Annotated in this window: 55 protein-coding genes, 1 other RNA gene, 1 pseudogene and 1 riboswitch (2 of these 58 only partly in view); of the genes and pseudogenes, 30 read left to right on the forward strand and 27 right to left on the reverse strand. The window is 36.2% G+C overall.

Features of this window, described 5'->3' with window-relative positions; translation table 11 throughout:
• Together galE and fumC are read left to right on the forward strand one after the other, a co-directional pair.
• Window positions 1–337, forward strand: the 3' end of a protein-coding gene (gene galE / locus F931_RS07120; protein WP_016140714.1) for an NAD-dependent epimerase/dehydratase family protein. It extends 671 nt beyond the left edge of the window; the window shows 337 of its 1,008 coding nt (coding positions 672–1,008); the start codon falls outside the window, past its left edge; its stop codon occupies window positions 335–337.
• 116 nt (window positions 338–453) lie between these two features.
• Window positions 454–1,848 (forward strand): class II fumarate hydratase, encoded by a 1,395-nt coding sequence (gene fumC / locus F931_RS07125; protein WP_016140715.1) that lies wholly within the window; start codon window positions 454–456, stop codon window positions 1,846–1,848.
• 97 nt (window positions 1,849–1,945) lie between these two features.
• On the opposite strand, the gene F931_RS07130 is transcribed toward fumC, so the two are convergent.
• Window positions 1,946–2,239, reverse strand: coding sequence for a hypothetical protein (locus F931_RS07130; protein ID WP_016140716.1), 294 nt, complete (start codon window positions 2,237–2,239; stop codon window positions 1,946–1,948).
• Window positions 2,240–2,412: 173 nt separating this feature from the next.
• Here F931_RS07130 and F931_RS07135 point away from each other — a divergent pair, with 173 nt between their 5' ends.
• Window positions 2,413–3,114: an alpha/beta fold hydrolase gene (locus tag F931_RS07135; RefSeq protein ID WP_016140717.1), complete on the forward strand. Its 702-nt coding sequence runs from the start codon at window positions 2,413–2,415 to the stop codon at window positions 3,112–3,114.
• Here the strand turns inward: F931_RS07135 and F931_RS07140 are convergent.
• Window positions 3,109–3,372: a hypothetical protein gene (locus F931_RS07140; RefSeq protein ID WP_016140718.1), complete on the reverse strand. Its 264-nt coding sequence runs from the start codon at window positions 3,370–3,372 to the stop codon at window positions 3,109–3,111. The two genes, F931_RS07135 and F931_RS07140, sit on opposite strands and share 6 nt — an antisense overlap.
• 228 nt (window positions 3,373–3,600) lie before the next feature.
• Here F931_RS07140 and F931_RS07145 point away from each other — a divergent pair, with 228 nt between their 5' ends.
• From F931_RS07145 to F931_RS07155, 3 genes are all read left to right on the forward strand, one after another.
• Window positions 3,601–4,044: a BLUF domain-containing protein gene (locus F931_RS07145; RefSeq protein WP_016140719.1), complete on the forward strand. Its 444-nt coding sequence runs from the start codon at window positions 3,601–3,603 to the stop codon at window positions 4,042–4,044.
• Between the two features lie 242 nt (window positions 4,045–4,286).
• Complete coding sequence (locus F931_RS07150) at window positions 4,287–4,778, forward strand: hypothetical protein (RefSeq protein ID WP_016140720.1); 492 nt, start codon at window positions 4,287–4,289, stop codon at window positions 4,776–4,778.
• Window positions 4,779–4,928: 150 nt separating this feature from the next.
• Window positions 4,929–5,017: riboswitch (glycine riboswitch) on the forward strand.
• A 175-nt stretch (window positions 5,018–5,192) separates the two neighbouring features.
• The gene (locus F931_RS07155) at window positions 5,193–6,437 is read left to right on the forward strand and encodes a D-amino acid dehydrogenase (protein ID WP_002115716.1); all 1,245 of its coding nucleotides are present in this window, start codon (window positions 5,193–5,195) and stop codon (window positions 6,435–6,437) included.
• 44 nt (window positions 6,438–6,481) lie between these two features.
• On the opposite strand, the gene F931_RS07160 is transcribed toward F931_RS07155, so the two are convergent.
• The gene (locus tag F931_RS07160; protein ID WP_016140721.1) at window positions 6,482–7,126 is read right to left on the reverse strand and encodes an A1S_1983 family putative colistin resistance protein; all 645 of its coding nucleotides are present in this window, start codon (window positions 7,124–7,126) and stop codon (window positions 6,482–6,484) included.
• A gap of 100 nt (window positions 7,127–7,226) precedes the next feature.
• Between F931_RS07160 and ispF the strand changes: the two genes are divergently transcribed.
• Window positions 7,227–7,718 (forward strand): 2-C-methyl-D-erythritol 2,4-cyclodiphosphate synthase, encoded by a 492-nt coding sequence (gene ispF / locus F931_RS07165; RefSeq protein ID WP_016140722.1) that lies wholly within the window; start codon window positions 7,227–7,229, stop codon window positions 7,716–7,718.
• Here the strand turns inward: ispF and F931_RS07170 are convergent.
• From F931_RS07170 to glnL, 5 genes are all read right to left on the reverse strand, one after another.
• A complete protein-coding gene (locus tag F931_RS07170; RefSeq protein WP_016140723.1) occupies window positions 7,706–8,230 on the reverse strand; it encodes a protein tyrosine phosphatase family protein in 525 nt (174 codons plus the stop codon). The genes ispF and F931_RS07170 overlap by 13 nt on opposite strands.
• A 193-nt stretch (window positions 8,231–8,423) precedes the next feature.
• Entirely contained in the window at window positions 8,424–9,341 is a 918-nt protein-coding gene (gene argF, locus F931_RS07175) for an ornithine carbamoyltransferase (protein ID WP_016140724.1), read from the reverse strand.
• A 112-nt stretch (window positions 9,342–9,453) separates the two neighbouring features.
• Window positions 9,454–10,107 (reverse strand): multidrug efflux transcriptional repressor AdeN, encoded by a 654-nt coding sequence (adeN, locus tag F931_RS07180; RefSeq protein ID WP_016140725.1) that lies wholly within the window; start codon window positions 10,105–10,107, stop codon window positions 9,454–9,456.
• Window positions 10,108–10,372: 265 nt separating this feature from the next.
• Window positions 10,373–11,866, reverse strand: coding sequence for a nitrogen regulation protein NR(I) (gene glnG / locus F931_RS07185; protein ID WP_016140726.1), 1,494 nt, complete (start codon window positions 11,864–11,866; stop codon window positions 10,373–10,375).
• A complete protein-coding gene (glnL, locus tag F931_RS07190) occupies window positions 11,853–12,962 on the reverse strand; it encodes a nitrogen regulation protein NR(II) (RefSeq protein ID WP_016140727.1) in 1,110 nt (369 codons plus the stop codon). Before glnL ends, glnG begins: the two co-directional genes overlap by 14 nt.
• Window positions 12,963–13,303: 341 nt before the next feature.
• Between glnL and rimO the strand changes: the two genes are divergently transcribed.
• The 12 genes from rimO to lpxA all read left to right on the forward strand — a co-directional run bounded on the left by rimO (window position 13,304) and on the right by lpxA (window position 25,707).
• Window positions 13,304–14,647: a 30S ribosomal protein S12 methylthiotransferase RimO gene (gene rimO / locus F931_RS07195; RefSeq protein WP_016140728.1), complete on the forward strand. Its 1,344-nt coding sequence runs from the start codon at window positions 13,304–13,306 to the stop codon at window positions 14,645–14,647.
• 50 nt (window positions 14,648–14,697) lie between these two features.
• Window positions 14,698–15,426, forward strand: coding sequence for a UMP kinase (gene pyrH / locus F931_RS07200; RefSeq protein ID WP_000852257.1), 729 nt, complete (start codon window positions 14,698–14,700; stop codon window positions 15,424–15,426).
• Window positions 15,427–15,511: 85 nt separating this feature from the next.
• The gene (frr, locus tag F931_RS07205; RefSeq protein WP_016140729.1) at window positions 15,512–16,066 is read left to right on the forward strand and encodes a ribosome recycling factor; all 555 of its coding nucleotides are present in this window, start codon (window positions 15,512–15,514) and stop codon (window positions 16,064–16,066) included.
• Between the two features lie 5 nt (window positions 16,067–16,071).
• Window positions 16,072–16,824 carry a polyprenyl diphosphate synthase gene (gene uppS / locus F931_RS07210; RefSeq protein WP_016140730.1) on the forward strand — a complete coding sequence of 251 codons (753 nt, stop codon included), beginning with the start codon at window positions 16,072–16,074 and terminating at the stop codon, window positions 16,822–16,824.
• Window positions 16,824–17,648: a phosphatidate cytidylyltransferase gene (gene cdsA, locus F931_RS07215; protein ID WP_016140731.1), complete on the forward strand. Its 825-nt coding sequence runs from the start codon at window positions 16,824–16,826 to the stop codon at window positions 17,646–17,648. The genes uppS and cdsA overlap by 1 nt, the downstream gene beginning before the upstream one ends.
• Complete coding sequence (gene ispC / locus F931_RS07220) at window positions 17,649–18,845, forward strand: 1-deoxy-D-xylulose-5-phosphate reductoisomerase (protein WP_016140732.1); 1,197 nt, start codon at window positions 17,649–17,651, stop codon at window positions 18,843–18,845. It begins immediately after the preceding gene.
• A 1-nt stretch (window position 18,846) separates the two neighbouring features.
• Window positions 18,847–20,202: an RIP metalloprotease RseP gene (gene rseP, locus F931_RS07225; RefSeq protein ID WP_016140733.1), complete on the forward strand. Its 1,356-nt coding sequence runs from the start codon at window positions 18,847–18,849 to the stop codon at window positions 20,200–20,202.
• Between the two features lie 37 nt (window positions 20,203–20,239).
• Window positions 20,240–22,813 carry an outer membrane protein assembly factor BamA gene (gene bamA / locus F931_RS07230; RefSeq protein WP_016140734.1) on the forward strand — a complete coding sequence of 858 codons (2,574 nt, stop codon included), beginning with the start codon at window positions 20,240–20,242 and terminating at the stop codon, window positions 22,811–22,813.
• A gap of 41 nt (window positions 22,814–22,854) precedes the next feature.
• Complete coding sequence (gene ompH, locus F931_RS07235; RefSeq protein WP_014206985.1) at window positions 22,855–23,355, forward strand: OmpH/Skp family outer membrane protein; 501 nt, start codon at window positions 22,855–22,857, stop codon at window positions 23,353–23,355.
• Between the two features lie 4 nt (window positions 23,356–23,359).
• Window positions 23,360–24,430 (forward strand): UDP-3-O-(3-hydroxymyristoyl)glucosamine N-acyltransferase, encoded by a 1,071-nt coding sequence (lpxD, locus tag F931_RS07240; RefSeq protein ID WP_016140735.1) that lies wholly within the window; start codon window positions 23,360–23,362, stop codon window positions 24,428–24,430.
• Window positions 24,431–24,436: 6 nt separating this feature from the next.
• Complete coding sequence (fabZ, locus tag F931_RS07245) at window positions 24,437–24,922, forward strand: 3-hydroxyacyl-ACP dehydratase FabZ (protein WP_002115603.1); 486 nt, start codon at window positions 24,437–24,439, stop codon at window positions 24,920–24,922.
• Complete coding sequence (gene lpxA, locus F931_RS07250) at window positions 24,919–25,707, forward strand: acyl-ACP--UDP-N-acetylglucosamine O-acyltransferase (RefSeq protein WP_016140736.1); 789 nt, start codon at window positions 24,919–24,921, stop codon at window positions 25,705–25,707. Before fabZ ends, lpxA begins: the two co-directional genes overlap by 4 nt.
• Before the next feature lie 58 nt (window positions 25,708–25,765).
• Here the strand turns inward: lpxA and F931_RS07255 are convergent, their stop codons facing one another.
• Window positions 25,766–26,635, reverse strand: a complete 870-nt coding sequence (locus F931_RS07255; RefSeq protein ID WP_016140737.1) for a YbgF trimerization domain-containing protein — start codon at window positions 26,633–26,635, stop codon at window positions 25,766–25,768.
• Window positions 26,636–26,949: 314 nt separating this feature from the next.
• Here F931_RS07255 and ffs point away from each other — a divergent pair.
• Window positions 26,950–27,046: signal recognition particle sRNA small type (gene ffs / locus F931_RS21915), an RNA gene on the forward strand.
• A 13-nt stretch (window positions 27,047–27,059) separates the two neighbouring features.
• Here ffs and recX read toward each other — a convergent pair.
• From recX to yrfG, 4 genes are all read right to left on the reverse strand, one after another.
• Window positions 27,060–27,542: a regulatory protein RecX gene (gene recX / locus F931_RS07260; protein WP_016140738.1), complete on the reverse strand. Its 483-nt coding sequence runs from the start codon at window positions 27,540–27,542 to the stop codon at window positions 27,060–27,062.
• Between the two features lie 62 nt (window positions 27,543–27,604).
• Window positions 27,605–28,651, reverse strand: coding sequence for a recombinase RecA (gene recA, locus F931_RS07265; RefSeq protein ID WP_016140739.1), 1,047 nt, complete (start codon window positions 28,649–28,651; stop codon window positions 27,605–27,607).
• A gap of 145 nt (window positions 28,652–28,796) precedes the next feature.
• Entirely contained in the window at window positions 28,797–29,225 is a 429-nt protein-coding gene (gene hslR, locus F931_RS07270) for an RNA-binding S4 domain-containing protein (protein ID WP_016140740.1), read from the reverse strand.
• Window positions 29,209–29,895 (reverse strand): HAD-IA family hydrolase, encoded by a 687-nt coding sequence (gene yrfG / locus F931_RS07275; RefSeq protein WP_016140741.1) that lies wholly within the window; start codon window positions 29,893–29,895, stop codon window positions 29,209–29,211. Before yrfG ends, hslR begins: the two co-directional genes overlap by 17 nt.
• Window positions 29,896–30,320: 425 nt before the next feature.
• Here yrfG and F931_RS07280 point away from each other — a divergent pair, with 425 nt between their 5' ends.
• Complete coding sequence (locus F931_RS07280) at window positions 30,321–30,614, forward strand: hypothetical protein (protein ID WP_016140742.1); 294 nt, start codon at window positions 30,321–30,323, stop codon at window positions 30,612–30,614.
• A gap of 312 nt (window positions 30,615–30,926) precedes the next feature.
• On the opposite strand, the gene gigD is transcribed toward F931_RS07280, so the two are convergent.
• Complete coding sequence (gene gigD, locus F931_RS07285; protein ID WP_004791887.1) at window positions 30,927–31,376, reverse strand: Lrp/AsnC family transcriptional regulator GigD; 450 nt, start codon at window positions 31,374–31,376, stop codon at window positions 30,927–30,929.
• Between the two features lie 147 nt (window positions 31,377–31,523).
• On the opposite strand from gigD, the gene kynU reads away from it, so the two are divergent.
• The 5 genes and pseudogenes from kynU (at window position 31,524) to aprA (ending at window position 37,568) form a co-directional block, all read left to right on the forward strand.
• A complete protein-coding gene (kynU, locus tag F931_RS07290) occupies window positions 31,524–32,774 on the forward strand; it encodes a kynureninase (protein ID WP_016140743.1) in 1,251 nt (416 codons plus the stop codon).
• A 40-nt stretch (window positions 32,775–32,814) separates the two neighbouring features.
• Window positions 32,815–34,221 (forward strand): amino acid permease, encoded by a 1,407-nt coding sequence (gene pheP, locus F931_RS07295; RefSeq protein ID WP_016140744.1) that lies wholly within the window; start codon window positions 32,815–32,817, stop codon window positions 34,219–34,221.
• A 7-nt stretch (window positions 34,222–34,228) separates the two neighbouring features.
• A pseudogene (locus tag F931_RS0103695) lies at window positions 34,229–34,975 on the forward strand (alpha/beta hydrolase).
• 573 nt (window positions 34,976–35,548) lie between these two features.
• A complete protein-coding gene (locus F931_RS07300) occupies window positions 35,549–35,830 on the forward strand; it encodes a ubiquitination-like system serine protease family protein (protein WP_016140747.1) in 282 nt (93 codons plus the stop codon).
• Between the two features lie 559 nt (window positions 35,831–36,389).
• Window positions 36,390–37,568, forward strand: coding sequence for a S8 family peptidase (aprA, locus tag F931_RS07305; RefSeq protein WP_016140749.1), 1,179 nt, complete (start codon window positions 36,390–36,392; stop codon window positions 37,566–37,568).
• Window positions 37,569–37,613: 45 nt separating this feature from the next.
• Here aprA and ybaR read toward each other — a convergent pair whose 3' ends face one another.
• On the reverse strand, window positions 37,614–39,068 hold the full coding sequence (ybaR, locus tag F931_RS07310) for a SulP family inorganic anion transporter (RefSeq protein WP_016140750.1): 1,455 nt from the start codon (window positions 39,066–39,068) through the stop codon (window positions 37,614–37,616).
• A 226-nt stretch (window positions 39,069–39,294) separates the two neighbouring features.
• Entirely contained in the window at window positions 39,295–39,927 is a 633-nt protein-coding gene (locus F931_RS07315) for an SOS response-associated peptidase family protein (protein WP_016140751.1), read from the reverse strand.
• A gap of 404 nt (window positions 39,928–40,331) precedes the next feature.
• On the opposite strand from F931_RS07315, the gene gdhB reads away from it, so the two are divergent.
• On the forward strand, window positions 40,332–41,771 hold the full coding sequence (gdhB, locus tag F931_RS07320) for a glucose/sorbosone family PQQ-dependent dehydrogenase (protein WP_016140752.1): 1,440 nt from the start codon (window positions 40,332–40,334) through the stop codon (window positions 41,769–41,771).
• Window positions 41,772–41,824: 53 nt separating this feature from the next.
• Here the strand turns inward: gdhB and uspA are convergent, their stop codons facing one another.
• The 4 genes from uspA to F931_RS07340 all read right to left on the reverse strand — a co-directional run bounded on the left by uspA (window position 41,825) and on the right by F931_RS07340 (window position 45,965).
• A complete protein-coding gene (uspA, locus tag F931_RS07325; protein ID WP_016140753.1) occupies window positions 41,825–42,268 on the reverse strand; it encodes a universal stress protein in 444 nt (147 codons plus the stop codon).
• Between the two features lie 146 nt (window positions 42,269–42,414).
• Complete coding sequence (ykoW, locus tag F931_RS07330; RefSeq protein WP_016140754.1) at window positions 42,415–44,505, reverse strand: sensor domain-containing protein; 2,091 nt, start codon at window positions 44,503–44,505, stop codon at window positions 42,415–42,417.
• Window positions 44,506–45,088: 583 nt separating this feature from the next.
• Window positions 45,089–45,304 carry a hypothetical protein gene (locus F931_RS07335; RefSeq protein WP_016140755.1) on the reverse strand — a complete coding sequence of 72 codons (216 nt, stop codon included), beginning with the start codon at window positions 45,302–45,304 and terminating at the stop codon, window positions 45,089–45,091.
• Between the two features lie 196 nt (window positions 45,305–45,500).
• Complete coding sequence (locus tag F931_RS07340; protein WP_016140756.1) at window positions 45,501–45,965, reverse strand: MarR family winged helix-turn-helix transcriptional regulator; 465 nt, start codon at window positions 45,963–45,965, stop codon at window positions 45,501–45,503.
• 748 nt (window positions 45,966–46,713) lie between these two features.
• Between F931_RS07340 and F931_RS07345 the strand changes: the two genes are divergently transcribed.
• Window positions 46,714–47,217, forward strand: a complete 504-nt coding sequence (locus tag F931_RS07345) for a peptidase associated/transthyretin-like domain-containing protein (protein WP_025470289.1) — start codon at window positions 46,714–46,716, stop codon at window positions 47,215–47,217.
• Window positions 47,218–47,324: 107 nt separating this feature from the next.
• Here the strand turns inward: F931_RS07345 and fruA are convergent, their stop codons facing one another.
• From fruA to F931_RS07365, 4 genes are all read right to left on the reverse strand, one after another.
• On the reverse strand, window positions 47,325–49,043 hold the full coding sequence (fruA, locus tag F931_RS07350; protein ID WP_016140758.1) for a fructose-specific PTS transporter subunit EIIC: 1,719 nt from the start codon (window positions 49,041–49,043) through the stop codon (window positions 47,325–47,327).
• The gene (gene pfkB / locus F931_RS07355; protein WP_016140759.1) at window positions 49,030–49,977 is read right to left on the reverse strand and encodes a 1-phosphofructokinase; all 948 of its coding nucleotides are present in this window, start codon (window positions 49,975–49,977) and stop codon (window positions 49,030–49,032) included. Before pfkB ends, fruA begins: the two co-directional genes overlap by 14 nt.
• Before the next feature lie 15 nt (window positions 49,978–49,992).
• Window positions 49,993–52,845, reverse strand: coding sequence for a phosphoenolpyruvate--protein phosphotransferase (gene ptsP, locus F931_RS07360; RefSeq protein WP_016140760.1), 2,853 nt, complete (start codon window positions 52,843–52,845; stop codon window positions 49,993–49,995).
• Between the two features lie 322 nt (window positions 52,846–53,167).
• The gene (locus F931_RS07365; protein ID WP_016140761.1) at window positions 53,168–54,028 is read right to left on the reverse strand and encodes an alpha/beta hydrolase family protein; all 861 of its coding nucleotides are present in this window, start codon (window positions 54,026–54,028) and stop codon (window positions 53,168–53,170) included.
• A 141-nt stretch (window positions 54,029–54,169) separates the two neighbouring features.
• Here F931_RS07365 and F931_RS07370 point away from each other — a divergent pair, with 141 nt between their 5' ends.
• Entirely contained in the window at window positions 54,170–54,625 is a 456-nt protein-coding gene (locus tag F931_RS07370; RefSeq protein WP_016140762.1) for a hypothetical protein, read from the forward strand.
• 25 nt (window positions 54,626–54,650) lie between these two features.
• Here the strand turns inward: F931_RS07370 and F931_RS07375 are convergent, their stop codons facing one another.
• From F931_RS07375 to brnQ, 3 genes are all read right to left on the reverse strand, one after another.
• Window positions 54,651–54,905 carry a hypothetical protein gene (locus F931_RS07375; RefSeq protein WP_005068965.1) on the reverse strand — a complete coding sequence of 85 codons (255 nt, stop codon included), beginning with the start codon at window positions 54,903–54,905 and terminating at the stop codon, window positions 54,651–54,653.
• A gap of 258 nt (window positions 54,906–55,163) precedes the next feature.
• Entirely contained in the window at window positions 55,164–55,583 is a 420-nt protein-coding gene (locus F931_RS07380) for a GlcG/HbpS family heme-binding protein (protein WP_016140763.1), read from the reverse strand.
• Between the two features lie 189 nt (window positions 55,584–55,772).
• Window positions 55,773–57,074, reverse strand: a complete 1,302-nt coding sequence (brnQ, locus tag F931_RS07385; protein ID WP_016140764.1) for a branched-chain amino acid transport system II carrier protein — start codon at window positions 57,072–57,074, stop codon at window positions 55,773–55,775.
• Window positions 57,075–57,426: 352 nt separating this feature from the next.
• On the opposite strand from brnQ, the gene map reads away from it, so the two are divergent.
• Window positions 57,427–57,671, forward strand: partial view of a type I methionyl aminopeptidase gene (gene map / locus F931_RS07390; RefSeq protein WP_016140765.1) — the 5' end (the start) only. 550 nt of this gene lie beyond the right edge of the window; the window shows 245 of its 795 coding nt (coding positions 1–245); the start codon lies at window positions 57,427–57,429; its stop codon lies beyond the right edge, outside the window.

Below are 57,671 nucleotides of genomic sequence, written 5' to 3' on the forward strand. Positions count from 1 at the left end.
TCATACGACTGAACGCAGTTTTTTACATGTTTTAGATTTGTGCGAGGCGGTGAGTGCGAGTTTACATTGGCTGCGTGATCAAACACATTGTTGTGAAGCATTTAATATTGCCCATGATCAAGTTCATTCAATTCGTCAATTACTCGATGAAATTTCACAAGTCACTCAAGCTGAGATTCCAACACAAACAGCAATTTATAAGCATGTTGAGTTGGATCAAGTTGGAGCTAATATTGACAAAGCCAAAACATTACTGCAATGGGCACCAAAACGTCCATTAAAACAAATGATTGAAGATGAATGGCGCTTTTATCAAAATACATTAAATGGAAGATAGGATAATGATTCTTATTTACAATAATGGAATGCTTGAGTACGATATTCAAAATTAACTAGCCAGAGCAAACACTTGCTTCAGCCCGTGAGTTCTTTATTGAGATAACCGAGGTTTCTATGCAAACACGAATTGAACATGACACGATGGGTGAGATTGAAGTTCCAAATGAAGCATTGTGGGGAGCACAGACTCAACGCAGCTTACAGAACTTTAAAATTGGGCAAGAACGATTACCTCGTGCCATGATTCGAGCAATGGGTTTGGTCAAAAAGGCTGCTGCAATAACCAATGCTGAACTTGAACAATTACCGCAAGACTTGAGCCAATATATTGTGGGTGCAGCTGAAGAAGTAATTGATGGCAAGTGGGATTCACAGTTTCCTTTAGTTGTCTGGCAAACGGGTTCTGGTACGCAAAGTAATATGAACTGTAATGAAGTGATTGCCAATATTGCGAACCAGAAATTAGGGCAAGCTTTAGGCGCACAAAAACCAGTACATCCAAATGATCATGTTAATCGTGCTCAATCAACAAACGACTCATTTCCAACGGCTATTCATGTAGCAGCAAGTTTGCAAATTAATGAATTACTCATCCCTGCGGTTGAGCAACTTAAAGCGACTTTGCAAAAAAAATCTGATGAGTTCCAAGATATTGTCAAAATTGGCCGTACTCATTTGCAAGATGCCACGCCATTAACTTTAGGCCAAGAGTTTAGTGGCTATGTTTCTCAGCTTGAGCATGGATTGGTTCGATTACAACAGGCTTTAACTGGTTTATATGAATTGCCATTGGGTGGAACTGCTGTAGGGACTGGGTTAAATGCACATCCTGACTATGCAGTAAAAGCAGCAGCACAGCTTGCTCTACTTACAGGTTTGCCATTTGTAACTGCACCTAATAAATTTGAAGCACTAGCAGGGCGTGATGCGGCTGTTTTTGCATCAGGTGCATTAAAAACGTTGGCTGTAAGCTTAAATAAAATTGCGAATGATATTCGATGGTTGGCAAGTGGTCCACGTTGTGGTTTCGGCGAAATCCGTATTCCAGAAAATGAACCTGGTTCAAGCATTATGCCGGGCAAAGTAAATCCGACCCAAAGTGAAGCAATGACCATGGTGGTTGCACAAGTGCTTGGCAATGACACAACCATTAATGTGGCTGGTGCTTCAGGTAACTTTGAGTTAAACGTATTTATGCCTGTAATTGCTTATAACTTATTGCAATCTATTCAATTGCTTGGAGACGCGTGCAATAGCTTTAACGACCACTGTGCAGTAGGAATTGAGCCTAATCGCGATAAGATTGACCACTTCTTACATAACTCTCTCATGTTGGTCACAGCGTTAAATCCAGTAATTGGCTATGAAAATTCTGCAAAAGTTGCAAAGACTGCTTATAAAGAAAATAAAACTTTGAAGCAGGTTGCTGTTGAGCTTGGCTTGGTCACAGCAGAGCAATTTGATGAAGTGGTAAAACCTGAAAAAATGGTTTCGCCAAATAGTAAGTAATCACTAAAAACAAAGTAAGCGTTAATGTTTATATAAAAGCCCTCATCTGAGGGCTTTTATATATAGAGACTAACTTATAGTTCAAGATAGGAAAATATCAAAGTAAGCCTTCTATATATTCCCAACCATGAGATTTCATAGCTTCAAACTTCTTTTTTAGCTCTTCTTTTTCGTAGTTATGAGGATCGCCTGCTAAAAGAACATGATACGAGTTAGTTTCTGGTTCTATAGTCACTTCAATAATTTCTACTGGTTGGATCACTCCACTCTCAGTTAGACCAGAGTCTATAAAACATATTCCTTTTACAGGAATAACAGTACAGTCATATTCTTTGGAAATAAAATAATTATTTGCTGAAGCGGAATACGTACGTGATGCTCTAACTTTCATGTGTACCTCCTTCAAGCATAGAAAGGGAATGTTTTAGTCTGGCGTGCTTGTAGAGTTAATACTGTTTAATTTATATAGTGATTTTATTTTTTACTTCAATATTCTAATTATAGATTTTTTATTAGCATAAAATGCTGTTAGCTATAATTTACAAGTAAGGTATTAAAAAACTTATGAATCAAAAGCCACTTTCAGTTGTTTTAATTCCGGGTTATATGCTTGACGAATTTCTCTGGAATGAAGTCATAAATGAGGTACCTAAAGAGTGGAATATATATCGAGCTACTTTAAAAGAAGGGCAAACAATAAAAGAGATTGCTCAGAATATTGCTAAAAATGCGCCTGAGAGCTTTGTACTAATGGGATTCTCACTTGGAGGATACATTGCGAGATCTATAGTGGAGCAATTTCCTGAAAAAGTTAAGGCGCTTGTTTTAATAGCGTCTTCACTACGCTCAGATACAGAAGAGCAGAAAAATCAAAAGTTAACAGCGATTAAGCTTAACTCTGGGAAAACTTTCAATGGGCTAAGTTCAATATCAATTGAAAAAACACTTCATCCATCGAATGTTCAGAATCGCGCTCTTGTAAAAAGAATCCAAGAGATGGGTAGGGCTTTAGGTTATGAAGAGTTCGTTAAACAATCTATGTTAGATAGAAGTTCTTATGATATGAGTAAGATCACATGCCCAACTTTAATTATTTCTGGTGCAGAGGACCAGCTGCGTTCTAAGGAAGAAGCGATAGAAATATTAGATCAGTTGCCACATGCAAAGCTTGAGATAATTAAAAATACGGGCCATATGATTCCGATCGAGCAGCCGAAAAAATTGATTTCAGTGATTTCAACTTGGTTAAGTACTTATCTTTTATGAAGGCCTAACTTTTGTTTTCTTCGTTAAGATCTTAATAATTTTGAAAACTTGATTACCGAGTTTAATTTTTTGATGAATGGTTGCATGATCAAGCTGATCCCATAATTCAAATGGGAAAAACTCTGAACTATGATCAAATATCCATAACCATTGGTAGCTATTATTAAGCGTACTTTTATCAAAACGAACATCTTGTACTTTAACAATCTTAAATTGTTTATGATGTTCGTCTTGAAGAATAATTTCATGGTTCTCCATTAGACATCCATCCATTAAATACAATTTTTAATTTTACTCAAATTAATCCTATTTGATTAACTTGTTAGGTTGGCATTCATTTACAAAAGATTTCGAGTTGTTAAAGTTTGTCATTTTCAAAATGAAAATAATCTTTACTTTTGAAATACAAGGTTTTAAATAGCTTACATTGTAAGAGGAGTAGGTAGATGTCAGAATGGACACTGAAATTTATCTTCGAGTATCGCTATGAGTTTAATAGGCTTTATGTATGCAAGTAAAACCAATAGTGAACATAGTCAAATAAAACAAGATTTAATTGATATTCTCACAGAAGCAGTCAAATTCAATTCTTATAATGATATTACAGGAGTACTTTACTATGGTAATGGATACTTCTTGCAGTATTTGGAAGGTGAGAAAGAACAGGTTGAATCACTTTTTTATAACTTAATTTTAAAAGATTCGAGACACCAAAACTGCGAAATCATCTTTTCTGAATCTTCCGAACAACGTTTATTTAAACATTGGAGCATGAAATTTGCTCCTATCAATACGAAAATAAAAGATTTCTTTCGTCATCATCATGTTGATGAGTTTAATCCATATTTGCTTAACACTACATCCATTCCAACTTTTATTGAATTGCTTGTAGATCAACCTAATCATAAAGTTGATCAATACCAAGTTTAATCAAAACTAGGAATGACATTGCGTTTTAAGTATTCTATTTAAATTTAAGCTCTCTTCGGAGGGCCTTTTATCACAAAGGTTTAAAGTTTCACTAATTAATGGTGAATTGGCGTTGAATAAGCCGTCATAATTGTTAAAATGCCCACCTTATCCTGTTTTTATATTGTTTTTTGTTTTGCATTTATTTTGCGAAGTTAGAGATAAAATTAATAAAAACAGTTGTTTAGCTAAGGATTTTTTGAATGCTCTCTATTTATTTGACAGATACTCAACAACACGTGCAATTTAATGATTACCCTAGTGATCAGCCGGTTAAGTTTCTGTTAAATCTTAAAAAGATTTTCCCAAGTACAGCGGACTTATTATTGCCAGTTTTACCTGAAGATAATGCCCTAGAAAATGTAACTTGGGAATCAACCTCAAAAGATTTTGAAATCTTTAAAAAGCTATTAGCGGGATGGGGAGTTATTGAGCTTCGTTTAAACGCAATTACTGCTTACAAAGATAAAAACTTTGCAAATGAGTTAGTGAAACAAGCACAGGTAAAACGTAAGAAAACAGCCCAAAAGAACCATCAGCTTTCTTTAGTTGCACTTGATTATATTTTTATGCACGAAGTTCACGCATTGATTGATGCTGAACTGGTCACTATTGGTGAAAAATTCTATTTACCTACTTTGCGTGACCAATGGAAGGGTACAGTTTCAGACCAAGTGCTCAACGGAAAACTCTAATTTAAATAAAAAAGGTGAATTTATATTAATTCACCTTTTTTATTTTGTATATAAATCAATTTTTTATAACTAAAAAAATGCTTATACAAAAGTTTACAAGAAAAGAATGCGTTTTTTTCAATGTGGCAGATACATTGCTTATATAAATACAAAATTATTGCGGGAGAGAGGTTCATTAAGAACCCGCCGAAGGAGCAACAAGCCCGGAAACTCTCAGGCAAAAGGACTGTAATAATTAAAAAATCTGGAGAGAAGCTTAGATTTATAAGAATGGAAAATAATAACTTATAAATTATAAACTCACCGAAGGGGAAGATCTAAACGTTAAAAGGTAACGTTGGGGTCGAAACTCTCAGGTACCAATGACAGATGGGCTGTACTGATGAAATGTTTTGCATTTCTGAGGAGTCTGTTATGCCACATGTTATTGTGATAGGTGCGGGAATCACAGGGGTTACCTCTGCTTATGAATTATCGCAACTGGGTTATCAAGTCACAGTGATCGATCGACATTTATATCCTGCAATGGAAACGTCATTTGCCAATGGAGGGCAACTATCGGCTTGTAATGCTGAAGTATGGAACCAAAAAGCCACCGTGATTAAAGGCTTTAAATGGATGAGACAAAAAGATGCACCTCTATTGCTGAATCCTTCATTTAGTTTGCATAAGTATAGTTGGCTAGTTGAGTTTCTATCACATATTAAAAACTATGAAGCGAATACGATTGAAACAGTTCGTTTGGCATTACTTGCTCGTAAGCGTTTGTTTGAAGTTGCTGAAAAAGAGCAACTTGAGTTTGATTTGGAGAAACGTGGAATTCTCCATATGTATCATAGTAAGGCTGACTACGAGATTGCTAAACAAGTGAATAATGTATTGAACAAAGGTACATTAGAGCGCTATTCGGTTTCACCTGATGAAATGAAAACAATAGAGCCATCGTTAACGGGAGATTACTTCGGAGGTTATTACACACCAAGTGATGCAACGGGCGATATTCATAAGTATTCGACCTCTTTGGCCGAGAAGACTAAGCAATATGGCGTTCAATATAAGTTCGGCCTAGAAGTTATGGATATTAAGTGCAGCGCAGATAAAGTAGTCGTGACTTGTCAGCCAAGTGCGGAGCATCCTTATCTGGTTGAATCTGATAACATCCAGCTTGAAGGCGATGTGCTTGTTGTTTGCGGGGGTGTAGGGAGTTATCAACTTGCCGATATGATTGGTGAGCGAGTAAATGTGTACCCAGTAAAAGGTTATTCAATTACTGTGCAATTAAAAGATGAGCACAGTGTAAAGAATGCTCCTTGGGTGAGCTTACTAGATGAAAGTGCAAAAATTGTGACCTCTCGTTTAGGTAAAGATCGATTGCGTGTAGCGGGGACCGCTGAGTTTAATGGCTATAACCGTGATATACGGGCTGATCGTATTCAACCATTAGTCAATTGGGTAAATCGTAATTTTGATATCTCAACTGAGCATGTGGTGCCTTGGGCAGGTTTAAGACCTATGATGCCGAATATGTTGCCAGTAGTGAAACAATCTAAACAACCTCGTGTTTTTTATAATACAGGGCATGGGCATTTAGGTTGGACTTTGTCTGCGGCAACCGCAGTTTTAGTCGGTCAAGATATTGCTCAAAAATATCCAGCGTAGAAAGTAAAAAGCCAGTGTTCAAACACTGGCTTTTATTTAAAGTGCTAGTCATATAGTCGATATATTCCGCTAAAACGTTCACAGCCTTTTTGTTGGGTTTTCACATTCAATAAAGCTTTTTGAAAATTAAACTGATATTTACAGTTGTGCTCATTGTCTAAAATTTCACTTTTTTGTTCAGGTGAACTATAGGCCATCAATGAAATCGTTTGAGTTTCCTTGCGGTTATTTGGATTGCGGTAGGCTATCCCTTCAATTTTGATTTTATCTTTCGCGAGTTGATGGACTTGAATGTGTACAGGTTGAGCTGCTATATGTCCATTTTCGAACTTAAGATAATGTTGGGTGAGGGTTTGCTTAAGCGACGCATAAAAATTTAGGTCATCGGTACGTAAATCAAACTGTTGTTGAATGCACGTATTACTCTTGCATTGCTGAGTATGCTTAGACCATAACTTTTGTGTATCCTGTAAAAGCTGTAAAGGGGCATCAGTAACTAAATATGCAGAAAGATATTTATTATTGAGTTGCTTTCTCGATTCACTAAATGTTTTTGAACAGATTTTAAGCTCAGCTCCAGTATTGGAACAGTCTATGGATTCTGCAAAGACAAGAGGTGAACATAAACAACTCAGTGTCACGACAAAACTTAATCTTTTCAATTGATTCATATCAGTATTAGACAGCATGATCGCTTATACTTTCAGTCTACTTTGCTAGGTGTACTATAGCGAAACAGAAAGGCTGAATACAAGATTTCTTAAGTTTTTATGGAAGGTAATAATTTATATGGTTGCTCAGATTCGTATTGGACAAGGAATAGACGTACATGCCTTTGAAGCGGGGGACTTTGTTACATTGGCTGGTATTCAAATTCCACACACACATGGTTTGAAAGCACATTCTGATGGTGATGTGGTGCTTCATGCATTATGTGATGCTTTATTAGGTGCTTTAGCGCTTGGAGATATTGGACAACATTTTCCTGATACTGATCCGGAATACAAGGGTGCAGATAGCCGCGTATTGTTAAAGCATGTCTACCAATTAATCTTAGACCGTGGTTATCAGTTAAATAATGCCGATATTACGGTGGCTTGTGAGCGTCCAAAATTAGCTAAGCATAATTTGGAAATGCGTCAAAGCATTGCTGATGTTTTAAATGTCGATATTAATCAAATTAGTATTAAAGCAACGACAACCGAAAAACTAGGGTTTACCGGTCGTCAAGAGGGTATTTTGGCTACGGCGACTGTTTTAGTCTCTCATCACACTAAGTGATCGGCCTGTTGCAAAGACTGTTGAAGTTCGAGAGTTGCCTTACGGCCTTGTAGCTGTAAGGTAATACTATGAATGAGACCAGTCCAAGTCTCATTAGGTTCCCAAATTTCGTGTAGTAAATCTTGTGAAGTCGGCATGTCCATATTCATATAAAACTGTCTATAGACATACATAAGACAACTTACGCGTTTATTTTTGGCACAATGTATCCAAACAATCTCATTTTGCACTAAATGATTAACCAAATCTAAAACTAATAAACACTGCTCAGCAGAAGGCATCTCCCAATCAATTGGAATATGAATATAATTTAAACCAAGGTCTAAACAAATACGATCTTCATTCTCAATGTGATTTGGGGCATTAGTTAAAGCAAGATTAATGACTGTGCTACAGCCATACTCTTTAATCAATTTTAGTTGTTCAATGGAAGGCTGCGCCGAACTAAATAAATGTTCATGAATAATCGAAAATGCGGGAATTTGAGATAATGATTGTTCAAGGGTTGTCATGATCGCACTCTACAAGAGTAGGCTTAGCTTATTGTATAGAATGTTATACACGATTCTAGAGAATAGTTGAAATACAGCCTGCTTATATATTCGACAACGTTATCAAAATTTTAAAAATAATTAACTGGAAAAGTACAAGCCTTATAAAATAAAAAAAACAGCATCATAAAGATGCTGTTTCCTGTCTAAATACTTAAGCTTTTAGATTTTCATTCAATAAAAATTCGACTAAAGCTTTTTGAGCATGAAGACGATTCTCTGCTTCATCCCATACTACTGCATTTTTATGATCGAGCATGGTTTCAGAAATTTCTTCACCACGATGAGCAGGTAAGCAATGCATGAATAAACAGTCAGGGTGAGCAAGACTCATTAATTTTTCGTTAACCTGAAAATCAGCAAAGGCTTTTTCACGAAGTTTTTGTTCTTCTTCTTGTCCCATGCTTGCCCATACATCTGTCACAATGAGATCAGCATTTACTGCTGCATCTTCTGCATTATCAAAAAGCTCAACACAATGACCAAACTCTGCTAAAAATTCAGGTTTAGGTTCATATCCTTTTGGTGATGCAATCTTAAGTTTGAAACCCATCATATGTGCAGCTTCAATATATGAGTTACACATATTATTGCCGTCACCGATCCACGCAACCGTTTTGCCTTCAATACTACCGCGATGTTCAATATACGTTTGTAAGTCAGCAAGTAACTGGCATGGATGATGGTCATCAGTTAAGCCGTTAATCACAGGAACTTTTGAATAAGATGCAAAACGTTCAACAATGTCATGACCAAAGGTACGAATCATCACAATATCAAGCATGCTTGAAATTACACGTGCTGAGTCCTCGATTGGTTCGCCACGTCCCAACTGTGTGTCACGAGGCGATAAGAAAATCGCGCTGCCGCCAAATTGGTTAATACCTGCTTCAAAAGAGATACGTGTACGCGTACTAGATTTCTCAAAAATCATTCCCAATACTTTACCGACAAAAGGCTGATAGACCTTATTGTCATGTTGCATTTTTTTTAGTTCGCTTGCGCGTTCTAAAATGCGATTAAGTTCTAGAGTGGATAGATCACGTAAAGTCAGGAAATGTCTTAGAGCCATGTAGCTACTCCATAATAATTGTTTTGAAATACAACAATTATCTGTTGTTGGCTGGGTGGATGTGGGAAAAAAGAAGTCTACTATACTATAAGCATTTTAAAATGCAAAAGAATTAGACTTTATGATGGCCCTTTAAGAAAATATCTACACAATAATTAATATAATCAATGACTTCTTTCTCATTGGGAGGGAGTGGCATTCCCATAATCATACGCCATTCAATATCGCGTAAAATTCCAAAATACATTAGTGAAGAATAATCTGGAGATGCACAAAAAATTTCTTCAGCTTGATGAGAAAGTAGAAGTGCCTGAGCAATTGTGTTTTGTACATCTTGAGCACACTTTTCATATAAGTATTGGCTCAAAGTTGCATTGCATTGGGTTTGCTCAATAACTAGACGCAAAAAAGCGATATGTTCAGGTTGAATAATATGAGTATAAAAACGAATAAGCGTTTGAACTAAATAATCGCGTAGAGAGGTTTGTGAGGGCTGAAAAGGGATGCAAATATCTTTAAAGAACATTTCACGGCGATAGTCGCAAATTGCTGTGAATAAACCATCTTTATTGCCAAAATACTTATATATTGAAGCTTTTGAACCACCCGCATGATTCACTATGTCATCGAGTGAAACAGCATCATATCCTTTATCCAAAAACAGCTCGGTTGCGCTTAACAATAGTGCTAAACGACGTTCAATACCGCGACGTGTTTGTGGTTTATCACATACTGAGTGATGTGACTCAAGGACTGGATCATGCATATAATTTCATAACAACGGTTAACTTTGCCTATCTAGTATAGCAAAACTATCTTTAAGGATGCTTGTTGCTATTTTTTTAGGTTAACTGCTGAACAATACATGGCTAATTCAAGAAATAAACTAATAGAAAATATAAGCTTAGAGTGGGTTGTGGGTGGGTAATATGATGTAACCTTATGTTTATTTAGAATTTAATGGAAAATTGCTAATAAAAACAAAGCGGCTAAGAATGACTTAACCGCTCTGAACCTAACTCATAAGCTTTCTAGGCTTCAGTTTGAGTAATTTTATGCTCATCTTCTTCATCATCATCTGCAGAGTCCATTCCGAGTTCTTTTAACTTGCGAGTTAAGGTATTACGACCCCAACCTAATAGTTCTGCTGCGTGACGTTTGCGTCCGCGTGTTTGTTGTAATGCCGCGTTAATCAACGTGCGTTCAAACATTGGCGTAGCAATATCCAAAATTTTCATTTCACCATTCTTAAGCTTTTGAATGGCCCATTGATTGAGTAGTTCATCCCAATGGTGTAGGGAGATACGTTCAAAGGAAGGTGCCGGTTGTCCAGAGTCACTATTCTTTTGTAAGGGAACCTGTTTGAGTTCTGATGGTAAATCTTCTGGATAAACTTCACGACCAGTGATCATTACAGTTAACCAACGGCACGTATTCTCAAGTTGTCGAACGTTGCCGGGCCATGGTAACTGTTGCATATAGTCTGTGGTCTCGGTACGTAAGATTTTTGGACTTACGCCAAGTTCTTTACCTGCACGCGCAAGGAAGTGCTGAGCAAGCATTGGGATATCTTCGCTACGGTGAGCAAGTTTAGGAATATGAATACGGATCACATTTAGGCGATGATATAAGTCTTCACGGAAGCGACCTTCATTTACCAGTTTTTCTAAATCCTGATGTGTTGCCGCTACGATTCGAACATCAACTTTAACTGGAATATGTCCACCTACACGATAAAACTCACCATCAGCGAGTACGCGCAGTAGTCGAGTTTGTGTTTCAAATGGCATGTCACCAATTTCATCAAGGAATAGTGTTCCACCATTTGCTTGTTCAAAGCGACCTTGATGTTGAGTGTTTGCACCTGTGAAAGCACCTTTTTCATGTCCAAATAACTCAGTTTCAATCAAGTCTTTTGGTATTGCTGCCATATTTAAAGCAATAAAAGGTTTGGCGCGGCGTGGCGAATGCTTGTGTAAAGCATGAGCAACTAACTCTTTACCTGTACCCGATTCACCATTAATTAAAACGGTAATATGGGATTGAGACAAACGACCGATAGCACGGAAAACTTCCTGCATTGCAGGAGATTCACCAATAATTTCTGTTGATTGAAGAGGTGAAGCTGTTTTTGTAGCTTCTTGTTGTTGTAGTTTGTTGATATGCAGAATTGCACGATTGACTAAAGCTAAAGCCTCATCAATATCAAAAGGTTTTGGTAAATACTCAAATGCACCTGTTTGATAGCTTGATACAGCTGATTCTAAGTCAGAATGTGCTGTCATAATAATGACAGGTAAATCTGGATGAGAATTTTTGACTTTAGATAAAAAAGTTAACCCATCAATTCCAGGCATTCGGATGTCAGTTAAAATGACATCGGGAGCATCATGATGCAAACGTTCCAGCGCAGTTTGAGCTTCTTCAAAATTGGTAACGTCAAATCCTTCTTCTTTAAAGGTCTTTTCCAATACCCATCGCATGGCGCGATCATCATCAATAACCCATATTTTATTTCGCGACACGGTCTGACTCCCAAGGTAAATATAAGCTAAAAATTGTTTTTCCAGGAACAGATTGGCATTCAATCATTCCGTTATGTTGATGCATAATATTCTGTGCAATACTCAGGCCAAGCCCAGTACCTTTTGCTCGTCCAGTAACCAAAGGATAAAACACAGACTCCAAAATGCTTTCTGGGATGCCTGGTCCATTGTCCTCTATATCGACTCTTACAGTAGAGCGATTGAGTACACCATTAATTGTGACAAGACGTTGTATGCGTGTGCGTAGAATTAGCTCCGGTTCATGATCTATAAAGAATGCTTTGTTTTCTGTTATAGCTTGAATTGCATTTACACTAATGTTGAGCATAACTTGAATTAATTGATCACGATCAGCATTAACATCGGGTAAAGACAAATCATAATCCCGTATGATTTTAATTTTCTTCTTTGTCTGATTAGCAATCAGTGAACGTACCCGCTCTAAAGGTTCATGTACATTAACATTTTCATAACTTGGAAGTTGTCTAGAACCCAACATAGTATCTGCCAAGTTTGTTAAGCGATCTACTTCATTAATAATGACATCTGTAAATTCCGAATAACTCTTATCGTTTAAACTGCGAGCCAGTAATTGAGTGGCACCACGAATACCTGCAAGTGGGTTTTTAATTTCATGGGCAACGCCACGTACAAGCTGCCTAGCCACTTGATGTTGTTGTACCAGATTTTCTTCTTTAGAAATCTTTAACATGCGATCAATCGGGTTGAGCTCAATCAAAAGTAATGGATGATAACTTTTACCGGTATTTAATTGAGATACTGTGTAATCAACATGAAGATCTTTAAAGTTGACATTAATAACAGCTTCTCGACGAGTATAGGGTTGACCGGTTTTTATGGTGTTTAATAACGCTTCATGTGTATTAAAAGTATCATCAGGTGCATGAAGTAGGTTTAGAACGGGCTGTCCTGAAGCTCGAAGCAAACTAATATCAAATAGTGCTTCGCAGGCAGAATTTAAATAAAAAATATTTAAGTTACTATCGATTAATAAAATCGCAGTAGTTAGGTTGTCTACCAATAGGCGATAGTCGATAGGGTTGTGTTGATCCATTAGCGAATCGTTCCTGTCTTAAAATAGCGCAATGGCATCTTCTTGGTTATCGGATTTTCACCGTTATAGAACATGAACGATGCAAAATATACGCCAACTTTGTTTATGGGTTATTTTAAAGTTTTAAGGTGTTTAAAAATGCGCTGAAATCGGTCTTTATATCTATTGATCAAAACTAACGGCTTAAAAATAGATAATAACATGAACCAACTTGGTGCAAAGGTGAGTTTTGGTGCAAATGTTGGTCGTATTTTGGTGCATTACACAAAGAGTAGGCTTTCCACCTATGCTTGAGGCAAGAAAAGACATACAATACGCGCATTCAAGTGGAGCGCAGATTCATGAAGACCCCCAAAGTCGGTTTTGTTTCTTTAGGTTGTCCTAAGGCATTGGTAGATTCTGAACGAATTTTAACTCAGTTAAAGACTGAAGGTTATCAAGTTGCATCAGATTATGATGGTGCTGATTTAGTAGTTGTTAATACCTGTGGTTTTATTGAATCTGCGGTACAAGAGTCGCTAGATGCAATTGGCGAGGCCATGAGTGAAAATGGTCGAGTAATCGTTACTGGATGCTTAGGTAAAGACGAAGATAAAATTCGTCAAATGCATCCAAATGTTTTAAAGGTTACTGGTGCAGCAGCTTATCAAGATGTAATGGAAGCTGTGCATGAATATGTGCCAGCACCGCCTAAACATAACCCGTTTGTTGATTTGGTTCCTGAACAGGGAATTCGTTTAACACCTAAACATTATGCTTACTTAAAAATATCTGAAGGCTGCAACCATCGTTGTACCTTCTGTATTATTCCAAGTATGCGTGGAGATCTTGTTTCTCGTCCAGTCGGAAGTGTACTGGAGGAAGCTGCTGCGCTTAAAAGAGCGGGTGTTAAAGAAATTTTAGTTATTTCTCAAGATACATCAGCTTATGGTGTAGATACCAAATATAAGCTTGATTTCTGGAATGGCCAACCTGTTAAAACAAAATTCTTTGATATGTGTGAAGCACTAGGCCAACTTGGCATCTGGGTGCGCTTACATTATGTTTATCCATATCCACATGTCGATGCAGTTATTGACTTAATGGCACAAGGTAAAATCCTACCTTATCTTGATATTCCATTCCAACATGCAAGCCCGCGTATTCTTAAATTAATGAAGCGTCCGGCACATAGTGAAAATACACTAGAAAAAATTAAATTGTGGCGTGAAAAATGCTCTGAGCTTGTGATTCGCTCTACATTTGTGGTGGGTTTCCCTGGCGAAACTGAAGAAGATTTTCAAATATTACTCGATTGGTTAGTTGAAGCTGAACTTGATCGTGTAGGCTGCTTTACCTACTCACCAGTAGAAGGCGCTACGGCAAATGATTTACCTGATCATGTGCCTGAAGAAATTAAGCAAGAGCGTTACGAGCGCTTTATGCAAGTGCAGCAACAAATTTCTGCTGCCAAGTTGCAAAAACGTATTGGTCAAACGATGACTGTATTAGTCGATAGTTTGGAAGATGAATATCCTGTTGCTGTTGCACGTTCTTATGCGGATGCTCCGGAAATTGACGGTAATGTCTTTGTAGAAGATATCGATAAGAGCACTATTCAACCAGGCGATATGTTGGAAGTCGAAATCACCGATGCGGATGAATACGATTTATTTGCAAAGTTAATTAAAATTAAGTCGGTCTAATCGATAACGATTCAAAAAGCATTCAGTTTAAGAGGTTTTGGAGCAAACTCATGGCGGAAACAATTAGCCCCCGTTATTCACGCATTTTATTAAAACTATCTGGTGAGGCATTGTCAGGTAATAAAGATATGGGTATTGATGCCCAAGTTCTTGATCAAATGTCCCTTTCAATTGCTCATTTAGTTGGTTTGGGCGTGCAAGTGGGTATCGTTGTTGGTGGCGGTAACTTGTATCGTGGCAGTCAGTTGCAAAAAGATGGCTTAGTTGGTCGTGTTACTGGCGATCAAATGGGGATGCTTGCAACTGTAATGAACGGTTTGGCTATGCGTGATGCATTGGTTCGCCGTAATATCAGAACTCGTCTTATGTCTGCATTACCAATTGGTACGGTTGTAGAATCTTATTCAAGTCGTGATGCGATCCGTCATTTGAGTCAGGGCGAAGTTTGTGTTTTTGTTGCTGGTACAGGAAATCCATTCTTTACAACTGATACAGCAGCATGCTTACGCGGAATTGAAATTGAGGCGAATTTAATTCTAAAAGCAACCAAAGTAGATGGCGTATATAATAAAGATCCAAGTAAATACGAAGACGCAGTTAAATACGATCATTTAACTTTTGATCAGGTATTAGATGAAAAGCTTGGTGTTATGGATTTGACAGCTATTTGTTTGTGTCGTGACCATAATGTGCCGTTACAAGTTTTTGATATGAATAAATCAGGTGCGCTATTGTCAGTAGTAATGGGTGAAAAAGAGGGTACACGCGTTACTAAATAATGTACGTGTTGTTGAAAGCTCTTTATACTAGCGCTAAATTAAATTTGTTAAATACATTCTTGAATAAATAAGTAAGGTAGATCATATGATTAACGATCTGAAAAAAGACAGCGAACAGCGTATGTTAAAAACTCTTGATTCTTTGGAACAAGGGTTTGCTAAAGTTCGTACCGGCCGTGCACACCCATCAATTTTAAATGGTGTGATGGTTCCTTACTACGGTTCTGATGTGCCATTAAATCAAGTAGCAAACGTAGGTATTGAAGATTCTCGTACACTTGTTGTTCAACCATTTGAACGTACTATGGTATCTGCTATTGATAAGGCAATCCGTGAAAGCGATCTTGGCTTAAACCCGATTACGGCAGATTCAATTCGTGTCCCTTTACCTGCATTAACTGAAGAAACACGTCGTGACATGCAAAAAGTTGCACGTAGTGAAGCTGAAAATGCAAAAGTTGCGATTCGTAATATTCGCCGTGATGTGTTAGGTGATATTAAAGCGCTATTGAAAGAAAAAGAAATTTCTGAAGATGATGAGCGCCGTGCAGGTGAGGATATTCAGAAAATTACAGATAAATATGTTGCAGAAGTAGACAAACGTCTTGCAGCGAAAGAAGCAGAATTGATGAAGGTCTAAATTTTATGACCGATTCAGAAGAGTATCATCTTCCTAAGCATGTTGCCATCATCATGGATGGCAACAACCGCTTTGCAAAAAAAAATCAAATGCAAAAAGGCGATGGACATCGAGAGGGTAAAAATGTTCTTGATCCTATCGTTGAACATTGTAAAAAAACGGGTATTCGTGCTTTAACGGTTTTTGCATTTTCAAGCGAAAATTGGAATCGACCACAATTTGAAGTCGATCTGCTTATGAAGCTTCTTGAAGAAACTATTCATGAGCAAATACCTCGCATGAAGAAATTCAATATTGCTTTGCGTTTTATCGGTGATCGTTCTCGATTACCTTCACACTTAGTTGCCTTAATGGAAGATGCAGAGCAACAAACAGCACATCATGACACTATGACCTTAACTATTGCCGTGAGCTATGGTGGGATGTGGGATATTGCAAATGCAGCAAAACAAGTTGCTGAAGCAGTTTCTCGTGGTGAATTTGGTGCTGATCAAATAAATGTTGATTTGTTCGAAAAATATGTCAGTCTAAATGATCTGCCAGCTGTGGACTTATTGATCCGTACAGGCGGAGATTATCGCATATCTAACTTTTTGTTATGGCAAGCAGCATATGCGGAGCTGTATTTTACTGATACTTTATGGCCAGAATTTACAGTACAAGAATTCGATCATGCATTGAATGTTTTTTCAGGGCGTGAGCGTCGTTTTGGCAAAACATCTGAACAAATTCAGCAAGAGAAAATAGAGAACTTATAATGTTAGAGCGGATTGTTACCGCATTGGTACTTGTCGCAGTTGTTTTAGGCTGTATGTTTGCTACGCAATCACATTATCCAATGTTGGTTCTCATGATTGTAGCAGCAGGGGTTGCGGGGTATGAATGGTATAAATTAATGCCTCGTGAAACTGTAAATGCTGTAAAGCCTAAAGCTTGGTGCTACGGTCTGCTTGTTGCATTCGTTTCAGGTGTTGCCTTATTTTTCCATGATATTGCCTTATTGTTGTGGTCTGCCTCAATTTTGACTTGGCTTGTAAGCGTTTATTGGGTTAAGTCTTTTCCTGAATTTGATGGTTGGTATAACGCGACTTTGTATGTAATTGGCATAATTTTAGTCTGTGCTGCAGTAACTTCAATTTTTGTCGTGTGGCAAAGTTCACCATGGTGGTTAATGTATCTGTTCTTGCTCGTGTGGGGTGCAGATAGTGGTGCTTATTTTGTTGGACGTAAATTTGGTAAAAGAAAGTTAGCTCCAACCGTAAGTCCTAACAAATCAGTAGAAGGGTTATATGGTGGTATTATCACCACTATATTGGTTATGTTGGTTGTGCAATATAATTATTTAAATTTAACTTTAATCCAGCAAATTCTATTTCTTATATTGTCACTCATTACAGTATTTGGTTCAGTTTTGGGTGATTTATTTGAGTCAATGATTAAACGACGTGCTGGTATTAAAGATTCTGGACGTGTGCTACCCGGTCATGGTGGTGTCTTAGATCGTATTGATTCTTTACTTGCTGCAGCCCCGATTTTTGCAACGGGAATGTATATATTAAAACTTATTGGTGTAGATTTATAAATGACACAATCTGTTTGCATATTGGGGGTAACCGGTTCCATTGGGCAAAGTACCTTAAAAATTTTAAATCAACATCCTGATAAGTATTCAGTATTTGCAGTTTCCGCTCATAGTCGAATTTCTGAATTGGTTGATATATGTAAACAATTCCAACCAAAAGTTGTAGTTGTTCCAAAGCAAAAAGTTGATGAATTAGCAGCTTTATTTGTAGAAAATGAATTACGAAATATTGAGATTTTGACTGATCAGGAAGGGTTGGTAAGTATCGCATCTCACCCTGATGTGGATGTGGTTATGGCTGCGATTGTTGGTGCAGCAGGTTTATTGCCAACATTAGCGGCTGTAAAAGCTGGTAAACGCGTTTTGCTAGCTAATAAAGAAGCTTTGGTCATGTCCGGTGAAATCATGATGCAAGCAGCACGTGATCATCAGGCATTATTATTACCTGTAGATTCAGAACATAACGCTATTTTCCAATCATTACCTCATAATTATTTAGAGGCTGAAAGAAATGGACAACCGCAACAGGGCGTATCAAGAATCTTATTGACCGCTTCAGGTGGTCCATTTCTAAATCATTCGTTAGAACAATTAGAAAAAGTTACCCCACAGCAAGCCTGTAAGCATCCGAACTGGTCTATGGGGCAGAAAATCTCAGTTGACTCAGCTACTCTTATGAATAAAGGGTTGGAGTTAATTGAGGCATGTCATTTGTTTTCAATATCTGAACATTTTGTTACAGTTGTTGTTCATCCACAAAGTATTATTCATTCTATGGTGCAATATGTTGATGGTTCAACATTAGCGCAAATGGGTAATCCAGATATGTGTACTCCGATTGCTCATGCATTAGCATGGCCAGAGCGTTTACAGACTAATGTTCCTGCTTTAGATTTATTTGAGTATTCTCAACTTAATTTTCAAGCACCGGATATCCAGAAATTTCCTGCGCTTGACTTGGCACGTCAGGCAATGCGTGCAGGAGGGTTGGCACCCACTATTTTAAATGCTGCTAATGAGATTGCTGTTGCTGCATTTTTAAAGGAACAGATTGGATTTACAAATATCCCACAAGTGGTAGAGCATACTTTGCAAAAATTGGAAAACTCAGTTGCTGATAATATCGAGTCTATTTTAAATAAAGATGAAGTAGCACGACATGTAGCACAGCAGTATATATCAAGTATAGGAGGCTGAAATGAGCGCATTATTTATGATTGCAGCAGCAGCTCTCTTGCTCGGTCCATTAATTGCAATTCATGAGTTCGGCCATTATTGGGTGGCGCGAAAACTTGGCGTTAAGGTTTTAGTATATTCGATTGGTTTTGGTCCAACATTACTCAAATGGACATCAAAAAAATCTGGAATTAAATATCAACTTTCAGCTTTACCTTTAGGCGGTTACGTAAAAATGCTCGATGAGCGAGAAGGTAATGTTGCAGAGCAAGATTTACCTTATGCTTTTAACTGTCAAAAACCATGGAAACGTATAGCAATTGTTGCGGCCGGACCTTTAATTAATTTGATTTTTGCTGTTTTACTTTTCTGGATTCTATTTTTACCAGCACAAGAACAACTAAATACAAGAGTAGGTAAAGTTATACCAAACTCGCCAGCAGCAACTGCCCAACTGCAAGTAGGTGACAAGATTATTGCTGTTGACGGAAAGGAAACGCAAACTTGGGAAAAACTTAACTTTGCTTTGATTGACCGTGTAGGTGAAACTGGTAGCCTAAATCTTGATGTAGATCGTGCAGGCACTGAAAAAAATATTGTTTTGCCGATTAAAGACTTTTTAAAAAATCAGAATGAATCAGCTTTAGATGTATTAGGCTTTTTACCATATCGTCCTGTTATTCCAGCTGTTGTAACTGAGTTGACTGCAGATGGAGCAGCAATTCGACAAGGAATGAAAGTCGGTGATCGTATTGTATCTATTAATGGTCAAGCGATGAAAGACTGGTTTGATGTGGTAGAAGTTGTACAACACTCACCAGAAAAATTGCTCAGTATTGATGTGTTGCGTAATGGTCAACTCGTTCATTTGCAAGTCATGCCTCAAGGAAAGCGTGACAACATGGGGCAAGTGAGCGGGGTTTTAGGCGTAAAAAGTGATGCAGGAAAAATTACAATTCCTGACGAATATAAGCAAACAATTCAATATACTCCAATACAAGCTTTCGAGATGTCGTTAGATAAGACTGGCCAAATCTCTAGCATGATATTGAGTTCGATAGTAAAAATGGTTAAGGGTTTAATTGGTTTAGAGAATCTTTCTGGACCAATTACAATCGCGAAAGTAGCGGGACAAAGTGCAGAAATGGGATGGCAGACTTTCATCTCATTTATGGCTTTAATGAGTGTAAGTCTTGGAATTTTAAATTTATTGCCAATTCCAATGCTAGATGGTGGTCATCTTGTTTATTACATTATTGAGGCTATTCGTGGTAAGCCTGTTTCTGAACAAATACAAATGTTTGGTCTAAAAATTGGTATGGTACTGCTCGGTAGTATGATGCTTTTAGCTTTATTTAACGATTTTATGCGTTTGTAAACGTATATGGATTTATAACTTACTGGAAAAAACTGGCATGCGGCACACACATTTTTTAATGCCTTTGGCACTTGTTAGCGCTATGGCAGCGGTACAACAAGCATATGCAGCTGATGATTTCGTTGTTCGAGATATTCGTATAGATGGATTGGTTCGTCTTACTCCTGCAAATGTTTCTACCATGTTGCCAATCAACAGTGGCGATCGCGTTAATGAACCGATGATCGCAGAAGCAATTCGAACATTGTATGCCACTGGACTTTTTGACGATATTAAAGCCTCAAGAGACAACGACACTTTAGTTTTTAATGTCGTAGAGCGCCCAATTATTTCAAAACTCGAATTTAAGGGTAACAAACTTATTCCTAAAGAGGCTTTAGAGCAAGGCCTCAAAAAAATGGGCATTGCTGAAGGCGAAGTTTTTAAGAAGTCAGCTTTACAAACAATTGAAACTGAATTAGAGCAACAATATACACAGCAAGGCCGTTATGATGCTGATGTAACTATTGATACTATTGCTCGTCCAAATAACCGTGTTGAACTTAAATTAAATTTTAATGAAGGTACGGCTGCTAAAGTTTTTAATATTAATATCATTGGTAATACTGTTTTTAAAGACAGCGAAATTAAACAAGCTTTCGCAGTTAAAGAAAGTGGTTGGGCTTCTGTTGTAACCCGTAATGACCGTTATGCTAGAGAGAAAATGGCAGCAAGCCTTGAAGCTTTGCGTGCGATGTATCTGAATAAAGGTTATATCAATTTTCATATCAATAACTCACAGCTTAATATTAGTGAAGATAAAAAGAATATCTTTATTGAAGTTGCTGTAGAGGAAGGTAGTCAGTTCAAATTTGGTCAAACCAAGTTTTTAGGTGACGCACTTTATAAACCTGAAGAACTGCAAGCTTTAAAAATTTATAAAGATGGCGATACTTATTCACAAGAAAAAGTAAATGCTGTTAAGCAATTGTTATTGCGTAAATATGGTAATGCTGGTTATTACTTTGCTGATGTGAACGTTGTTCCGCAAATTAATAATGAAACGGGTGTTGTTGACTTAAATTACTATGTAAACCCAGGTCAGCAAGTTACTGTACGTCGTATTAATTTTACAGGTAACAGTAAAACTGCCGATGAAGTATTGCGTCGTGAAATGCGTCAAATGGAAGGCGCTTTAGCGAGTAATGAAAAAATTGATTTATCTAAAGTACGTTTAGAGCGTACAGGATTCTTCAAAACAGTTGATATTAAACCAGCTCGTATCCCGAATTCACCGGATCAGGTGGACTTAAACGTAAATGTTGAAGAACAACACTCGGGAACTACAACCTTAGCTGTAGGTTACTCACAAAGTGGTGGTATCACGTTCCAAGCCGGTTTAAGTCAAACTAACTTTATGGGAACAGGTAACCGCGTTTCGATCGATTTATCTCGTTCTGAAACTCAAGATTACTATAACTTAAGTGTAACTGATCCTTACTTTACGATTGATGGGGTAAGCCGCGGCTATAATGTTTATTACCGTAAAACAAAGTTAAATGATGACTATAACGTTAATAACTATGTTACCGATAGTTTCGGTGGTAGTTTAAGTTTTGGTTATCCAATTGATGAAAATCAAAGTTTAAGTGCTTCGGTTGGTATTGATAACACCAAAGTAACTACGGGTGCGTTTGTATCAACTTATGTGCGTGATTACTTATTAAAAAATGGTGGAAAGTCAACTGGTAAGGGGGAGTTCTGTTCAGGAAATTATAAGTCTCAAGCTGATATTGATAAGGCAAATGGAGTCGCACCTCCAACTACTAAGCCAGAAGGTTATGATCTTGCTACTAAATGTGTAGATTCGAAGAATAATGAGTTAGGACTTACCAGTTATGACAATGCTTTTGAGGGTGAGTTCTTTACTTATAACTTGAATTTAGGTTGGTCATATAACACCTTAAATAGACCAATTTTCCCAACTTCTGGGATGTCACATCGAGTTGGCCTTGAAATTGGTTTGCCTGGTAGTGATGTTGAATACCAAAAAGTAACGTATGATGCTCAGGCATTCTGGCCAATTAGTAATTCAGGCTTTGTATTACGTGGTTATGGTAAGCTTGGCTATGGTAATGATTTGCCGTTCTATAAAAACTTCTATGCGGGTGGTTACGGTTCTGTTCGTGGTTATGATAACAGTACCTTGGGGCCTAAGTATGCCAGTGTAAATTTACAAGAAGAAGGTAAAAATGATTCTTCTCCAGAAGAAGTCGGTGGTAATGCTTTAGTTCAATTTGGTACAGAGCTTGCTTTACCGTTACCTTTCAAAGGAGATTGGACTCGTCAAGTGCGTCCAGTTCTTTTTGCTGAAGGTGGTCAGGTATTCGATACTAAGTGTGACGTTGGTTCCTATTCTATGCGTATGAATGGCCAAGAAATTCCGAATGCTAAAAAATACTGTGAAGATAATTACGGTTTTGATTTAGGCAATATGCGTTATAGCGTAGGTGTAGGCTTCACATGGATTACCATGATTGGGCCATTATCTCTTAGCTATGCATTCCCGTTAAATGATAAGCCTGGTGACGAAACTAAAGAGATTCAGTTTGAAATCGGTCGTACTTTCTAAGTACGACTTGACTAAACAATCAAATAAGGACACAAATTAAGATGAAAAAATTAAATATATTAATGTTAGGGTTAGGCCTTACTGTTTCTGCTATGACGAATGCTGCTGGTTATGGCGTGATTGATCTTGCTAAAGTTGTTGAAAGCAGTACTTATTTAAAACAACAAAATGCAAGTTTAAATCAATCTGTTAAACCAACGACTACTCGCCTTGAGCAGTTGGGTAAAGAGTTAGAAGGTCTTCAGCGTCAAGCCCAAACACAAGGCCAAAAAATGAAAGAAGATGATATTAAAAAGCTTCAAACTCAATATCAGTCAAAATTAAATGAATTTAATTCAACTCAACAAGGGTTGCAGTCTAAAGTTCAAACTAGTTTGCAAGGAATGAACTCAACTTTTGAGAGCCGTGTGAAGCAAGCTGCTGAACAATTACGAAAAGAAAATAATCTTGACTTCATTTTGAATAAAAATTCAACCGTTGCCTATGACGCTAAATATGATTTAACTGATAAAATGATACAAAAGGTTAATTCAATGAAATAAATTAATGAAAGTGCAACATTATCGTTTAGATGAACTAGCTCACCTAGTTAATGGTGAGTTAGTTGGTGCGGGTAGTCTTCAATTTATAAACTTAGCAAGTTTAGAGAATGCTGAACCTTCTCATATTACTTTCGTGAATGGCGAAAAGTATATCGATCAAGCAAAAGCTAGCCGTGCGGGTGCGTACATTGTTACAAACTCAATTAAAGAACAGCTTACTGATAAACAAAATTTTATTATTGTTGATAATCCTTATTTAGCTTTTGCCATCCTTACCCATGCTTTTGATAAAAAGATCACATCAGTAGGTATTGAAAGTACTGCTCAAATTCATCCTTCTGCAATTATTTCTGAAAATGCATATATTGGCCATTACGTTGTAATTGGTGAAAATTGTGTAGTAGGAGATAACACGATTATTCAGTCTCATACTCGTCTGGATGATAATGTTGAAATTGGAAAGGATTGTTTTATTGATTCTCATGTCACTATTACCGGTGGGGCTAAATTACTTGATCGTGTTCGAGTCCATGCAAGTACCGTAATTGGTAGTGAAGGATTTGGCTTTGCGCCATATCAAGGTAAATGGCATCGTATTGCACAATTAGGTTCAGTTATCATTGGTAATGATGTCCGCATTGGTTCAAATTGTAGTATTGATCGGGGTGCTTTAGATAATACAATTTTGGAAGATGGGGTAATTATTGATAACCTTGTGCAAATTGCACATAACGTTCATATTGGCTCAAATACTGCTATTGCTGCTAAATGCGGAATTGCAGGAAGTACTAAAATTGGCAAAAACTGTATTCTCGCAGGCGCCTGTGGTGTGTCTGGTCACCTTTCAATCACTGATAATGTGACTTTAACAGGAATGTCAATGGTCACAAAAAATATTTCTGAAGCTGGTACCTATTCTTCAGGAATTGGATTATTTGAAAATAGTCATTGGAAAAAGACGATTGTACGCTTGCGACAATTAGCAGATGTGCCATTGACCCAAATCACTAAACGACTTGATCATATACAAGCTCAAATAGAGTCTCTTGAATCAACTTTTAATTTGCGTAAATAGAATATTATGACCGAGTCAACTACACCTAAATTTGCCATCCCTGAATTACCAATGCAGATTCAAACGATTCGTCAATATTTGCCGCATCGTTACCCATTCTTATTGGTTGATCGTGTGACTGAAGTAACTGACAACAGTATTGTTGGTTATAAAAATGTTTCTATCAATGAAGAGTTCTTACAAGGACATTTCCCTGAATATCCAATTATGCCGGGTGTATTAATTGTAGAAGCATTAGCTCAAGTTTCAGGCGTTCTAGGTTTCATTATGAACAATGAGACGCCAAAACCAGGTTCTTTATTCCTCTTTGCTGGTGCAGAAAAGGTTAGATTTAAAAAACAAGTAGTTGCGGGCGACCAACTTGTATTAAAATCTGAATTAGTAATGCAAAAACGCGGTATCTACAAATATAACTGTACGGCTACCGTTGACGGTATTGTAGCAACAACCGCTGAAATTATGATTTCACACCAAAAAACAGAGCAGGCATGAGCAATCACGATTTAATTCATTCTACGGCCATTATTGATCCATCTGCAGTGATTGCCCCAGATGTCCAAATAGGACCTTATTGTATTATTGGTCCAAATGTGACAATTGGTGCTGGCACTAAATTACATTCACATGTTGTAGTGGGTGGTTTTACCAAAATTGGTCAAAATAATGAGATTTTTCAATTCGCAAGTGTTGGTGAAGTTTGCCAAGACTTGAAATACCAAGGGGAAGAAACTTGGTTGGAGATTGGAGATCATAATTTAATTCGTGAGCATTGCAGTTTACATAGAGGAACTGTACAAGATAATGCTTTAACTAAAATAGGTAGTCATAACTTATTGATGGTTAATACGCATATTGCACATGATTGTGTTGTTGGTGATCATAATATTTTCGCAAATAATGTCGGTGTTGCTGGACACGTACATATCGGTGATCATGTCATTATTGGTGGTAATTCTGGGATTCATCAATTCTGTAAAATTGATTCTTACAGTATGGTTGGTGGAGCATCTTTAATCTTAAAAGATGTGCCGGCTTATGTTATGGCGTCTGGTAATCCAGCACATGCATTTGGTATCAATATTGAGGGTATGCGCCGAAAGGGTTGGTCTAAAAATACAATTCAAGGTCTTAGAGAGGCTTATAAATTGATTTTTAAATCTGGCCTGACATCTGTTCAAGCGGTTGAGCAGATTAAAAATGATATCCTTCCGAATGTTCCAGAAGCTCAATTGTTAATTGACTCTGTTGAACAGTCAGAACGTGGTATTGTGCGTTAAGCAAAGATATTATAAAAAAGACACCGCAATAAGCGGTGTCTTTTTTTCTTAAAAACTTTTATTTATTAAAAAATTTGGCTTCTTCAGATTTTGGATACTGGCTTAAGATTTTAGCTTTATATTGATTTGCTGAAGCAGTGTTTTTATCGACATCTTTGGCAATACTGTAGAGTTGGTAAAGGGCACGAGGAGCTTTACTAGAATTTGGGTATTGCGTAGCGACTACATTATAGTTCTTTTTAGCTTCATTATAATTTACAGGATCAGTAGCTAAATTAAACTCGGCTAACCAAAAGTAGGCATTCCCTGTATAGACGCTATTAGGATGATTTTTGATAAAGTTTTGCATTGGAGCAATTGCTTTTTTTGCTCCACCTTGTTTATAGGCATCTAAAGCGACTGTATAAGCTGCTTTTTCAAGTTCTACAGGGTTTGATTGATTTTGTACAGGCGATGGAGCAGGTTGCGTTACTTGAGTTGGTGAGGAAGGGGTAACTTGATTTGTAGAAGCTGTACTATTTACTGCTTTATTGTCAGTAGGTGGGGTTTCTGTGTTTCCCGCAGTTGTAGCATCACTATTTGCGGTATTGTCTGGCGTTGCACTTTCCGGATCTACTTTTTGATTAAGTAACTCTAGACGTTGATCTAAATCAGTGTAGCGATTAGCTAAATCTTTTTTCAATTGTTCAATATCGTTGGATTGTTCTTCTAATTGTCCACGTAGAGTGCGTATATCACTTTCTAATTGTTGATTTTTTTGCATCAATTCCCAATTTAAATTACTAGGAGCTGAAGAATTACTAGATGCAGTAGTGGTTGAGCTGCCGCCACTTTGGCTTAAACCGCGCGATTCAATTGGAATATTGGCATAGAGAGAAGTAGTGCTCATTAAGGCAATAAATAATAAAGAATGCTTCATCAATCGCATGAGTATAGGTCCATAATTTTATGTAAAAGCCAACTTGAGAAGGGAATATATAAACTATTCACGCTAGCTATCTAAGGTTTTAATTGATCATTGCAATTAAAACAGCTAACGGTATAAATGCAAGAATAGTTTACAATCTTCAAGCATATTTTATTAAAAATAAGTATCAAGAAAGAATATAAGATTAGAAATTCTAGAAATTTATGTATTTTTGCTGATGAATTAATCAATTGAAACATAAACTTGCTTAAAAATGAGAAGAAGGCTTGCAACTCTTTTAAAAATCTCTATACTCTGTTTTGCAATGGTAGCCCCGCTGGTGGCTTCGCAATTGTACTCTGTGAACCCCGCCAGGACCGGAAGGTAGCAACGGTAGCAGATCTATGATGTGCCGAAGTTTTGCTAGTGGGGCTGCCACCATTTCCTAATCCACTTTCCGTTGGATTGCTTTAATAATTACATCTAAATCAAATCCTCTATATTGTAAAAATCTCATTTGTTTTGCTTTAAGTTTAGGATCTTTTTCTACTTCTACACCAAACTTCTTTACTTTAAGCTGATAAGCCTGTTCTACCCAATCAATGTTATGAATTTCATCTGCAATTAAATCATTTTCGATTTGTTTTGTTTTTAACGCTTGTTTAATACGTTTTGGGCCTTTACCTTTTCGAATTTGGCTAGCCAATGTCAGTTCTGCAACGCGTTGGTCACTTTGATAGTTTTGTTCAGATAACTCTTCAACAAGTTGCTTAACCTCTTCTGGGTTTTGTGCATAACGATTTAATTTTTCGGTAAGTTCTGCTTTTGAATAATCTCGACGAGTCAATAGCGCGAAAGCATAGGAGCGCAAACGCTGACCTGTAAGCAAAGCACGTTGTTGAGACTGTTCTTCTGATCTTTTGAACATATTAAGGTTTCCTTATAAAAAACGCCCCGAAGGGCGTTTTTAAGACTAATGAGCGATAATGATTAAGACTCTAATAGAAGATCTTCTTCTTCCTCTTCGACCTGTACAGCGCCATTAGTACCCGTAGTTAATAGTTGTTCACGGATAACTTTTTCAATCTCTCCGGCCATTTGAGGGTTTTCTTCAAAGTGGCGGATAACGTTGTTTTTACCTTGACCAATTTTGTTGCCTTGATACGAATACCAAGCACCTGCTTTTTGCACGATATCTTGTTGTACAGCTAAATCTACAAGTTCGCCAAGCTGGTTTGTACCTTTACCGTATAAGATTTGGAAAATAGCTTCTTTGAAAGGAGGAGCCATTTTGTTTTTAACAACTTTAACTCGAGTTTCAGAGCCGATGATTTCATCACCCTCTTTAACTTGACCAATACGGCGGATATCTAAACGTACAGAAGCATAGAACTTCAATGCGTTACCACCAGTCGTAGTCTCAGGGCTACCAAACATTACACCAATTTTCATACGGATCTGGTTAATGAAAATAACCATACAGTTTGAGCGTTTAGCATTACCCGTAATTTTACGTAGTGCCTGACTCATTAAACGAGCTTGTAAACCCATGTGAGAGTCACCCATTTCGCCTTCAATTTCTGCTTTAGGAGTAAGTGCAGCAACTGAGTCGACAACAATTAAATCAATTGCACCAGAGCGAACTAGCATATCTGCAATTTCAAGAGCTTGTTCACCGTTGTCAGGCTGTGATACAAGTAGATTATCAATGTCCACACCGAGTTTACGTGCATATTGTGGATCTAATGCGTGCTCTGCATCAATAAATGCACAAGTACCACCAGCTTTTTGACATTGCGCAATCGCTTGTAGAGTCATTGTGGTTTTACCAGAAGATTCTGGACCATAAATCTCAACGATACGACCTTTTGGTAAACCGCCAATCCCCAATGCAATATCTAAAGTCAAAGAACCTGTAGATACAGCTTCAACAGCTTGAACAGTGTTGTCACCGAGACGCATCACCGTATTTTTGCCAAATTGTTTTTCAATTTGACTTAGCGCGGCTTGTAATGCTTTGCTTTTATTCTCATCCATCTCAAAAACCTCAATACTCTAAGTTCATCACGTTTAACCCAAGTGGATGCATTGAATCTCAACTTGTTTCACAGGGCTAATAGTGACAGATTTTTTCTATAGCTTCTATGTGTTGTCTGTGTGTGTGCGACACAACTCGACGTTTTTATTCATCACTATATGACCAGTGTTGATCATTCTCCTGTTTAAAGCGATTAATCTGACGACGATCCTTTTTACTCGGTCTATTTTCAGGTCGAGCAAGATTATGCAATTTTCGTTGGGATGCAATCAACTCCCGTCTAGCAATACTTACTTCTGTTTCTTCATAAAGTTGCTGGGCAACTGGCGCTGGACCACGTGTATTCGAAAGCGCTTTTACGACAACGGTTTTTTTATCAAAACCTTGTTGAATAATAAGTTCCATTCCGACACGAATTTCTTTTGAAACTTTTACACGCTCATTATTGTGATGTACTTTACCTCCTTCGATCGCTGCTTTAGCAATTGAACGAGTTTTAAAAAAACGAGCAGCCCATAACCATTTGTCGACACGCATGGTCTCTACAGCATCGTTTTCAAGCAATTTTGACATCATTATCCTTTCTATCAATTTGATTCAATATAGACAGCAATTCTGTAAGTCGATCTAGCGCTTTATACTCTAAATCCTCATGCTTTCTTACATCCTTTAGACTTGAGGGCTGTAAGATAGTAAACAAGTGCTTGATACCAAATTTTTCAGCTGTTTTTAGTACAGGAGCTGTATCATCAATAAAAATTGTTGAATCTGGATCAAAAGAGTGCAATTTTTGGAGCTCTTGCCAAAAATAAATGTCTTCTTTTGCATAACCAATTTGTTCACTCGATACGATTACGTCAAAGAAGTGTTCAATTGCAATATTATCGAGCTTTAACCGTAAGCTTGCACGGTCAGCATTTGTAACTAACCAACAACTATATCCTTGAGCTTTCAGTTGCTGTAGAAGCTCCATACAACCAGAACGAGTTTGAATTTTGCTCTGAAACTCTTGCTGTAATTTGAGTACATCAACGCCTACGGTTTTAGTCCAATAAGCTGATGAATACCAAACAAGGGTATGTTTATGTGATTGATAGAACTGATAGAGTGTTTTTTGGCTCTCACCAAGTGAAAGTTGATGTATCTCTGCATGTCGCTTAGGAAGACATTCATTCCAAATGAAATCATCAAAAGCGAGATCTAATAAAGTTCCATCCATGTCAAACATTACGATTTTAGACATATTTTAAATATCTCCAAAACCATTCAAAGCAAAATTTTTAAGACACATCTACCATATATCCTTTTTAAAATCATAAATTAAAGAAGCTTGGGATATAAAAAATTAATTTAAAACTCCACTCATTAATTTTTTCAAAAGTTGTTTAGATTAAATTAATGTGATGGGTAGGGAGGATAAATGATTTGAAAATTATAGCCTGTAATTTTGCAAAACAAAAAAATAATAAATACTTTTAGTAGAAAATTTTCGTGTGTGGAATAAAACTAATTGTACAAAGTTTCAGAATTTAGAAGTTTTATGTGTCATTTATATTTATGGTTAATTTTACTTACATAGGATACGTATTGACATACATTTTATAAATTGAAGCATACTTGTTTAAAGTTATATTTAAAATTACCCCTAATAAGAATTTAGAGAAAGCAATGAAAATTGGATTTATTGGCGGAGCCAATGACGGTATTGTAATTAATGCCGCTGATGGCCTTGATACTTATAAGCTTGAATGGCACTACAAAGCAGAGAGACACTGTGAATCACAGCCAACATTAGGACTTAATGGTCCTGAGTATGATTATTACAACTTATTAATATTAAGAAAAAATAAAGAGGCTAAACTCTTTTATGTACTCACAACAATGGAGAAAGAAGATATCGCGACTAAAATCCATGAATATTGGGAATGCTCTACCTGTGTTGGCTATGATTTTGATGAGTAAGAAATATTTCTTAATAACTTAAAATTTTGAATTTAAAAATCAAAAATTAAATGAAGAGCTCGTAATTTCACATAAGACTTATACTTTTAATTAGTGATGGAGAGGAGCCTTGGAATGAGCAAAGTTTTTAATATTTGCCTTCCTCTCCGCTCCATTACAGCTTGAGAAGGGGCATTAAAAGATTGGGGAAAATTGCATAACAACTTTATCTAAGCCCATTTTATAAAAGGTTCAGAATCTCCTTTCACTATCTTAGAATTAAACGCTGATTTTCGATCATGAGAGGGTTTTTTAATAAAAAAATCAGGAAAATCAAAGTGGTTTTTGCACAATCTTCTGTAAAATTATCTTAGAATTGATACTGACTACACCTTTAATTTTATTTAAGGTGTTAATAACAAAATGAGAAAAAGAACTTAAATCTTTGGTCGCAACGTGTAAAACATAATTAGACTCACCCGTAATAATATATGCATTAATGACTTCATCAAAATTTTTGATCTGACTTAAAAAGAAGTTGTGATCATTTTCAGTTAGCTGTGCAAGTTTTATTTCGACAATTGCCTCAATTTTTATTCCTAATTTTTCATAGTTAACTTTGGCTTGATATTTTTCAATTACACCATTGCTTTCTAAAATTTTAACTCGTCGATGACATGCCGAAGCCGAAAGGTTAACCAGATCGGCCAGTTCTTGGTTACTTAACCGAGCGTTATCTTGCAAATATTTTAAAATTTTAAGATCAATCGCATCTACATTCATTTTCGAATTTCATCCATCATTTTTAATTTTAATTCGAATTTTATACGAAAATAGCAAATTTTAATCAAATATTATCGAATAAATCGTAAAAATTGGCGTGATAAAATTCAAAAACAAAGGAAATGTTGAAAATAGGTGAAATAACAAATGATTACTCACGAGCAATGCCTCTATTGGGATCAGGAAGATGAACTTAAAAAGTTTAAAGATGAATTTGCACTGCCAAAAAACGTCATTTATTTAGATGGGAATTCTTTGGGAGCAAGACCAAAGAAATCATTAGAGGTTGCTCAGCATATTATTGCCAAAGAGTGGGGCGAAGACCTCATTAATAGTTGGAATAAAGCAGATTGGTGGGGACTACCGACTAGACTCGGAGATAAAGTCGCGCAGCTTATCGGTGCCGAAAAAGGGGAAGTGGTTATTTCAGATTCAACGACCTTAAATTTATTTAAAGTTTTATCGGCAGCGGTAAAAATTCAAGCCGAAAAATTTCCAGAGCGTAAAATTATTGTTGCAGAAAAAGATGCCTTCCCAACCGATATTTATATTATTGAAGGCTTTATAGACTTGATTAATCAAGGTTATCAAGTTGAGTTGATTGATGGCGCAGATGATCTATCTCGTGTTTTGGCAAAAGATGTGGCTGTAGTTGTTCTTTCTCATGTGAATTATCGGACCGGATATTTCTATGATATGGAGTCTATTAATCAACAAATTCACGCTAAAGATGCTTTGATTATTTGGGATTTATGTCACTCCGTTGGTGCGGTGCCTATGGATCTTAATCAAAGCAACAGTGATTTTGCGATTGGTTGTACTTACAAATACTTAAACGGTGGTCCAGGTTCACCTGCGTTGTTATGGGTAAATCGAAAGCATCCTGATCAGTTCTGGCAACCTCTCTCAGGCTGGTGGGGGCACAAAAAACCATTTGATATGGCTCAGCACTATGAACCAGCCAATAGCATTCGTCGATATTTGTGTGGAACTCAACCCATCATTTCGATGAGTCTAATTGAATGTGGTATCGATATTTTCTTACAAGTTGATATGCAACAAATACGCGAGAAATCACTCAAATTAACTGATTTGTTTATTCAACTTGTTCAACAAGAATGTGCTCAGTTTGGCTTTGAACTCATTACTCCTTTAAACCATAAATATCGCGGCAGCCATGTCAGTTATAGACATGAGTTTGGTTATGAAATTATTCAGGCACTTATTGCTCGTGGTGTGATTGGGGATTACCGAGAGCCAGAAGTATTACGTTTCGGAATTACACCTTTATATTTGGGATTTGAAGATATCTGGAATGCTGTACAACAACTTAAGCAAATTATGCTGAATAGTGAATGGAAAAATGAGCGTTATCTAGTGCGCAGCGAAGTGACCTGATCATTAAAGGTTAATAGCAGAAGAATGGCTAGGAGGGCCTATGAGCAGTTTTGATGAGATACAAAATCGAGAAGCGGGTTTACATAAGAAATTATCTGCAAAACAGATGGGAATGATTGCAATTGGTGGAGCGATTGGTACAGGGCTGTTCATGGGAAGCAAGTTTGCAATCAGCTTTGCTGGTCCCGCTGTCATTGTGAGTTATGCCATTGGCGGCTTAATCGCATTTGCTATTATGGCTTGTTTGGCTGAGATGACGGTTCAGCACCCTACATCAGGCTCATTTGGAGCATATGCTGAGCATTATGTAAGTCCACTTGCGGGATTTTTAGTCCGTTATTGTTATTGGGCATGTATTGTCTTAGCGGTTGGTACAGAAATTACAGCAGTTGCTGACTATATGAAATTGTGGTTTCCAGAGGTAGGTTCTTGGGTCTGGATTGCGTTTTTTTCGCTGACGTTACTTGTGGTTAATGCATATAGCGTTAAAGCTTTTGGATTAGTTGAATATTGGTTTTCGACCATAAAAGTCTTTGCAATTATTGTATTTATTCTTTTAGCAATTGGTATTTTGACTCAAAGTCATGGAGGAGCAGTTCAGGTCGTTTCTAATTTAACCGAGCATGGGGGCTTTTTCCCTCATGGTTTGAGTGGAGTCTGGATTGGGGTAATCATTTCAATATTTAGCTATTTAAGTATTGAAATGATCGCTGTAGCAGCGGGTGAGGCTAAAGATCCGGAAAGAGCGGTTAAAAAAGCTTTTAAAAGTACTGCAATTCGCTTAATCCTATTTTATTTACTGTCTTTATTTCTCATAGTGGCACTTGTTCCTTGGACAACTTTAATTGGAGCAGACGCGACTAGTCCTTTTGTGATGGTGATGAAAATTGTAGGTATTCCATATGCAGATAGTATTTTAAACTTTATTGTAATTGTTGCGGCCTTATCAGCCATGAACAGTATGCTGTATATCTCGACACGTATGCTATTTAGCTTGTCACGAGCAGGTGATGCACCAAAACTATTCGGCCGTATTAGTCACAATGGCGTACCAATTAACGCATTGTTATTGTCAGCTGTTGGTATTGGTATCGCGAGTATTGTTTATACCATTAATCCGAGCTCTGCTTTCCCGATCATGATTGCTTTATCTATGTTTGGTGCGTTGTTCACTTGGGGCAGTATTTTTGTTACCCATATGTTTTTTAGAAGAAATATGGCGCGGAAAGGGCAGAAATTAAAATTTAAGGTTCCAGCGAGCCAGTTAATTTCACTGTTGGGATTAATTGCAATTTTAAGTATCACCGTCACGACATGGTTTACCAATGAGTTCAAGTCAACTTTACAATTTGGGATTCCATTAGTTGTTGTGCTTACGTTTTTCTATTATTTAAAACGATCATCAGCCAAGCTTGCTTTAAATGCTCATGAAGAATCATTAAAGTGAGACACCTATGAGACTATATGACAATGCTAGAACTGTAGTAAATGAACATGAAATATTGGCAGGATTTCAACAGACAAGTTTACTTAGCTATCAAAAGTTCACCCATATCTCAGATATTCAGTATGGTCCGAACCCAAGATCAACTTTAGATTTCTTTCCTTTAGAGCAAGCGAAAAAGACTGTTATTTTTATTCATGGGGGCTATTGGCAATGGTGTGATAAGTCAGATTTTGCATTTATCGTACCGTATGTTCTAGCCAAGGGCGTACAGTGTGTGCTTTTAGAATATGATCTGGCACCACAAAGTAAAATCTCAGATATTACTTCTCAAGTTAATCAAGCTCTCGATTTTATTCGAGAGTAAAACTGGCGAACCGACGAGGTGATTTTGGTTGGGCATTCGGCAGGGGCACATCTAGCTGCTTTGTCATTAGGCCATCCCATTATCTCTGAGATGGTGTTGTTAAGTGGAATTTATGATTTTGAACCTATTCAAAGCACCCATTTAAATCATGCTCTCAATCTTTCAAGTGAAGATATTTTAAAATATAGTCCTATTCATTACAGTGATCGAATTACTATTCCATGTTCAATTTTATGTGGTGAACTGGAACTTGTTGAGTTGAAATGGCAAAGCCAAAATTATTTTGAAATTAAAAAAGGAGGAGATCAGGAGCTAGTATCTTTTAAGCTTATACCTCATATCAATCATTATACGATTTTAGAGCATTATTTTAGATATATATTAAGCTAGGTATCGGAAAATAATATATAAGATATCATTTTATAAAATGATAAACTTAAGCGATCAGGATCTAAATGTGAGTTAGTTCACAACTTGCTGTATTTTTTATAGAAAGGGTGTGTTCTTATTGACCTGAATAAAGAATTTAATTAGATTAAAAAGATAGTGCTTTCTCACTAAGCGGCAAAATGTTTAGCTGTTGTTTAGTTGAGTTTCAAGTCCGTAGCTTCCCAAGATACGGACTTTTTTATTGATTTTTAAAAACAATAAGGTAGACAAAGTTTTGTACTTAGATATGAATTAATATCTATTTAATAATTAATATAAATTAATAAGATAAAACTGAATTAAATAATAGATAACTTTGTATTGGGTTTCTATTATTTAAATTGAATTGTCATTTAATAAGTTAAGTAAAATAAAAATATAATTTGTTAAATCTTCATGAATTTGTCATATAGTTTTGATAAATTAAATATAAAAAATAAGCTATAGTAGGTAATTAAATAATATATATAATTTTAAATTAAATGATTTGGTCGGCTTTTATGAGTTGGTTTTTCTATTTATAAAGGAGCCTTTATGAAAATACAATATTTTGAAGGAGGTATGTATAAACATATGTGTCCTGGTTGCGGATACCTTCATTATATTCCTGTACATTATCCTTTCTCCAATGGAAGCCAATGGGATTTTAATAATAACTTGGAAAAACCTACATTTGATTCAATCATAACTATAAATGACTGTTGTAATTACTTTATTAAAGATGGTTTTATTGAATATAGCCTTAATTGTAGACATCCTTTAGCTGGATGTAGGGTTGAGTTACCAGAACTAGAATTAAATAATTATAGATTATAATAATTTTTGTATTTATTTTAAATGCAATGTTTTAAAGACTGTATGCTACTTTAAGTAAGCATTATTTATGCAATATAACTTTACATTTTTGGCATTGAACATCTATAGTTTAAAAAAATGTAAATCTCTTTTAGTTGAAGGCTATATTGAAATTTGCAAGAATTTCTATAACTTACTGTTTTATATTTTATTTATGGATATCTGGAAATTTTTAAAGAGTTTTAATACGACTGGCACATATCTCATTATTTCTACATTTATATTATTTTTAATGATTATATATTTTTACATTATACATCCTACCTAATATAAATGATAAAAGAGTAAAATAACCAACTAATCTAAAATTTTTGCTTTATTAATTTATTTGAATTGGTTCTCACTTTTAATTGAAAAAAGATAAGAGCATTGCATGTACCTAAGTTTTATGAAAATATGACTTGGTCATAATACATGGAGAATATAATAAAAATTCCTTTCTAAAAAATTTACCCCCTCAATATAAAAACTGTACTGATCATAACAACGATATCTGAAGTAAAAGATATGGAGATTTTTTATGAAGTTTTGCCAAGTTTCGAGTTTTCTTTTAACAATAGCTGTGAGTCATTTAATTTATGCTGCACCAGCTACAACAAATTCTGTATTAAGTTCTTCTCAAGCAAAAGGAATCATTAAAAACCAATACATTGTTATTCTCAATAAAGATGCTGGTCCTTCTAACGATTTTGCACAAAATATTGCTAAACAACATGGTGGGAAAGTATTGCAGACTTATGACACTGTACTTAAGGGGTTTGCTGTTTACCTACCTGAGGCTGCTGGTACTGCTTTTGTTGAAGCCATGAAAAAAAATCCAAATGTCCTTTCAGTAGAAAATGACACAATCATGAAAATTGATGCGACTACCCAAAGCAATCCAGATTGGGGACTAGATCGTATTGATCAGAAAACCTTACCTTTAAATTCAGCCTATTCATACTTACAGACTGGTTCAGGTACAACAGCTTATATTGTTGACACAGGAATATTGTCTACACATCAACAGTTCTCTGGACGAGTATTAAGTGGTTATACCGCGATATCTGATGGAAATGGCACAACGGATTGTAATGGTCATGGTACTCATGTTGCAGGAACAGTGGGAGGCAGTACTTATGGTGTTGCTAAGAATGTAAGTTTGGTACCGATACGAATTTTAGGATGTGATGGATCTGGTGCTTCGAGTAACGTAATTGCGGGTTTAGATTGGATATTGAAAAATGGTAAAAAGCCTGCTGTCGTGAATATGTCTTTAGGTGGTGGAGCGAGTACATCTTTAGATAGTGCGGTAGAAAACTTATTTAATAATGGTTATGTAATGGTTGTGGCAGCAGGAAATTCTAATACAGATGCGTGTAGTTCTTCTCCTGCCAGAGTAAGTAAGGCGATAACTGTTGCTGCTACAGATAATACAGATACTCGAGCCAGTTATTCTAATTATGGAAGCTGTGTTGATATTTTCGCACCTGGAAGCCAGATTAACTCTTCTTGGATTGGGAGTAATACAGCAACTAAAGTTTTAAACGGAACCTCAATGGCTACGCCACATGTGGCTGGCGTAGTTGCTGAAATGTTGCAAAGTACACCTACCGCAACACCTCAGACCATTTCGACCAATCTTTTAAATCAAGCAAGTACTAATGTGGTAAAAAGTCCTTCAGGAAGTCCAAACCGGCTGCTATATAAATCTCCTTAATAAGAAGCATGGCGTAAAATTAGAAAAGGTCCCGAAGGACCTTTCTTAAATTTTTGCATGAGTACCATATTTATCAATCATGATTGAGCTGGCTTCATTTAAACCGCGAACTGTTACCCTAATACCATTCTTTTGAAATTTATTCACTACTGAATCTAGCATGGCAACTGAAGTCACATCCCAAATATGAGAATGCGTGAGATCAATAATGACTTCTTTAACTTCTTCTTTAAAGTTAAAACTTTGCATAAATCTTTCAGATGAGCTGAAAAATATTTGACCCCTTAATTCATATAGACGAGCTCGATCTTCGAATGAAGTTTCTATACGAATATCATTTTCAAGTTTATTTGCTAAGAAAAGAGCCGAAAGTAATACGCCAGTTAATACACCTAACGCTAAGTTATGGGTAGCAACTACCACAATAACTGTTGCGATCATAACGACATTACTACTTTTAGGATTATTCTTAAATTGAGTCAGTGAGCTCCACTCAAAAGTACTAATCGATACCATAATCATGACAGCAACCAGAGCGGCCATGGGAATAACCTTTAACCAATCACTTAAAAATACAACGAGAATAAGTAAGAATATACCTGCACAAAAAGTGGATAAACGTGTGCGGCCACCCGATTTTACATTAATCATTGATTGACCAATCATGGCACAACCCGCCATACCCCCCATAAAACCTGAGGCAATATTGGCAATGCCTTGACCTTTACACTCTTGAAACTTATCACTAGATGTATCTGTCATTTCATCAACAATTGTTGCCGTCATCATTGATTCAAGTAGACCAACGGCAGCAAGAGCTAAAGAATATGGAAGAATAATCAGAAGTGTTTCTAAATTAAAAGGAATATCGGGAATTAGAAATATCGGTAAAGTGTCGGGTAGTGAACCCATATCACCAACCGTTCGAACATCAAAGCCTAAGAAAATAGCGAGTAGTGTGACTGCCACAATACAGATAAGGGGAGATGGAAAGAATTTTCCAATTTTGGGAATATAGGGGAATAGATAAATAATTCCTAAACCAATAGCTACTAGTAAGTAGACATGCCATGTCACGCTTATTAATTCTGGTAATTGAGCCATAAAGATGAGTATGGCTAGGGCATTAACGAATCCAATAACAACTGACTTGGAAACAAAACGCATGAGTTTGGCAAGTTTAAAATATCCAGCCAAAATTTGTATGACACCGGTTAATACCGTTGCAGCAAATAAATATTGAAGTCCATGTTCCTTTACGAGCGTTGTCATAACTAAAGCCATGGCACCCGTAGCAGCCGAAATCATAGCCGGGCGACCGCCGACAAAAGAAATAATGACGGCAATACAAAAAGAGGCGTATAGGCCAACTTTTGGATCTACACCTGCAATAATTGAAAATGCAATTGCTTCTGGAATTAAAGCAAGACCCACAACAAGACCGGAAAGAATATCTGCGCGGACATTAGAGAACCATTGTTCTCGGACATTCGTTAACATGAGAAATAGCCTAAGTTCTAAATTTTGAAAAGGCTAGTGATGTGATATACCAACACAAGCGACTACACCACATCACTAAACAGTGATGAGTTATTTACAGGAGATAAGCGTAAATAAACTTAAGGTGGCGTAAGCGTCATAGGTATAGAAAATTTGAGGCATTTAAAAGTGCCCGAAGAATAACATAAGTTTTTAAGGTTGACTAACCTAAGCTTGCTAAACCGAGTTAATCATAATTTTTCATTTCGGCTTTTGGCATCGAAGTAAACTCATTCGAAGGCATATCTAGGAAAAAATCTTTTGCTTCAGTGTGAGAGCAATTAAGCCAATCATTCCTCAGATCATCAGGTATCACAATGATGGATCGTTTTTCATCATTAGGTTTATGAAATTGTTTCATAAAAGGGTGGTGATCAGCATTAATTGTTAATAGCGACATTGACCTAACTTTCTGTTCATCAATAAGTGTTTCCTCGTAGATCGCTGCAAGTGTAAAAGGTTGCCCATCTTGCCGGAAAATTCCATACCAATGAGCTTTTCCATTGATGTATTTAGGTTCATAGATGGCTTCAACAGGAATAAGTGCAAATTGGTTATTTAACCAAGCATGTTTAAAAGAGCGTTTCTGTTGTACTGTCTCTGTTCTGGCATTATAAGTTGCATATTTAAATGCGATTTCTTTGGCATAAGGAGGAAGCATTCCAAATTTAGCTTTTCGCCACTTAAGCTCATTTTGATTCAATAAAATGAGTGGGCAATCATCACTTGGGAAAATATCCATCTTATATTCAAAAGTTGGTTCAAATAAATTTAATTGATCGGCATGATTTTTCTTAATAGGTTTAAAATTTGCACACATAAGGCCGCCTTGCTTATAAAACTTTTCTTTAATTACAGCTTCTAACTTTTATCTTTTTATGATGTATATTTTTCTCATTAGAATTGTCTCTTTAAGTATTAATTTTTAACAATCAATTACTTCGTTAATAAGTGTTTATTTAAATTGCGCCGCTTTCAAGGCAATTTAGATATAAAAGGAGTAGCACGGTGAATAAATAGAAAAATCGTAAAGTTAAGGGGCTCATCTTAAAAAGAGTTTATTTATTTTTAATAACTACTTTTATGCAACAGAGCCTTTCAGGAAATTGGATTTTAATAAATTTGCTATTCATCATAATACGAAATATAGAGAGAAGACGTACAAAGCCTTTAATAAAGGTTTAAAAATTCTCGGAAAATTCTGACAATTTATAAGGTGGACACATGAATAAACATTTATTGGCTAAAATTGCCTTACTGGGCGCTGCTCAGTTAGTTACTCTCAATGCAGCATTAGCTGATGTTCCTCTTACTCCTTCTCAATTTGCTCAAGCTAAAACAGACAAGTTTGATAAGAAAGTTATTCTATCTAACTTAAATAAGCCACATGCTTTGTTATGGGGACCTGATAATCAAATTTGGTTAACTGAACGAGCAACAGGCAAGATTCTAAGAGTGAATCCTGAGTCGGGCAGTGTAAAAACAATTTTTCAGGTGCCTGAGATTGTAAGTGATGCCGATGGGCAAAATGGCTTGTTAGGCTTTGCTTTTCATCCTGACTTTAAAAATAATCCTTATATTTATATTTCAGGTACATTTAAAAATCCGAAATCTCTAGATAAAGAATTACCGAATCAAACGATTATTCGTCGCTATACTTATAACAAGTCAACAGATACGCTTGAGAAGCCAGTCGATTTGTTAGCAGGATTACCTTCATCGAAAGACCATCAGTCAGGTCGTCTTGTCATTGGTCCAGATCAAAAGATTTATTATACGATTGGTGACCAAGGGCGTAACCAACTTGCTTATTTGTTCTTGCCAAATCAAGCACAACACACGCCGACTCAACAAGAGCTGAATGGCAAAGACTATCACACCTACATGGGTAAAGTACTCCGCTTGAATCTTGATGGAAATATTCCAAAAGATAATCCAAGTTTTAACGGGGTGGTTAGCCATATTTATACACTCGGGCACCGTAACCCACAGGGCTTAGCATTCACTCCAAATGGTAAATTGTTGCAATCTGAACAAGGTCCAAACTCTGATGACGAAATTAACATCATAGTTAAAGGCGGAAACTATGGCTGGCCAAATGTAGCAGGTTATAAAGACGATAGTGGTTATGCTTATGCAAATTATTCGGCAGCCGCCAATAAATCAATTAAGGATTTGGCTCAGAACGGAGTAAAAGTAGCCGCAGGTGTACCAGTAACGAAAGAATCTGAATGGACTGGTAAAAACTTTGTACCGCCATTAAAAACTTTATATACCGTTCAAGATACCTATAACTATAATGACCCAACTTGTGGGGATATGGTCTATATTTGCTGGCCAACAGTTGCGCCGTCATCTGCTTACGTCTATAAGGGCGGTAAAAAAGCTATTTCTGGTTGGAAAAATACATTATTGGTTCCATCTTTAAAACGTGGCGTTATTTTCCGTATCAAGCTAGATCCAACCTACAGTACGACTTATGATGATGCTGTGCCAATGTTTAAAAGCAACAACCGTTATCGTGATGTAATTGCCAGCCCAGATGGGAATGTTTTATATGTATTAACTGACACTGCTGGGAATGTTCAAAAGGATGATGGCTCTGTAACCAACACATTAGAAAATCCAGGATCTCTCATTAAGTTTACATATAAGACTCAATAACACTACCCATTAAAAAACCGATCTTTATAGATCGGTTTTTTGCTTTAGAAAAACTATTCGGTTACGACGAGTACCGGTAAATGAATTTCTCCTAAAAGAGCTTGAGTCACGCTTCCTAAGAAGAATTTTTTAAACCCTTTTCGACCATGAGAACCAATCACTAATAAGTCTGCTTTTAGCTCGGTAGCAGCTTTAATAATTTCTGTGTGAATTGTGTGACCTTCAACAATTTTTGTTTCAACAGAAATTCCATGCTGGCTAAATTGTTCTTTAGCTTGATCTAAAATAGTCTGAATAGATGCTCTAGCTTTATTAAAGTAATCCTGTGCTAATTCTGTACTATCAATAAATTCTACAGAAATGAAAGGATCTATGGTCAGCGCATATACTAGAGTCACTTTACTACCAAAAGCCTTAGCAACTGCCGCTGCATGATTGACAGCAATAAGTGAAGTAGGAGAACCATCGACTGGAACCAAAATATGGTGATAACTCATATATTGCTCCTTATTGTCCTGTGACAATGTGGGGTGGCAAAACACCAAATTATTATCTTTATGCCTATATTATGAACAATTTTTTAAAAGTTATTGTTTATTTTTAGTATGAATAGATCCAAAAAGCTTATTAGCTATTTTTAGCTTTAAGCATTGTAATGACTTTCTAAGTAAGGTTGATTTTGTCTAAGTATTGAAATAACTTGATTGGCATCTATAGCAGATTCAAATAAGAATCCTTGACCTATACTATAACCAAACTGCCGAAGTAGCTCTTCTTGTTCAGGCGTCTCAATCCCCTCAGCGATAAGCCCAAGTGATAAATTTGGAGCGAGTAACCCAATTGCTTGCACAATTGCATAAATTGATGGGTCATGCTGCATCTTTTGTATAAAACTACAATCTACTTTTAAACTGTCAATCGGGTAATCTCGAATATGTGTGAGCGATGAAAAACCAGTACCAAAGTCGTCTAGTGCAATACGGACCCCATGCTGTTTTAATTTATTCAGTGCTCGGATTACATACTCTGAACCTCGATCACCCAACATGTGCTCAGTGACTTCAATTTCAATATAATGTGTCGGTATTTGAAATTGATTAATCTTTTTCAAAAGTCGCTCAGCGTAGTTATCTCTTAAGAACTCTACAGGTGCGGCATTTAAGGAAACAGGAAGGGGTGTAATACCAAGATTTATCCATTTTGCGATATCACGTAAAACTTGATGTTGCATTGTTTCACCGATTTTACTCGCTAAATTATAATCTTTAAAAGCTTCTGCAATTTGTGCAGGGTAGCCTCTTTGAGCTGATGTGGTATGCCATCTTAATAAAGCTTCAAAACCCACTACATGATGGGTTCTTAAATCTACTTTAGGTTGATAGTAGGGCTGAATTGTATGATGGCGAATTAACTGGCGTGCTAAATTAAGCTGAGAAGCGACTGTTTCAGTCATTTGCATCATGCATGGATCATACATGCGGATTCCGCCACGACCACGTGCTTTTAAGTCATGTAATGCCATATCAGCACAACTAAGTAAACCTGACTGATCTATGGCATCTTGTGGGTAAATTGCGCAACCAATACTCATGCCACCATTTAGAACATTACCTAAATAGGTGATAGGTTGATTTAGCTGTTGAAGTAAAATGGCTGCTAGGTCGCGCACATCATTTTCGGATTTGAGGTTATTAATAATAACCGCAAATTCATCTCCACCTAATCGCGCAACAAAACATCGTTCTTCATCGACACAATGGCTAAAGCGTTTGGATAAAACTTTTAAAAGATGATCGCCTGCGCTATGCCCTAAAGTGTCATTAATATGTTTAAAATGATCAAGGTCAATTAAAAGCAACCCCACACTTGTTTGGGTGTCTTTTGAGTAGGTGAGGGTACGTTTAAGTTGAAATTTAAATGAGCGCCGATTACATAAACCAGTCAGCTCATCTCTCTCACTCATATTCCTGAGCTGGTTTTCTGCCAAATGTTGTTGGGTAACATTACGTGAGACACAAAGTATTTGTCCAATTTCACCATTTTCCCGATGAATCGGGGTAAGCATATTATCCCAATACTCAGGGTTTTGATTGGGTAAACAGCTCATCCCTGCAAATCGGGCAACCTTTCCTTGAAGAGCCTTTTTTAAAGCAACACGTCCACGCTTACGGATATGAGGTGGTAATAACTCAAGCCATTTCATTCCAAATTCTGTTTCGTCAACAGGGATACCTAAAGCGAGGCATCCTGATTTATTCATATGAGAAACTGTGCCATCTACATTAAGTACTTTAATGCAATCCTCACTGATGTCTAACATTTGATTTTGTATTTCAATATTCTTCTGCAAGTTTTGTTGTTCTTGGATATCATGATCAATATCTAAAAAGCTTACATACCATTCGTTAACTTGAGATGGGCCGTGATACTTAGATGCTTGAATAGAGAGTTTGCACCATCTATATTGATTTCCAACTTGGAGAAGTCGACATTTTAATTCTATTCTTTTTTGAAGGCGAATTGCTTCGAGCCATCTATTTTTGACTTCATCTAAATCAGCAGGATATATAAAATCTAACCATTGCTCTGGCAATGGAGAAAAAGTATCCAACCAATATTCTGTACACTCTACATTGCAATATAATATCAAGCCATTTTCATCACTTACCCAAGTTGGTAGTGGAATTTGCTCAACAATAAAATGCTTTTGGGTAGTGTTCGACATTGAAGTCATAACATGCCTAGAAAGATTGAGAGTTGATTAATTTATTTATTAGTGGGTATTGTAATCTTTCTGTAGTATCCAAAATAGTATAAATAAATTTTATGTGTATTTTTTTTGAACTAAAACTGGGTTGTTAAAATTATTATATACTCAATATTTAATTTATGTTTTTGTTATTTATTGGTTTTTAGCATTCTTGACTTTAAAAAAATATTTATGATGATTTTTGTAAAAAACTTATTAAAACAGAAACTTATAACTAGCTTGATATAATTAGCTTAATACAAATAAACTTAATGATGAGAAGAAGAAAACGAGAAAAATAAAAAATCTAGTAAATCAAATTTCCTTTAGATTATATAAATAAAGAAATCCTAAAGACAGTTTAAATAAATACAATAATCACTATTAAGTTTACAAAAGTAACATAAAATAAAGGCTTCTATTATCGTAAAATTCTTTTTGTCAAAAAGGATATATATTTCCTTTTTGTGCATTTTATAGCCTACATTTTCCCCAAGATGTAGGTTTTTTTTATGAATAATTTTTAGAAATTCTAACTACTAAAAATAAAAAAAGCCAAAATGGCTTTTTACACAGTTTCTGGTTTTTTCAACTGTTCTTGAATGTACAGGTTCATATAGTATTGTTCGATATAATCATCAGCATAGTTGTTTGCTAATGTTTTTGTCGCCACTTGCTCATGTTTTAAATAGCAATTTGATTCAAGATCTTTTTCGAGTACCCACCATTCACGGTTAATACGACGTACTTGAAACTTATCACTTTTGTATTTTCTTTTAGCCATTTTTCCGGGGTTTGCTATTCAGTTATTGAAAGAGAATTTCTACTTGAGTTGCAAGCTCAAGTCAACAGATAGAAGGTTAATTGATTATTTTATGTAGGCTGCTATATCTCTCAATGGCTCAGACAAAATATTAAAATAATTAAGCTCTCGTAAGGAGAGCTTAAACTGTTATCTATAAGAGAGTTTTTATTTGGTTTTAACGAGAAAGGTTCTTTAAAAGTAATTTTAAACTTTCCATCATTTTTTCGAGTTGTAAAGGAGTAATACCTTCAAAAGACTGCTCAAGTACTACACTGGTTAGATCATTGATCTTGTTGATCATTTCAGTGCCTTTTTCTGTAAGTACTACGCGGGTAATTCGGCCGTCAGACTGGCAGGAATATGTTTCAACCAGTCCTTCATCTTTTAATCGATAAACGATTTTTGTAGTAGTCGACATTTTTGAAATAATCATATCTGAAAGTTCAGAAACACTCGCATGGGGCTTGCTGCTTAAAGCCAACATAATACGTCGACGTGAGTTATCTAAACCATATTTTTTTAAAGCATTATCAATGTTTTGTACATATTGAGCATGTACTTGAGTAATCCAATAATATGGAAAATCTTCAAGAGTAAAAGATTCTGTTGTAGGTAAAAAACGCGCATACTTCTTTGTCATTGACTTTTCCCCATACCTTGGTGGATCGCATTCCTGGTGAACTATCTTTAATAGTTGAAAAATATAGTTTCATCAAGCAAGTTATAGCAGGACTTTACTTGATGAGCAAAAGTTATATAGCTTTAGTTGATAATGGCCTTGAATAGTCCTTATCTTTATAGAGCATTACTATATCTTTGCACGAACTTAAAAATATTCTTCCTCTATAATCAAAGAGTATTGAAAATTAATACTGCTTAACAAAGCAGTCCCAAAAGCTCTTTGAATCGATATATAAGTTTGCATCTAAGCTTGCTTGATCGTTAAATGAACGATATTGCTTGCAACCGCATCGTAGAAAAAAAATTATGATTTGACCGTGGCATTGAACGAGAAAGTTTTTGTCTCTAAAGTCATAATTATGAAAAATCAATATATTTAAATAATAAATATTTTTATATATCAATGTCTTGCTTTATTTTTATATTGATAAAATTTACCATACATTTAACATGAAACATCTATTATTTAGTAAATTAAAATTATTTTTATTATAAGTTATTGATTTTTATTAGCAATTTATATATTAACTTTTAAATCATAAATTATGATAGAGAGTGGATTTTTTCTATAAATTATATTTTTTATAAATTTTATTGTACTAAATGTTTAATTGTTAATCTGATGAATTGTATTTTAATTGTTATTTTTTGTTTCGTTTATTATAGTGCGTATTCCAATAAATATTGATAAATCTTTTGGCTTAATGATGAAAAAAATCCTACTTACCTCGTTTATTGCTTTAACTTTGGGAATTAATGGTTGTGCAACTATTGTTTCTGGTTCTTCCCAAACACTTACTTTCACTAGTGTTCCAGAATCTGCAACAATTGAAATTAAAAATCGTAAAGGAATAAAAATCCATACAGGACAAACCCCAGCAACAGTAAGTTTGAAAAAAGGAGCAGGTTATTTCAAACCAGAAAGCTATCAGGTCACTTTTAGTAAAGCAGGTTATCAAAGCAAGACTGTAGAAGTTACTGGAACATTGAGTGGGTGGTATTTTGGTAATATTCTTTTTGGCGGGTTAATTGGTATTTTAATTGTAGATCCTGCGACAGGTGCAATGTTTAAATTAGCTCCTAAGGATGTGAATGCGGTTTTAGAATCTCAGAATTTATCTACTAAATCGCAAAACCAACCAACTTTAACTATAATGTTGGCAGAGGAAGTGCCAGCACAAATTATGGCAAGAGCTATTCAGATTAAATGAGTTAAGTCTTAGACAATTAACTATTAAGTAATTTTTAATTTAAATTTTTATGAGATCTGACATATATAATTTATAAAAAAGGGAGAATATAAATTCTCCCTTTTTTATTATGAAATAGCCACGGGCTTTTCTTCTAACTTTTTCTTAACAATGGCATAACTTATTCCTGTAACGATACTACCCGCAGCAATTGCAGCAAGATATAACCAAGCATGATTAATTGCATTCGGAATTAAAAGAACAAATACACCGCCGTGAGGAGTAACCAATTCGCAATGGAAAAGGGCAACAAGTGCTCCAGTTACTGCTCCACCTAAAATACACGTCGGGATTACACGCATTGGGTCTTTTGCTGCAAATGGAATAGCACCTTCAGAAATAAAACATAAACCTAATACGAAAGCGGCTTTTCCAGCATCTCGCTCTCCTGTACTAAATTTACTTTTAGCAATGAAAGTTGCAATTGCCATACCAATAGCAGGAACCATACCGCCAGCCATCGTAGCTGCCATGGGCATATACGTGTTTGTTGTCAGTAAGCCGACAGTAAAAGCGTAGGCTGCTTTATTGATTGGACCACCCAAATCAATACACATCATGCTTGCTAATATAATTCCCATTAACACGGCATTTGTTGTACCCATATTGTTTAGGAAGTCTTTCATTAGCTCAAAAATATGTGCTACTGGCTGACCCACCACGTAAAACATGATAAGGCCAACGAATAATGTACCTAATAGGGGAATAATTAAAATAGGTTTAAGTGCTTCTAAACTTGTAGGAAGTTTGAGTTTTTTTGCAATAAAAAGCGCGATATAGCCAGCAAGAAAACCTGAGACAATGCCACCTAAAAAGCCTGCTTGCAGCTGAGAAGCGAGTAAGCCCCCAATTAAACCAGGTGCAAGACCAGGACGATCAGCAATCGAGTAAGCGATATAACCAGATAGCATTGGAACCATAAGCATAAATGCAGCGGCCCCAATTTGTTTTAATATAGCTGGTAAGCTGCCTGCTTGTTCAGCTGCATTAAGGCCAAAGCATAAAGAGAGAGCAATTAAAAGGCCTCCAGCTACCACCATAGGTAACATATAAGAAACACCTGTTAAGAGATGTTTATATACGCCAACTTTTTCGGTTTTATCTTTGGTTTCTGCAGATGTTTGTTGCTTACCTTGTTCTAAAACTTGTGCATTGCTAATAGCTTCAGCAAAGGCTTTATCTGTTTGCTTTAGAGCAAAGCCTGTTCCGCATCGATAAACGCGCTTACCTACAAAACGATCTGTATTAACTTCAATGTCAGTTGCAAGAATGACAATGTCTGCTTCAGCAATAGCTTGAGGTGACAAGATATTTTTTGCACCGACAGAACCTTGAGTTTCTACTTCAATGTCATAACCCAGTTTTTCTGCACCTTGTTGTAAAGCTTCAGCAGCCATAAAAGTGTGTGCAACCCCCGTAGGGCAGGCAGTGATTGCAACAAATTTTTTAGCGGTAGTTAACGCTAGGCTATTATCATTTTGCCAGTCTTGGGCAAATTTAAAATTGTCTAATGCTGTTTGCAACGCTGTGTGAGCATCATTTTTGATCTCTTCAATGCTAATGAAAGATAGAGAATGAGTGCCAAAAATATGAAGATCTTTTGGCCGTTGACCAATCACGATGACTTGGTCAAAGCTTTCATTCGGATCGAATTCGTTGATCGTAGTAATGCTATTCTCATAACCTTGTTGGGATGCAACTTGTGCAAGTTTACGAGCTAAAATCAAAGCATTGACTTGCTGTTGCGGACTATTAATGACAAATAATAAATGTTTAGCAGTTGGCATCAGATTCACTCAATGAATTGATTGTAGTTTGGGCTTTTAATTGGTTTAGCTTTTCAGTATTGGGAATGCGAAAGCCTATTTGTGTTACAGCATGGCTCGCAATTGCTGTGGCTGTTTTTAATGTTTCTTCGGCAGAGAAACCATTGATTAAACCATGGATCATTCCTGCTAAAAGAGAGTCACCTGCACCAACGGTACTTTTAACGATCACTTTAGGGGCTGTAGCATGAAGTGGGTGACTGTCATGTAACCAGTTTACACCGTCTTCACCCATCGAAATGACGACATGCTCAATTTTAGCTAAGTTTTCAAAAAGCTTTTTTTGTTCAGAATACGTCGCGGCAGGAAGCAGATAACTTTCAACTAACTCATCTGTATTTGGTTTAATCATCCATGGTTGGCATTCGATTGCAGCGACCAATGCTTTACCGCTTGTATCAAGCGCAACTTTTTTGCCTTGCCCTTGAATGAATTTAATAAGTTGTTGTAGCTCATCAACATTAAAGCCTTGCGGAAGACTCCCTGCAATAGCAACCACATCGATCTGGGGTAAAATCATTTCGATTTTTTGAAAGAGATTCTTTTTATCTAGTTCGGATACTAAGAAACCTTTTCCATTTAAATCAGTCATCCTTCCGGAATGTTCAGCAATTTTTATATTTTGGCGAGTTTCACCTTCAATATAAATAAACTCTGGTTGGAATTGAGCTTTTTTAAAATGCTCATCGAAAATCTGTTTGTTCATTGTCCCTAAAAAACCAGAAACAACAACCTCATGCCCCAAATCTTTTAAAACTTGTGCAATATTTAACCCTTTGCCTGCTGCATGTATTTCTACAGATTCTTGACGATTCACTTGACCTATCTGTAACTCATTGAGTTGTATAGTCACATCAATTGCAGGATTTAAAGTAATTGTTAAAACTTTAGCCATTACCATTCCTAATCTTTACATTTCTTGTTCGGATAACTGACGTACAGCAGGGGCGCTATCACATTCTAGTGCACGCTTTGCAAGCAACTGAGCTTTGCTGTAGTTGAGTGTACGAATTTGAGCTTTAACCAAAGGAATACTATTCGGTGACATACTAAGCTCATCTACACCTAAACCCATAAGGATCGGTACAGCTTTTGGATCAGCAGCGAGTTCACCGCATATGCCCACCCATTTGCCATGTTTGTGGGCAGCTTTTACAGTTTGATCAATCAATTGCAAAATACTTGGGTGTAGGCCATCTGCTTCAGCCGAGAGGATAGGGTGTCCACGGTCAATGGCTAAAGTATATTGAGTTAAGTCATTTGTTCCTATGCTAAAGAAGTCCACTTCTTTAGCAAGGATAGGTGCAAGTAAAGCAGCTGAAGGAACTTCTATCATGATACCAACTTGTAAGTCGGTACACGGATATATTGCTTTTACTTCGTCAAGAATGGCTTTCGCTGCACGCCATTCTTCTACACGGCCAATCATTGGAAACATGATTCTTAAAGGGCGATCATCGGCAGCCTTAAGCAAAGCAATAAGTTGTTGACGCAACAGTTCTGGCTGTCTCAGAGTTAAACGGATGCCTCTTAATCCTAAAAATGGATTTTCTTCTTCAGCAATTGGAAGGTAAGGGAGTGGTTTGTCACCACCTACATCTAGAGTACGTACTACGAGTGGTCGGCCTGCAAGAGCATCTAAAACAATACGATAATCTGCTTCTTGGGTAGCTTCACTAGGGGCGCTACTATGCGCCATAAAAACAAGCTCTGTTCTCAGTAGGCCAATTGCTTCAGCACCACACTCGACTGCATGGGCTGTCGCTTGAACTTTTCCTAAATTGGCAGCAATCTCGATTTGATGCTGATCTAGAGTAATTGCAGGTTCTTGACTGTGACGTTCAGCTTCTTCACGAATTTTTTTCTGATGCTCGCGTTCTTGTTTTGCTTGTTCGATTTGCTGAGTATTAGGATTTAAAATAAAGGTTCCTGTATCTCCATTAATTAAAAGAGAACTTTTTTGCTCAATATCTAGTACTTGCTCACCAGCACCGACAATGGCAGGAATACCTAAAGCACGAGCAACAATAGCACTATGTGCACTTGCACCACCTACGGCTGTCAAAATACCTGCAACTCGATCTTTATTAAGGCGGGCCACATCACTTGGTCCCACATCATACATAATTAAAATATAAGGCTCTTTAGGCTCTTCAATGATAACTTCACCACAAAGTTGAGCCAAAACCCGATCGCCAATATCTCGTAAGTCTGCAGCCCGCTCAGCCAATAAACGATCTGGTAAAGCTGCTTGCTCTTTGGCTGCTGCTTCAATATGTTCATGCCAAGCAGCAGGAGCAGAAAGGTTTAAGTTAATTTTTTGATAAACACCATTAATAAGATCTGGATCGTCAAGCATTTCTAAATGTGCTTGGAAGATCTGCTTAATTTCAGCCACTTCAGATTTTGCAATAACCTGATGAATGTTGTTTTTAACTGCATGAAGGGCAATATCAAGATTTTCTTTTTCTACTTTGACGCTCAAACCCATACGTTCATATTGATAAACCTTAGGTTTAATGACATGAACAGGACCAAAAGCTAAACCACTTGAAGCAGCAATGCCCGTATTTGAACTAAGTAGTTTTGATGGAGCTTTAATTTTATTTGATGGCTCTATTTTTATATCGGAAGATTGTATAGGTTCGACTTCTTCACCTAAACCTTGTTGCACTGCTTGAATAACTTTATCTAAACCTTCGACTGCATCTGTTTCTGGTTCGGCAATGAAACGTAGAGTTTGTCCACGTTTACATCCTAAAGCCAAGAGGCGCGTCAAACTTTTAGCAGAAACAAAATTTCCTTCATCTACTGCGACCTGAATATCACCTTGAAAACTTTTTGTTAAGTTCACCAAATGAGTTGCTGGTCGAGCATGTAATCCATGTGCATTAGCGAGTACAACAGAACGATGAGGCCAATCTGGAATAACATCTGCCCCAATGATTTTGGCAATTTCATTTGGCGTTTGTGTTTGATCTAATTGTGCAACTTGCTCTGGATTAAACAGAATATCAATTAGCCGATTAAATCTCTGGCTATCTAATTGCTCATTGGCAGCGATACATACGAGTGTATTTAACTTTTTTCCACCTAGCTCTAATGCATGGCGAGGCTTTACGATACTGATTGCTGGTTGTTGAACGAATTTGGTACTTGAAATAGACCAGATCTGATCTTGTAGTTGAATAACTTGATCTGGATCAAGCGAACTTAGAAAACCACATTTTACAAAATTGTGTTTTTTTAGAATTTGAGATGCTGACCAAAACAAATCTTCAATATCTTGGGATTCAATTTCAGTTTGAATTAAATTTTCATGTAAATTTAAAGATAACGGTTGAGCTTGTAATATTTCAATAATTTGCTCAGGTTGTTTTGCATTTTTTACCTGTTCACTTACATCATGCATTAAAGCTCGGGTTAATATTTGTAGGACTTGTAAGTGTTCATCTGATTTTGCTGCAATAACAACAGCTAAATAAACTCTGTTTTCACCATCCCATATTATTCCTTCGGGGAAGTGAGCTAAACGGATACCCGTTTCTAAAATACATTCACGAGATTGGGGAGTACCGTGGGGAATAGCAATGCCTTGACCCAAATAGGTTGCGCTTTGCTCTTCACGATTAATGAGTCCTGTAATATAGTCAGGTGTGACTAACCCATCTTTCTCCAATATATCTACTAGACACTGTAATGCATGTGTTTTATCAACAGCATGTTGATTCATATGAATATGTCGAGGCTCTAGTGCTAGCATATTTATCCTTGAACAATATCTTTAGGTTTAGCTAAAACAGAAAAAAAGAAGCCGTTTGTATTAAAAATAGGTTAATTTAACCGTTTTTAAACAACAGCTTCGTATAAATTACCATAGCAGAACTTTAAAGGTATATCGACGTATTTACGTAAAAAATGCTTGTTTTTAATACAAAGGATAATCATTAATAGTATTTTAAATTTTTATATTAACCATAAAGATAATAAAGTAATTTTATAAAAGGAGTTAAATCCTCCAGATAAAAAAACCTCTATACCGGATTACGGGCATAGAGGCAAAAAAAGTGAAAGATTAATTAACATTAGTGTCGAATTTCTTGTTCCAAGAGCGACCACAACTTTTGATGTGATTTTTTAAACATTAACATGTGCCCAATTGATTTATATCCGAGTTTAATAGGGTTTAGCTCTAGCATTTTTGTAGGTGCATTCGGATACAGCTTTAATAAAGCTTCAACATTACGCTTGGTTGCAATTTCATCATCACTTGCCCAAATAGAAGTAATAGGGCAGCTAATTTCAGTATGAAAATCCTGAAAAATAGTTTTACCAATGGCGTTTTTCACATAACCGGGATGACTACAAAATTCACGCCACTGTTGAGCGACTTTTTTAGGTAAGTTTTCTCCCATTCCAATAAATTGGGTAGCAGCATAACCTTTTAAGGCACTAGAGATCGGGAAGATAACATTAAACATCACTGGTGCTAAAAACTTGGTTTTACCTTTAAGACCTTTTACGTGACCAGTAGAACCTGCGACTGCAACAACTTTTGCTACTTTATGGAAGTTAGGCACAATTCCTAGCAATTGCCCACCAGCACTATGGCCAAGAAGAGTAACTTGTTGTGCTTGCGTTTTTCCTAATAAAGTATCAATTGCACAAGGGATATCGAGAGTTCCCCAATCATTAATACTTGCACCACTTTGCTTTAACGGCCCATGCAATGAATCTCCAATTCCACGGAAATCAAAGCTTAATACATCATAGCCTTGCTCACTTAACCAACTAGCAAAAGAATCATAAAAGTTTTTGGTAATACCTGTGGCTGGACAAATCAACACGGGATTGGCCAGTTGTTTTGATTGAGCTGGATAAAAATGTGCAGCAAGTTGATAACCATCTTTGCAGGTCATCCAAAATGTTTCAAAAGTATTATCCATAATATTTCATAGTGATAAGTATGTAGATATCTTTAATTTACATGAGTTCTAAAATGAAACTTGATTAAAATGTGACTATAAAGTCAATAATTATGTTATACAGCTCATTAAATTTGAATAAAACGAATAATTGGAAAAAAGATGGGTTTACCACAGGCTGTACAGTTAGCTATTGTGTTTAGTGGCATATTTTTATGGATAGGGATGTTAACCGGGGTATGGAAATATTGGCAAATACGCCGTTCAGAATTAAATCGTGCTCATTATTATGTAGATATCGCTCATCGAAGTAGTTTGTTATATGCAGCCGCTAGCCTAATTCTAGCTGTCTTAAGCTACTTTACTGTTTTAAATGAAAATATTACTTTGTGGTGCGTGTTTGCAAATATTCTGTTTTTTAGTTTTTCAATTTTAGTTTATATCCTACATGGCTATTTACAGGACACGACAAATCAATTTAAACGACCGCACAAGTTAGGCTGTTTTAGTTTGCCTTCATGGTTAATGTCTTTAATGATGGTAGGATTAATTGTGACTGAATTACTTGCTACGGCTATTTTAGTTATCGGAACAATTTTTTTATTTTTAGGTATATAAAAATGGATGATCACTCATCCATTTTTTAAGTATTCGAGTTCTGTTGACTAAGACGTCTTTTAGCTAATTTTCGCATCTTATGGTCGACAAAGGCCCACACACAAAATATGAAAGAAACAACCATCGCATACATAAAGTATTCGGGTTTCAGATTTCCCTTAATCATACCTTGAAACAGTAAAGTCAGCATAAGAGCAAGCGGCGTTACTCCATAAACAACTGAATCTTTGCTGTTCAGAGTGTTAATGAAGACTTGTTTGTTGAAATGTAATGATAACATCTCCATCCCTCCTTGTGGTTGTGCTAAAACTGAATGTTTTAGTCAAGAATAAGTTTAATGTTGTACTTCTATTTTTAATTCAATTCAATAGTGAATAGAAAATTTTTTGAGCAGTTTTATAAAAAACTCTATGTTTATAAAAGGTTAAGGTATTAAAAAAGTAAATATTAAATATTTTTGTATAAAATACTTACTTTTTTAGAAAAGAGAAATATTTAAGTGAAAAGTGTAATAATTTCTCTTCTCTATAAGTTCAGATTAACTATTTTGTTTTTTTAAAAAGAGGTCAATGGCATGTTGGGCAATTTCTGCATCTTCAAAAGATTGAACACCAGAAACACCAATTGCACCTAAAATTTGGCCGTCATAAAGAATTGGTTTACCACCTTCTAGCATGCCTTGAGCACTCGGCATACTTAAAAAACCTAAACGACCATTTTGTAGAAGTTCTTCATAGAATTTTGAAGGTCTACCTGATATTGAAGAACATTTTGCTTTTTCTAAACATAAATGGGAACTTAAAGGCGAGGCACCATCTAAACGTTTCATGAGTAGTAAAGAACTTGTTTCGTCAACGATAGCAATACTAACTTTAAAGTTGTGTTCAATTGCATATTTTTGAGCTTCTTCCATTAAAAACTCTGCATCTGCTAATGTTAGGTAATATTTACTTTTCATTGTTGCTCTTCTTTCCTAGTAAGCTAAAAATTATTTTAGTGTAATTTTACAGTAAAAATTGATTATATCTATAATTGTTTTGTCATTCAAATTAGTGTGGAAACAAAATGCTGGTTGGGTAAACTCAGCATTTTATTCAATATATAAAATCATGTTTGGGTAAAACTCGATTTCAAAATAGACACTAGATTAAATGTTTTTAAATTTAACTTTGTCGATCATTACGGTAATGATGAGAACAACTAAAGATGGGATCAACCAAGCTAAGTTTTGTTCGTTTAAAGGTAAGTGTTGAAGAAAATCGGGTAAATAATCACCAAAACCTGCAACCTTAAGGCCGTCAATAATCCCGAAGATAAAAGCAATACTTGTTACTGAACCAACAATAAAAGAAGGCTTGTGCCAGAATTTCCAAAAGAAGCTCAGCATAATTACCACAATTGCAGGTGGGTAAATTGCGCTTAAAACAGGCACTGATACAGCAATAAGTTTGGTTAATCCAAGATTAGAAATAATGAAAGAGAAACCAACTAAAATGAATACTAAAAGTTTGTACGGTAATTTAGTTAACTGAGCAAAATACTCACCGCAAGCGCAAGTTAAGCCAATCGCTGTTACCATACATGCTAGAAAAATGAGGCCAGTTAAGAATAGCGAACCCATATTGCCGAAAGCATGTTGAACATACGCATGTAAAATTACTGCACCATTTGCTGCATTTGGTGCAACTTCATGGCTACCTAAACCTAATTTAAACAAGCTTAAATAAACTAATGTAAGTCCAGCACCTGAAATGAGACTGGCAATAATTGCATATTTAGTCACTAGCTTTTTATCGGTAACACCACGCGAGTAAATCGCTTGAATAATTACAATACCAAATACTAATGCGCCTAAAGTGTCCATGGTGAGATAACCATTTACGAAACCTTCTGAAACTGGAGAAGCAACGTAATGGTTGATTGGAGCAGGAACATAACCAGACGGAATCATGACTGCTGCAATGCCTAAAATTGCTAATGCAATAATTTTTAGCGGAGCAAGTACATGTCCAACTGTATCCAATAACTTGTTTGGATAAAGAGAAACTAGAGTTACAAATGAAAAATAAATTGCACTATAGATTAAAAGGCTACTACTCGATGTTCCAAAATAAGAAGAAAAACCAATCTCATAAGAAACAGTAGCTGTACGTGGAGTTGCAAATAAAGGGCCTACTGATAAATAACAAACTACAGTTAAAATCAGACTTGCAACTCGACCTAGAGGAGAGCTAATAATTTCAATGGAACCCTGCATACGAGAGAGTGCCATAATGGTAATTACAGGGAGACCAACTGCAGTAATCAAAAAGCCTATAGCAGCTAGCCATACATGATCACCGGCTTGTTGAGCGACAATGGGAGGAAAGATAATATTGCCAGCCCCAATAAAGAGGGCAAAGGTCATAAAACCTAAGGCAATAATATCTCCAGTACGAAGATGTTGCATAAATTAAATTTAATAAAAAAGAAGGAATTTTAGAGCAAAAGAGAGCATGATCAAGCGGTATTTTATGTGAAAAAGATTTTTTTCGGAGTATAAAAACCTTTAATAGATATCAAAAATATCAACTGGTTAAGGTATGTAGTTGAAAAACCATTGAAAGAAATGCGTAAATCATTTTTTATGTCTGACTTTTTAAAGAAATTATGCAAAAATAAAAGTATAAATTTCTATTATGAATGTTGAATATTTGGGCACTTAACGCTTCCAGCCTATCCTATATCCGTTCTAAAATATTCTAAATTAACTTACATTTTTGTAGGCATTGTAAAAATAGTGTCTACGAGGATAAAACTGAATGAGAGCTTCTACTGTTACAATAAAAACTGAACAAGATCTAGAAAAGTTGAGAGTTTCTGGACGCTTGGCTGCGCAAGTTTTAGAAATGATAGAGGCACATGTTAAACCAGGTGTATCTACTGAATATTTAGATAACCTGTGTAACGACTATATTGTAAATACTTTAAAAGTTATTCCTGCCAATGTTGGATATCATGGTTTTACTAAAACAATATGTACCTCAGTAAATGAAGTGGTTTGCCA

This window comes from Acinetobacter pittii ANC 4050 (assembly GCF_000399685.1).
Classification (GTDB): Bacteria; Pseudomonadota; Gammaproteobacteria; order Pseudomonadales; family Moraxellaceae; genus Acinetobacter; species Acinetobacter pittii_E.

Bases quoted from the DNA above. Each gene is read 5' to 3' on its own strand.
- recX (WP_016140738.1), bottom strand. From the start codon at position 27,542: ATGTTCAAAAGATCAGAAGAACAGTCTCAACAACGTGCTTTGCTTACA.
- hslR (WP_016140740.1), bottom strand. From the start codon at position 29,225: ATGTCAAAATTGCTTGAAAACGATGCTGTAGAGACCATGCGTGTCGAC.
- kynU (WP_016140743.1), top strand. From the start codon at position 31,524: ATGATTACTCACGAGCAATGCCTCTATTGGGATCAGGAAGATGAACTT.
- F931_RS07145 (WP_016140719.1), top strand. From the start codon at position 3,601: ATGAGTTTAATAGGCTTTATGTATGCAAGTAAAACCAATAGTGAACAT.
- F931_RS07380 (WP_016140763.1), bottom strand. From the start codon at position 55,583: ATGAAAAGTAAATATTACCTAACATTAGCAGATGCAGAGTTTTTAATG.
- ispF (WP_016140722.1), top strand. From the start codon at position 7,227: ATGGTTGCTCAGATTCGTATTGGACAAGGAATAGACGTACATGCCTTT.
- lpxA (WP_016140736.1), top strand. From the start codon at position 24,919: ATGAGCAATCACGATTTAATTCATTCTACGGCCATTATTGATCCATCT.
- ompH (WP_014206985.1), top strand. From the start codon at position 22,855: ATGAAAAAATTAAATATATTAATGTTAGGGTTAGGCCTTACTGTTTCT.
- fruA (WP_016140758.1), bottom strand. From the start codon at position 49,043: ATGCCAACTGCTAAACATTTATTATTTGTCATTAATAGTCCGCAACAG.
- glnL (WP_016140727.1), bottom strand. From the start codon at position 12,962: ATGGATCAACACAACCCTATCGACTATCGCCTATTGGTAGACAACCTA.
- F931_RS07340 (WP_016140756.1), bottom strand. From the start codon at position 45,965: ATGACAAAGAAGTATGCGCGTTTTTTACCTACAACAGAATCTTTTACT.
- pheP (WP_016140744.1), top strand. From the start codon at position 32,815: ATGAGCAGTTTTGATGAGATACAAAATCGAGAAGCGGGTTTACATAAG.
- F931_RS07150 (WP_016140720.1), top strand. From the start codon at position 4,287: ATGCTCTCTATTTATTTGACAGATACTCAACAACACGTGCAATTTAAT.
- rseP (WP_016140733.1), top strand. From the start codon at position 18,847: ATGAGCGCATTATTTATGATTGCAGCAGCAGCTCTCTTGCTCGGTCCA.
- pyrH (WP_000852257.1), top strand. From the start codon at position 14,698: ATGGCGGAAACAATTAGCCCCCGTTATTCACGCATTTTATTAAAACTA.
- yrfG (WP_016140741.1), bottom strand. From the start codon at position 29,895: ATGTCTAAAATCGTAATGTTTGACATGGATGGAACTTTATTAGATCTC.
- fabZ (WP_002115603.1), top strand. From the start codon at position 24,437: ATGACCGAGTCAACTACACCTAAATTTGCCATCCCTGAATTACCAATG.
- adeN (WP_016140725.1), bottom strand. From the start codon at position 10,107: ATGCATGATCCAGTCCTTGAGTCACATCACTCAGTATGTGATAAACCA.
- F931_RS07300 (WP_016140747.1), top strand. From the start codon at position 35,549: ATGAAAATACAATATTTTGAAGGAGGTATGTATAAACATATGTGTCCT.
- F931_RS07345 (WP_025470289.1), top strand. From the start codon at position 46,714: ATGAAAAAAATCCTACTTACCTCGTTTATTGCTTTAACTTTGGGAATT.
- ispC (WP_016140732.1), top strand. From the start codon at position 17,649: ATGACACAATCTGTTTGCATATTGGGGGTAACCGGTTCCATTGGGCAA.
- cdsA (WP_016140731.1), top strand. From the start codon at position 16,824: ATGTTAGAGCGGATTGTTACCGCATTGGTACTTGTCGCAGTTGTTTTA.
- bamA (WP_016140734.1), top strand. From the start codon at position 20,240: ATGCGGCACACACATTTTTTAATGCCTTTGGCACTTGTTAGCGCTATG.
- aprA (WP_016140749.1), top strand. From the start codon at position 36,390: ATGAAGTTTTGCCAAGTTTCGAGTTTTCTTTTAACAATAGCTGTGAGT.
- F931_RS07160 (WP_016140721.1), bottom strand. From the start codon at position 7,126: ATGCTGTCTAATACTGATATGAATCAATTGAAAAGATTAAGTTTTGTC.
- F931_RS07130 (WP_016140716.1), bottom strand. From the start codon at position 2,239: ATGAAAGTTAGAGCATCACGTACGTATTCCGCTTCAGCAAATAATTAT.
- ykoW (WP_016140754.1), bottom strand. From the start codon at position 44,505: ATGACTTCAATGTCGAACACTACCCAAAAGCATTTTATTGTTGAGCAA.
- F931_RS07255 (WP_016140737.1), bottom strand. From the start codon at position 26,635: ATGCGATTGATGAAGCATTCTTTATTATTTATTGCCTTAATGAGCACT.
- uppS (WP_016140730.1), top strand. From the start codon at position 16,072: ATGACCGATTCAGAAGAGTATCATCTTCCTAAGCATGTTGCCATCATC.
- brnQ (WP_016140764.1), bottom strand. From the start codon at position 57,074: ATGCAACATCTTCGTACTGGAGATATTATTGCCTTAGGTTTTATGACC.
- pfkB (WP_016140759.1), bottom strand. From the start codon at position 49,977: ATGGCTAAAGTTTTAACAATTACTTTAAATCCTGCAATTGATGTGACT.
- ptsP (WP_016140760.1), bottom strand. From the start codon at position 52,845: ATGCTAGCACTAGAGCCTCGACATATTCATATGAATCAACATGCTGTT.
- F931_RS07135 (WP_016140717.1), top strand. From the start codon at position 2,413: ATGAATCAAAAGCCACTTTCAGTTGTTTTAATTCCGGGTTATATGCTT.
- gigD (WP_004791887.1), bottom strand. From the start codon at position 31,376: ATGAATGTAGATGCGATTGATCTTAAAATTTTAAAATATTTGCAAGAT.
- F931_RS07375 (WP_005068965.1), bottom strand. From the start codon at position 54,905: ATGTTATCATTACATTTCAACAAACAAGTCTTCATTAACACTCTGAAC.
- ybaR (WP_016140750.1), bottom strand. From the start codon at position 39,068: ATGTTAACGAATGTCCGAGAACAATGGTTCTCTAATGTCCGCGCAGAT.
- uspA (WP_016140753.1), bottom strand. From the start codon at position 42,268: ATGAGTTATCACCATATTTTGGTTCCAGTCGATGGTTCTCCTACTTCA.
- gdhB (WP_016140752.1), top strand. From the start codon at position 40,332: ATGAATAAACATTTATTGGCTAAAATTGCCTTACTGGGCGCTGCTCAG.
- argF (WP_016140724.1), bottom strand. From the start codon at position 9,341: ATGGCTCTAAGACATTTCCTGACTTTACGTGATCTATCCACTCTAGAA.
- lpxD (WP_016140735.1), top strand. From the start codon at position 23,360: ATGAAAGTGCAACATTATCGTTTAGATGAACTAGCTCACCTAGTTAAT.
- recA (WP_016140739.1), bottom strand. From the start codon at position 28,651: ATGGATGAGAATAAAAGCAAAGCATTACAAGCCGCGCTAAGTCAAATT.
- F931_RS07370 (WP_016140762.1), top strand. From the start codon at position 54,170: ATGGGTTTACCACAGGCTGTACAGTTAGCTATTGTGTTTAGTGGCATA.
- F931_RS07365 (WP_016140761.1), bottom strand. From the start codon at position 54,028: ATGGATAATACTTTTGAAACATTTTGGATGACCTGCAAAGATGGTTAT.
- F931_RS07170 (WP_016140723.1), bottom strand. From the start codon at position 8,230: ATGACAACCCTTGAACAATCATTATCTCAAATTCCCGCATTTTCGATT.
- F931_RS07140 (WP_016140718.1), bottom strand. From the start codon at position 3,372: ATGGAGAACCATGAAATTATTCTTCAAGACGAACATCATAAACAATTT.
- F931_RS07335 (WP_016140755.1), bottom strand. From the start codon at position 45,304: ATGGCTAAAAGAAAATACAAAAGTGATAAGTTTCAAGTACGTCGTATT.
- F931_RS07155 (WP_002115716.1), top strand. From the start codon at position 5,193: ATGCCACATGTTATTGTGATAGGTGCGGGAATCACAGGGGTTACCTCT.
- F931_RS07280 (WP_016140742.1), top strand. From the start codon at position 30,321: ATGAAAATTGGATTTATTGGCGGAGCCAATGACGGTATTGTAATTAAT.
- fumC (WP_016140715.1), top strand. From the start codon at position 454: ATGCAAACACGAATTGAACATGACACGATGGGTGAGATTGAAGTTCCA.
- F931_RS07315 (WP_016140751.1), bottom strand. From the start codon at position 39,927: ATGTGTGCAAATTTTAAACCTATTAAGAAAAATCATGCCGATCAATTA.
- frr (WP_016140729.1), top strand. From the start codon at position 15,512: ATGATTAACGATCTGAAAAAAGACAGCGAACAGCGTATGTTAAAAACT.
- rimO (WP_016140728.1), top strand. From the start codon at position 13,304: ATGAAGACCCCCAAAGTCGGTTTTGTTTCTTTAGGTTGTCCTAAGGCA.